Source organism: Sulfitobacter sp. W002 (genome assembly GCF_025142135.1).
Classification (GTDB): domain Bacteria; phylum Pseudomonadota; class Alphaproteobacteria; order Rhodobacterales; family Rhodobacteraceae; genus Sulfitobacter; species Sulfitobacter profundi.
Map to the genome: position 1 here is coordinate 3,070,001 of NZ_CP081126.1, position 55,038 is coordinate 3,125,038.

The 55,038-nt window shown below is 60.3% G+C and carries 60 protein-coding genes and 1 tRNA gene (2 of these 61 only partly in view); 33 read left to right on the forward strand and 28 right to left on the reverse strand.

Annotation, left to right across the window (positions count from 1 at the left end):
- Both K3758_RS15190 and K3758_RS15195 read left to right on the forward strand, forming a co-directional pair.
- Positions 1-1,107, forward strand: partial view of a DUF6538 domain-containing protein gene (locus K3758_RS15190; RefSeq protein WP_259946364.1) — the 3' portion only. It extends 672 nt beyond the left edge of the window; the window shows 1,107 of its 1,779 coding nt (coding positions 673-1,779); its start codon lies beyond the left edge, outside the window; the stop codon is at positions 1,105-1,107.
- Positions 1,108-1,260: 153 nt separating this feature from the next.
- Positions 1,261-2,862 carry an RNA-directed DNA polymerase gene (locus tag K3758_RS15195; RefSeq protein ID WP_259946366.1) on the forward strand — a complete coding sequence of 534 codons (1,602 nt, stop codon included), beginning with the start codon at positions 1,261-1,263 and terminating at the stop codon, positions 2,860-2,862.
- Between the two features lie 220 nt (positions 2,863-3,082).
- On the opposite strand, the gene K3758_RS15200 is transcribed toward K3758_RS15195, so the two are convergent.
- Complete coding sequence (locus K3758_RS15200; RefSeq protein ID WP_259946367.1) at positions 3,083-3,646, reverse strand: recombinase family protein; 564 nt, start codon at positions 3,644-3,646, stop codon at positions 3,083-3,085.
- A gap of 158 nt (positions 3,647-3,804) precedes the next feature.
- Entirely contained in the window at positions 3,805-5,085 is a 1,281-nt protein-coding gene (locus K3758_RS15205) for an ImmA/IrrE family metallo-endopeptidase (RefSeq protein WP_259946368.1), read from the reverse strand.
- 435 nt (positions 5,086-5,520) lie between these two features.
- Here K3758_RS15205 and K3758_RS15210 point away from each other — a divergent pair, with 435 nt between their 5' ends.
- Positions 5,521-6,090: a hypothetical protein gene (locus K3758_RS15210; RefSeq protein WP_259946369.1), complete on the forward strand. Its 570-nt coding sequence runs from the start codon at positions 5,521-5,523 to the stop codon at positions 6,088-6,090.
- A complete protein-coding gene (locus K3758_RS15215) occupies positions 6,087-6,284 on the forward strand; it encodes a helix-turn-helix domain-containing protein (protein ID WP_259946370.1) in 198 nt (65 codons plus the stop codon). Before K3758_RS15210 ends, K3758_RS15215 begins: the two co-directional genes overlap by 4 nt.
- 958 nt (positions 6,285-7,242) lie before the next feature.
- Here K3758_RS15215 and K3758_RS15220 read toward each other — a convergent pair.
- Both K3758_RS15220 and K3758_RS15225 read right to left on the reverse strand, forming a co-directional pair.
- Positions 7,243-8,571, reverse strand: a complete 1,329-nt coding sequence (locus K3758_RS15220) for a peptidoglycan-binding protein (RefSeq protein WP_259946371.1) — start codon at positions 8,569-8,571, stop codon at positions 7,243-7,245.
- A 635-nt stretch (positions 8,572-9,206) separates the two neighbouring features.
- Positions 9,207-9,282: transfer RNA gene (locus K3758_RS15225), tRNA-Trp, on the reverse strand.
- A gap of 143 nt (positions 9,283-9,425) precedes the next feature.
- Here K3758_RS15225 and K3758_RS15230 point away from each other — a divergent pair.
- Entirely contained in the window at positions 9,426-9,923 is a 498-nt protein-coding gene (locus K3758_RS15230) for a DUF892 family protein (RefSeq protein WP_259946372.1), read from the forward strand.
- Positions 9,924-10,084: 161 nt separating this feature from the next.
- On the opposite strand, the gene tuf is transcribed toward K3758_RS15230, so the two are convergent.
- Together tuf and K3758_RS15240 are read right to left on the reverse strand one after the other, a co-directional pair.
- Positions 10,085-11,260, reverse strand: a complete 1,176-nt coding sequence (gene tuf, locus K3758_RS15235; RefSeq protein ID WP_067622157.1) for an elongation factor Tu — start codon at positions 11,258-11,260, stop codon at positions 10,085-10,087.
- A 162-nt stretch (positions 11,261-11,422) separates the two neighbouring features.
- Positions 11,423-12,001: a hypothetical protein gene (locus K3758_RS15240; protein ID WP_067623938.1), complete on the reverse strand. Its 579-nt coding sequence runs from the start codon at positions 11,999-12,001 to the stop codon at positions 11,423-11,425.
- 126 nt (positions 12,002-12,127) lie between these two features.
- Here K3758_RS15240 and K3758_RS15245 point away from each other — a divergent pair, with 126 nt between their 5' ends.
- Positions 12,128-13,486: a cytochrome P450 gene (locus tag K3758_RS15245; RefSeq protein ID WP_259946374.1), complete on the forward strand. Its 1,359-nt coding sequence runs from the start codon at positions 12,128-12,130 to the stop codon at positions 13,484-13,486.
- A gap of 25 nt (positions 13,487-13,511) precedes the next feature.
- Here the strand turns inward: K3758_RS15245 and K3758_RS15250 are convergent, their stop codons facing one another.
- On the reverse strand, positions 13,512-15,953 hold the full coding sequence (locus K3758_RS15250; protein ID WP_259946375.1) for a DNA topoisomerase IV subunit A: 2,442 nt from the start codon (positions 15,951-15,953) through the stop codon (positions 13,512-13,514).
- A 224-nt stretch (positions 15,954-16,177) separates the two neighbouring features.
- On the opposite strand from K3758_RS15250, the gene K3758_RS15255 reads away from it, so the two are divergent.
- The 6 genes from K3758_RS15255 (at position 16,178) to K3758_RS15280 (ending at position 20,449) form a co-directional block, all read left to right on the forward strand.
- Positions 16,178-16,873 (forward strand): SH3 domain-containing protein, encoded by a 696-nt coding sequence (locus K3758_RS15255; RefSeq protein WP_259946376.1) that lies wholly within the window; start codon positions 16,178-16,180, stop codon positions 16,871-16,873.
- 57 nt (positions 16,874-16,930) lie between these two features.
- Positions 16,931-17,764 (forward strand): SDR family NAD(P)-dependent oxidoreductase, encoded by an 834-nt coding sequence (locus K3758_RS15260; RefSeq protein WP_259946377.1) that lies wholly within the window; start codon positions 16,931-16,933, stop codon positions 17,762-17,764.
- 57 nt (positions 17,765-17,821) lie between these two features.
- The gene (locus tag K3758_RS15265; RefSeq protein ID WP_174860550.1) at positions 17,822-18,028 is read left to right on the forward strand and encodes a twin transmembrane helix small protein; all 207 of its coding nucleotides are present in this window, start codon (positions 17,822-17,824) and stop codon (positions 18,026-18,028) included.
- The gene (locus tag K3758_RS15270; protein ID WP_259946378.1) at positions 18,028-18,600 is read left to right on the forward strand and encodes a cob(I)yrinic acid a,c-diamide adenosyltransferase; all 573 of its coding nucleotides are present in this window, start codon (positions 18,028-18,030) and stop codon (positions 18,598-18,600) included. Before K3758_RS15265 ends, K3758_RS15270 begins: the two co-directional genes overlap by 1 nt.
- 164 nt (positions 18,601-18,764) lie before the next feature.
- The gene (locus tag K3758_RS15275; protein ID WP_067623952.1) at positions 18,765-19,523 is read left to right on the forward strand and encodes an electron transfer flavoprotein subunit beta/FixA family protein; all 759 of its coding nucleotides are present in this window, start codon (positions 18,765-18,767) and stop codon (positions 19,521-19,523) included.
- On the forward strand, positions 19,523-20,449 hold the full coding sequence (locus tag K3758_RS15280) for an electron transfer flavoprotein subunit alpha/FixB family protein (RefSeq protein ID WP_259946379.1): 927 nt from the start codon (positions 19,523-19,525) through the stop codon (positions 20,447-20,449). The genes K3758_RS15275 and K3758_RS15280 overlap by 1 nt, the downstream gene beginning before the upstream one ends.
- Before the next feature lie 76 nt (positions 20,450-20,525).
- Here K3758_RS15280 and K3758_RS15285 read toward each other — a convergent pair whose 3' ends face one another.
- Positions 20,526-21,359 (reverse strand): DUF6473 family protein, encoded by an 834-nt coding sequence (locus K3758_RS15285; protein WP_259946382.1) that lies wholly within the window; start codon positions 21,357-21,359, stop codon positions 20,526-20,528.
- A gap of 157 nt (positions 21,360-21,516) precedes the next feature.
- Between K3758_RS15285 and K3758_RS15290 the strand changes: the two genes are divergently transcribed.
- Positions 21,517-22,392 carry a 3-hydroxybutyryl-CoA dehydrogenase gene (locus tag K3758_RS15290; RefSeq protein ID WP_259946384.1) on the forward strand — a complete coding sequence of 292 codons (876 nt, stop codon included), beginning with the start codon at positions 21,517-21,519 and terminating at the stop codon, positions 22,390-22,392.
- Positions 22,393-22,471: 79 nt separating this feature from the next.
- Here the strand turns inward: K3758_RS15290 and K3758_RS15295 are convergent, their stop codons facing one another.
- The 7 genes from K3758_RS15295 to K3758_RS15325 are packed head-to-tail and all read right to left on the reverse strand — an operon-like array spanning position 22,472 to position 27,850.
- On the reverse strand, positions 22,472-23,356 hold the full coding sequence (locus K3758_RS15295; protein ID WP_259946386.1) for a lysophospholipid acyltransferase family protein: 885 nt from the start codon (positions 23,354-23,356) through the stop codon (positions 22,472-22,474).
- A 34-nt stretch (positions 23,357-23,390) separates the two neighbouring features.
- Positions 23,391-23,660: an HPr family phosphocarrier protein gene (locus tag K3758_RS15300; protein WP_067623964.1), complete on the reverse strand. Its 270-nt coding sequence runs from the start codon at positions 23,658-23,660 to the stop codon at positions 23,391-23,393.
- Between the two features lie 16 nt (positions 23,661-23,676).
- Positions 23,677-24,069, reverse strand: a complete 393-nt coding sequence (locus K3758_RS15305) for a PTS sugar transporter subunit IIA (RefSeq protein ID WP_120351889.1) — start codon at positions 24,067-24,069, stop codon at positions 23,677-23,679.
- Positions 24,066-24,971, reverse strand: a complete 906-nt coding sequence (gene rapZ / locus K3758_RS15310) for an RNase adapter RapZ (RefSeq protein WP_132443754.1) — start codon at positions 24,969-24,971, stop codon at positions 24,066-24,068. The genes K3758_RS15305 and rapZ overlap by 4 nt, the downstream gene beginning before the upstream one ends.
- Positions 24,968-25,396, reverse strand: coding sequence for an HPr kinase/phosphorylase (locus K3758_RS15315; RefSeq protein WP_259946389.1), 429 nt, complete (start codon positions 25,394-25,396; stop codon positions 24,968-24,970). Before K3758_RS15315 ends, rapZ begins: the two co-directional genes overlap by 4 nt.
- Before the next feature lie 21 nt (positions 25,397-25,417).
- The gene (locus K3758_RS15320) at positions 25,418-27,106 is read right to left on the reverse strand and encodes a sensor histidine kinase (RefSeq protein ID WP_259946390.1); all 1,689 of its coding nucleotides are present in this window, start codon (positions 27,104-27,106) and stop codon (positions 25,418-25,420) included.
- Between the two features lie 42 nt (positions 27,107-27,148).
- Entirely contained in the window at positions 27,149-27,850 is a 702-nt protein-coding gene (locus tag K3758_RS15325) for a response regulator transcription factor (protein WP_067260621.1), read from the reverse strand.
- Between the two features lie 379 nt (positions 27,851-28,229).
- Here K3758_RS15325 and K3758_RS15330 point away from each other — a divergent pair, with 379 nt between their 5' ends.
- Positions 28,230-29,828: a phosphoenolpyruvate carboxykinase gene (locus K3758_RS15330; RefSeq protein WP_259946391.1), complete on the forward strand. Its 1,599-nt coding sequence runs from the start codon at positions 28,230-28,232 to the stop codon at positions 29,826-29,828.
- A 76-nt stretch (positions 29,829-29,904) separates the two neighbouring features.
- On the opposite strand, the gene K3758_RS15335 is transcribed toward K3758_RS15330, so the two are convergent.
- The gene (locus tag K3758_RS15335; RefSeq protein WP_259946392.1) at positions 29,905-30,813 is read right to left on the reverse strand and encodes a LysR family transcriptional regulator; all 909 of its coding nucleotides are present in this window, start codon (positions 30,811-30,813) and stop codon (positions 29,905-29,907) included.
- Between the two features lie 164 nt (positions 30,814-30,977).
- Here K3758_RS15335 and K3758_RS15340 point away from each other — a divergent pair, with 164 nt between their 5' ends.
- Positions 30,978-31,334, forward strand: coding sequence for a helix-turn-helix domain-containing protein (locus K3758_RS15340; protein ID WP_259946393.1), 357 nt, complete (start codon positions 30,978-30,980; stop codon positions 31,332-31,334).
- A 135-nt stretch (positions 31,335-31,469) separates the two neighbouring features.
- Here the strand turns inward: K3758_RS15340 and smc are convergent, their stop codons facing one another.
- The 7 genes from smc to K3758_RS15375 all read right to left on the reverse strand — a co-directional run bounded on the left by smc (position 31,470) and on the right by K3758_RS15375 (position 38,155).
- A complete protein-coding gene (gene smc / locus K3758_RS15345; protein WP_259946395.1) occupies positions 31,470-34,925 on the reverse strand; it encodes a chromosome segregation protein SMC in 3,456 nt (1,151 codons plus the stop codon).
- A 238-nt stretch (positions 34,926-35,163) separates the two neighbouring features.
- The gene (locus K3758_RS15350; protein WP_259946396.1) at positions 35,164-35,454 is read right to left on the reverse strand and encodes a hypothetical protein; all 291 of its coding nucleotides are present in this window, start codon (positions 35,452-35,454) and stop codon (positions 35,164-35,166) included.
- A gap of 95 nt (positions 35,455-35,549) precedes the next feature.
- Positions 35,550-36,110, reverse strand: coding sequence for a F0F1 ATP synthase subunit B (locus tag K3758_RS15355; protein ID WP_259950121.1), 561 nt, complete (start codon positions 36,108-36,110; stop codon positions 35,550-35,552).
- A gap of 15 nt (positions 36,111-36,125) precedes the next feature.
- A complete protein-coding gene (locus tag K3758_RS15360; protein WP_259946397.1) occupies positions 36,126-36,662 on the reverse strand; it encodes a F0F1 ATP synthase subunit B' in 537 nt (178 codons plus the stop codon).
- Between the two features lie 90 nt (positions 36,663-36,752).
- Positions 36,753-36,977 carry a F0F1 ATP synthase subunit C gene (locus K3758_RS15365; protein WP_007118046.1) on the reverse strand — a complete coding sequence of 75 codons (225 nt, stop codon included), beginning with the start codon at positions 36,975-36,977 and terminating at the stop codon, positions 36,753-36,755.
- A 64-nt stretch (positions 36,978-37,041) separates the two neighbouring features.
- Entirely contained in the window at positions 37,042-37,803 is a 762-nt protein-coding gene (locus K3758_RS15370) for a F0F1 ATP synthase subunit A (RefSeq protein WP_067937983.1), read from the reverse strand.
- Position 37,804: 1 nt separating this feature from the next.
- On the reverse strand, positions 37,805-38,155 hold the full coding sequence (locus tag K3758_RS15375) for an AtpZ/AtpI family protein (protein WP_007118048.1): 351 nt from the start codon (positions 38,153-38,155) through the stop codon (positions 37,805-37,807).
- A 240-nt stretch (positions 38,156-38,395) separates the two neighbouring features.
- Here K3758_RS15375 and K3758_RS15380 point away from each other — a divergent pair, with 240 nt between their 5' ends.
- The gene (locus K3758_RS15380) at positions 38,396-38,752 is read left to right on the forward strand and encodes a helix-turn-helix transcriptional regulator (RefSeq protein WP_259946401.1); all 357 of its coding nucleotides are present in this window, start codon (positions 38,396-38,398) and stop codon (positions 38,750-38,752) included.
- Positions 38,753-38,946: 194 nt separating this feature from the next.
- Here K3758_RS15380 and K3758_RS15385 read toward each other — a convergent pair whose 3' ends face one another.
- A complete protein-coding gene (locus K3758_RS15385) occupies positions 38,947-39,873 on the reverse strand; it encodes a DMT family transporter (protein WP_259946403.1) in 927 nt (308 codons plus the stop codon).
- Positions 39,861-40,748: a LysR family transcriptional regulator gene (locus tag K3758_RS15390; protein ID WP_067627196.1), complete on the reverse strand. Its 888-nt coding sequence runs from the start codon at positions 40,746-40,748 to the stop codon at positions 39,861-39,863. The genes K3758_RS15385 and K3758_RS15390 overlap by 13 nt, the downstream gene beginning before the upstream one ends.
- 126 nt (positions 40,749-40,874) lie before the next feature.
- On the opposite strand from K3758_RS15390, the gene K3758_RS15395 reads away from it, so the two are divergent.
- The 12 genes from K3758_RS15395 (at position 40,875) to rpmE (ending at position 47,991) form a co-directional block, all read left to right on the forward strand.
- A complete protein-coding gene (locus K3758_RS15395; protein ID WP_259946405.1) occupies positions 40,875-41,459 on the forward strand; it encodes an FMN-dependent NADH-azoreductase in 585 nt (194 codons plus the stop codon).
- Between the two features lie 265 nt (positions 41,460-41,724).
- Complete coding sequence (gene ffh, locus K3758_RS15400; RefSeq protein WP_259946407.1) at positions 41,725-43,233, forward strand: signal recognition particle protein; 1,509 nt, start codon at positions 41,725-41,727, stop codon at positions 43,231-43,233.
- Complete coding sequence (locus tag K3758_RS15405; RefSeq protein WP_259946408.1) at positions 43,230-43,538, forward strand: chorismate mutase; 309 nt, start codon at positions 43,230-43,232, stop codon at positions 43,536-43,538. Before ffh ends, K3758_RS15405 begins: the two co-directional genes overlap by 4 nt.
- 48 nt (positions 43,539-43,586) lie before the next feature.
- On the forward strand, positions 43,587-43,973 hold the full coding sequence (gene rpsP, locus K3758_RS15410; protein ID WP_067939640.1) for a 30S ribosomal protein S16: 387 nt from the start codon (positions 43,587-43,589) through the stop codon (positions 43,971-43,973).
- Positions 43,974-43,989: 16 nt separating this feature from the next.
- Positions 43,990-44,619 (forward strand): 5,6-dimethylbenzimidazole synthase, encoded by a 630-nt coding sequence (gene bluB / locus K3758_RS15415; protein WP_259946409.1) that lies wholly within the window; start codon positions 43,990-43,992, stop codon positions 44,617-44,619.
- Complete coding sequence (locus K3758_RS15420; RefSeq protein WP_162931880.1) at positions 44,619-44,768, forward strand: hypothetical protein; 150 nt, start codon at positions 44,619-44,621, stop codon at positions 44,766-44,768. Before bluB ends, K3758_RS15420 begins: the two co-directional genes overlap by 1 nt.
- On the forward strand, positions 44,765-45,292 hold the full coding sequence (gene rimM, locus K3758_RS15425) for a ribosome maturation factor RimM (protein WP_259946411.1): 528 nt from the start codon (positions 44,765-44,767) through the stop codon (positions 45,290-45,292). The genes K3758_RS15420 and rimM overlap by 4 nt, the downstream gene beginning before the upstream one ends.
- A 15-nt stretch (positions 45,293-45,307) precedes the next feature.
- Positions 45,308-46,099: a hypothetical protein gene (locus tag K3758_RS15430; RefSeq protein ID WP_259946413.1), complete on the forward strand. Its 792-nt coding sequence runs from the start codon at positions 45,308-45,310 to the stop codon at positions 46,097-46,099.
- On the forward strand, positions 46,096-46,884 hold the full coding sequence (trmD, locus tag K3758_RS15435) for a tRNA (guanosine(37)-N1)-methyltransferase TrmD (protein WP_259946415.1): 789 nt from the start codon (positions 46,096-46,098) through the stop codon (positions 46,882-46,884). Before K3758_RS15430 ends, trmD begins: the two co-directional genes overlap by 4 nt.
- Before the next feature lie 68 nt (positions 46,885-46,952).
- A complete protein-coding gene (locus K3758_RS15440; protein WP_082849512.1) occupies positions 46,953-47,114 on the forward strand; it encodes a DUF1328 family protein in 162 nt (53 codons plus the stop codon).
- 266 nt (positions 47,115-47,380) lie between these two features.
- A complete protein-coding gene (gene rplS / locus K3758_RS15445) occupies positions 47,381-47,758 on the forward strand; it encodes a 50S ribosomal protein L19 (RefSeq protein ID WP_067627182.1) in 378 nt (125 codons plus the stop codon).
- A gap of 11 nt (positions 47,759-47,769) precedes the next feature.
- A complete protein-coding gene (rpmE, locus tag K3758_RS15450) occupies positions 47,770-47,991 on the forward strand; it encodes a 50S ribosomal protein L31 (RefSeq protein ID WP_067262252.1) in 222 nt (73 codons plus the stop codon).
- A gap of 178 nt (positions 47,992-48,169) precedes the next feature.
- Here the strand turns inward: rpmE and K3758_RS15455 are convergent, their stop codons facing one another.
- Positions 48,170-48,853, reverse strand: a complete 684-nt coding sequence (locus K3758_RS15455) for a hypothetical protein (protein ID WP_259946418.1) — start codon at positions 48,851-48,853, stop codon at positions 48,170-48,172.
- 233 nt (positions 48,854-49,086) lie between these two features.
- Here K3758_RS15455 and K3758_RS15460 point away from each other — a divergent pair, with 233 nt between their 5' ends.
- A complete protein-coding gene (locus K3758_RS15460) occupies positions 49,087-49,896 on the forward strand; it encodes a division plane positioning ATPase MipZ (RefSeq protein ID WP_259946419.1) in 810 nt (269 codons plus the stop codon).
- A 2-nt stretch (positions 49,897-49,898) separates the two neighbouring features.
- Here the strand turns inward: K3758_RS15460 and K3758_RS15465 are convergent, their stop codons facing one another.
- Together K3758_RS15465 and K3758_RS15470 are read right to left on the reverse strand one after the other, a co-directional pair.
- Positions 49,899-50,783 (reverse strand): DMT family transporter, encoded by an 885-nt coding sequence (locus K3758_RS15465; RefSeq protein ID WP_259946420.1) that lies wholly within the window; start codon positions 50,781-50,783, stop codon positions 49,899-49,901.
- Between the two features lie 26 nt (positions 50,784-50,809).
- Complete coding sequence (locus K3758_RS15470) at positions 50,810-51,259, reverse strand: MarR family winged helix-turn-helix transcriptional regulator (RefSeq protein ID WP_259946421.1); 450 nt, start codon at positions 51,257-51,259, stop codon at positions 50,810-50,812.
- Between the two features lie 66 nt (positions 51,260-51,325).
- On the opposite strand from K3758_RS15470, the gene hmgA reads away from it, so the two are divergent.
- The 4 genes in view from hmgA to K3758_RS15490 are tightly spaced (at most 46 nt apart) and all read left to right on the forward strand, a layout consistent with a single transcriptional unit that may run on beyond the window.
- Positions 51,326-52,687, forward strand: a complete 1,362-nt coding sequence (gene hmgA, locus K3758_RS15475; RefSeq protein WP_409202608.1) for a homogentisate 1,2-dioxygenase — start codon at positions 51,326-51,328, stop codon at positions 52,685-52,687.
- A gap of 26 nt (positions 52,688-52,713) precedes the next feature.
- Positions 52,714-53,967: a fumarylacetoacetase gene (gene fahA, locus K3758_RS15480; protein ID WP_259946422.1), complete on the forward strand. Its 1,254-nt coding sequence runs from the start codon at positions 52,714-52,716 to the stop codon at positions 53,965-53,967.
- A 46-nt stretch (positions 53,968-54,013) separates the two neighbouring features.
- A complete protein-coding gene (locus K3758_RS15485; protein ID WP_259946423.1) occupies positions 54,014-54,964 on the forward strand; it encodes an MBL fold metallo-hydrolase in 951 nt (316 codons plus the stop codon).
- Positions 54,964-55,038 carry the beginning of a hypothetical protein gene (locus K3758_RS15490; protein WP_259946424.1) on the forward strand. It continues 180 nt past the right edge of the window, so 75 of the gene's 255 nt are visible here — the first part of the coding sequence; the start codon lies at positions 54,964-54,966; its stop codon lies beyond the right edge, outside the window. Before K3758_RS15485 ends, K3758_RS15490 begins: the two co-directional genes overlap by 1 nt.

Below are 55,038 nucleotides of genomic sequence, written 5' to 3' on the forward strand. Positions count from 1 at the left end.
AGCAACATGCCCTCCCTAGTTGAGCTATGGGATAGCCATGAGCGACAGCGTGGAAAAGGCGTGAAGGACGCTACTCTCGCGGATCGCCGCGTCTCGGTTCGTCTGTTTGCTGACTTTGTTGGACACCGGAAGCCTGTCGCGAGCATTACTAAGAGTGAAGCGAGGAACTGGCGTGAATTGCTTTATAATTTCCCGAAGAAGGCATCCCAGCGCAAAGAGCTTAAGAGCCTTGGGTTCAGTGATATCGTTGAGAAAGGTATTGAGCTAGGACACCCGACTATTAGCGCCAGGACGGTCGCGAAGCATGTGTCGGGCCTCAATACTTACTTCCAATGGCTTTCAGACGAGGGATTAGTCACCGAGAATGTGTTCTCCGGGCTTACCCCAGTATTCAGTAGAAGCCAAAAACGAGCGGGCGAGTTCAGCGATCAACAACTCAACGAATTATTCAACTCCCCACTCTTTACTGGGTGCGCAGGAACCGCGAACATCGTGCAATACGCCACGAGTGGGTCTGTCCAGATTCGAGACTGGCGATACTGGTTGCCCCTCTGCGCGGCATTTTCAGGAGCCAGGCTCGGAGAACTGGCCCAGCTCCATGTCAACGACATACGCTCATCAGAAGGAATACATTACTTCGACATCAACGATGAAGGCGGGGACGACAAGAGCGTCAAAACTGGATGGTCTAGTCGCATCGTTCCTATACACTCTGAACTGCAGAGACTTGGATTTCTAGAGTTCGTTAGCGCCCAGCGCAAACGAGGGCAAACCCGCCTCTTCCCAGAACTTAAACGAACCCCACGGGGATACTTCGACGGAGCCTCCAAATGGTTCGGGAAGTACTTTGGCCAACTGAAGTTTGAGGCAGACACACGGGGGCATTGTCCAACATTTCATTCGTTTCGGCATAGCGCAATTGAGCGGATGTCGAAGGAGCTAACCGACAATGAAATAGGGCCCCTCGTCGGACACGAAGAGACGACAACCACAAAAGGTTACAGGAACAGTCCGACTTACAGCATCAGCAAGCGAAAGGAGCACATCGAGCACATAAAGTTCAATGGGCTCGACCTTAACCATCTAGGAAAATCCCAGTCAAATTGAGCACAAGGGTCGACACCACAGCGGAACCTTCGTTTCAGACGAACCGTCCCGCCATGCCTCTTTCTTTATCCCCAGCGCTGCTCGTCAAATATTCCCTCATCCCGTGCGCACTTCTAATTGCCTTCGACCTATCCGGTCTACTAACTTAGACAGATGCATAGTCGTTTCCACCTCATTAATTCGGGTCTCTACCCAGAAACCTTACCTCCCTGCTTTGTCTCTACTGACGCAAAACGTGCCTTTTATGGGCTGGTCTCAGAGCTCGATAATCAGCGGTTCTATGAACGGCGCACCGATGTGTGTCCCTACAACGCTACCAAGCATGACGGAAATCGACGAGATTTTGCGACGCCCAATATTATTTCCTATTTTCATGTGTCCACGTTCATACACAAAAAATGGCGGTCCTTTGAGCGTGGCTTCGAACGCTCTCCCTATGCGATAGGAGCGCCAAAACTCATGGAACCGGGATCAGAACGCGCAGTAAAGGTCGCCTCCCTTTCAGAGTTATCTCGCAAGGCATCCGAGAACCTTGGTCACGCCCCCTTTGTTCTCCGCGCCGACATCGCTAAGTGCTTCTCCAGCATATACACTCACTCAATACCTTGGGCAGTGCACGGGGTTGAAGCGTCCAAAGCCGATACTGACAAGCGATCAGCCGGCAATCCATTCAACGCCCTTGATTTCTTTGTTCGCAATGGCCAGCGGGGAGAAACCCTAGGAGTTCCAATAGGTCCAGATGCCCACCGATTAATTGCCGAGTTGGTCCTTAGCCGAGTTGATGCCGACCTTGAGCAAGTTGTTGGCAAGGCAATTATTGGAGCGGTTCGCCATGTAGATGACTACTACATAGGGCTACGAAGCGAACATGATGCCCAGTCCGTTCTATCTCATTTGCGAGAGACGCTGGCCGCTTACAGGCTTGACCTGAACGATCACAAGACTGCGATTCAATCGAGCCTTGAACCGATCAACGACCTCTGGGCCCAGCGTCTTCGGGAGCATGTGCGTTTACCAGAATTCGGCCACAGCCTTGACCGTATTGAACGCGCGATTTCAGAGGCAGTCGAAACCGCCAATCAAGTGGGGTCCGATAGTCCTATCAAAATCCTACTCCGGTCCTTTGATGACGCACGGCTCTACGCTAGGTACGAATGGGAAACTTCCGAGCACTACCTGCAGCGAATCGTACAAAAACACCCGCATGCCATCGACTACGCCTGCCTTCTCGTGGCAAAGCGGAAAGCAATCGGCGGGACGATCGATGAAGAGGGGTGGATGGCGGTAGCCGATAGTGTTGTTGGGCGAGCGTTAGCCCTCAACCATCACCACGAGGCCATCTGGATGACATGGCTCCTTCTAGCTTGCAGGATCCAGCTACCGGCAGCGATGGTTGAAGCGCTAGCTCGGTCTAGAAATGGGCACATCCGCGCGCTACTCGCGCAAGCGTATGTCGATGGACTTCTCGACCGCAAACCGAAGCTTGCACTTGGAAGCGGTTTAGCTACCACAGACACAAACTGGCTCATTCACCTCGTCGCGCGGTCTCAGGGCTTCACTAAGGCCAGTTTCTCTGGTGACTATGCAACCGAGTTCGACCATCTCGCGAAGCGTAGCATAAAGCTAGTCGACTTCAACGCACACAAGTCAGCGATTGAAGAAACGACAAAAGGCGCGATCAGCCGGGATCGGTATGGTTACGATAGCGACGTGGAAGACGGGCCTGAGACAGACGAACATTGGCCTTTCGGGTGAAGCGCCATAGCTTTCTCAGAGCACGTACCCATGGTGCATATCGCCTCCCAGCTTAAGTACCCCCCAGATTAGCGACCGTATAGACTGCCGAAATCGCAAACTTAAACGCATGAAGGCGAAAACCAGTTTGAGCGCGGGAGGCCGGCAATCGTAGAGGCAGCTGGCCATCTGGGAATGCAGGGGTCATTCGGCATGCTTCTTGCATTCCGCCGATGAACGGCTAGCGATTCAGGTATCGATATACACTACTTCGCGCGACGCCCATACTCTTCGCAATCTTAGTAGGGCTCAAACCTTGCGCATGAAGCTCTTCTACTCTGGTACGATCAATAGTTGCCGGGCGCCCCCTAAAGGGAGATGCTCTCCCTTTCGCTAGGGCTGCGTCAATGCCCTCCCGTTGACGCGCTTTGCGCAACTCCGTTTCGAACTCGGCTATACTTCCGAGCATATTGAAGAAGAGGCGGCCTTCTGGCGTACTTGTATCAATAGCCTGTTCAGTTACAACCAGATCGACCTCCTTTTCCCGAAGCGTATGCGCGATGTTCTGCAAATCTCGCATAGAACGAGCGAGCCGGTCGAGCCGAGTAATTACGAGCTTGTCTCCTCTGCGAACACCCCGCGTGAGCAAGGTTTCCAGTTCAGTCCTCCCTTTCCGGTTCGTGCCCGAAACCTTCTCTTGATATAAATGCTCTTCTTTGACCCCGGCCCGCCGCAAAGCTGCTATCTGGGATTCAATATTTTGGCGCTTACCACTAACCCGCGCATAACCAATGTATTCGCTCATTGCATGAAACCGTCCTATTTAACTATCCGTCAAAACAGTACTGTCCCAATATTGATTCGATAACCCTATTAATACACTATCCTACAGCAGATAGTTGTCCGAATAGAGTATACTCAAATCGAACAGACACGCCAGGCACGGAGACGCTCACTTGCCCTTTAATAGGAATTCCGCGAGCGAAACGCTTGAGGGCCTGTCTCGCGGCGCTCATCGTTAACTAGACCCAACCTTTTCAACCGAACTTCAACCGCCTGCTTTGAAACGTCGAAGTGGCTTGAGAGTGCCGATAGCAACTCTGAATACAGTGTGTAGTTAATCCGCTGGTCGTCTACAAAGATGTATCCAAATCCCTTGTCGTAGATACGGAGGTGCTGCCGCAATGCCTCAACGCAAGTCGTAAATTCCGAAAGAGGCAAAAGCAGCTCAGAAGCGAGAATATTGGCCTGGAATTCAAGGCGCTCAAAATTGGATGGCTGAGTTGACTGCACATCGACCATGAGGTCTCGCTCGATGATAGTCTCTGACACTAGGTATCTATCATGTTGCAAACAAAAATGCCCGATTTCATGGGCAATGGTGAACCTCTCGCGATGCCTGCTTCCGTTTTGGTTCACCTCGATCGTTCTCTTTCCAAAGTTCGCAGAGCCAAGAATGAGGTTTCCCTGTTCGTCCTTGAAGTGCCGTTCCGAGAAAGACAAACGCAGCTCCAAGCTCGCACATAATTCTTCGAGATTTACGGCGCCCCACTGATGTCGCAGCCCGCCCAAAAGTTCGCTAGCAACCTCCCGAATGTCAGCGTCTGGGAGAAACCTCACGATGTCGGAGGGGGCGCCAATAACTTGGTCCCGAACGCTCTCCACTCCGGCGTCGAAGCTCTGCAGCAGCTGGCTCATAGAGCCGTAGAAGCTACCGTCGGAATAGGCCGATAGTTTTAGAGGCTTCGTCTGCCTTAAACTCTCAAATATTTGCCTTTCTACAAATTCGCTTTCCGCCAGAACTACAGCGCGGCGGTCCGCTACAATCTCCGTACCGTTAGCATCAAACTTTACAATGCCCAACTTTCTACTTCTTGCGAAGTTCTCAGCACCTGACTGGAGCCTAGAAGAACACACAACTACGCCCTTCGCTCCATGGCCAAAAACACGCCTGATTTTATCAGAGAAGTCCGTTACATCGCGCTCTTGTATAGGTTTTTGATGGTTCTTACACTCGAACACTACCCGGATGTGAGGCTCAGCACTGCTATCACGGCGCACCTCGATGACAATGTCGAACTCGACATCCCCCTTCCGTTCATTACAGTAATACTTCTTCTTCCTGTGAACCTTGCAAAGGTGTGCCGGGTAGATGCCATAGATCAGCCCATCAGAGACTAGCTGTTCATTTAGGTAGTCATACAGCTGGTCTTCTAACCTATTGCCCTTTTCTGTCGTGCTCATAGCGGCGCTCTCCATCCGCCCAGATGCTAATAGCGCAGACATCGGCCGTGAAGACAGCAATGCTCGCTCCAAGGTGAAATTTGCAAAAACGAGCTCGCTCAACTTGAAACGGACGACCTGGGTGTACATATGCCTTCTGTCTACCCCTGGCATGCGATGAGCCAAAGAAACTTGGTTTTCCCATCCTAAGACATTTGCGCACCGACGCGCCCCCACTGACAAAGATCGACTTACTAGTCTGATAGTCGCCCCCGCTCCGCTGAGAGCGAGCTAGCGATCGTTCGGCGTAGTAAATGGTGGAGAGGTCTAAAATGGGAAGTCTTAGAAAAGCCCATAAAATACAATACTGTGCGTCATTTTCCGCACGCACTCCCCTTCCCAACTAAGGCGAAGTGTGTTATAATTGCAACACAAACTTGAACAAGGGCAACACCAATGAAAACCACGACGACCGTTTCAATTAGCGCTGAATACTCTACGTTGCTCCGACAATATTCGGAACTTTCCGGCATATCTGCGAAGGCAGCGGCTGAGTACGCCATCGACCATGTATTAGTTCCCGAGATCGAAGAATACTTCCAATCTAGCGGAGCCCCTGAAGAAGCTCGCCTTATGAGCGCGGCTAATGCACTTCTACCAGAAAGCTGGCGTTTAAACATCGCAGCGTTCGGCGTGGAGCGCACTGAAGTCCTGGTAGGCCTCGATCTCGGGCTCGGTGAAATAATACCCACCTACGTAACTATAGACGAAGCCGAAGCGGTTCGTCGCAGCCTCTATGACATGCCAACGTCAGGTGGAAGCTTCTGCATTGGAGGAACTCACTTGGGCAAGCCGGTATACGTTCGGCGGCAAGGCCAGGGGATACTCTTTCAAGCGATCAACATAGCATCAGGCAAACCTACAGGCCCGCGAACAACGATCGCGTCTAGGAGTGCCTACAGGATCGCTATGGCATTAGACTTGGCAATTTGCGCTGCAAGGAAGCAGGATGAGGCGGCGTCATGAAAAAGCATGCTGCAACCCCTCAAATACTGGCGGCGCTTAAACGAGGCGAGAGGATTACTGCCCACGACGCTTTAGCGCGCTGGGGTATCTTTCGGCTCGCCGTGATCATCCACCACCTTCGCCAGGCAGGACATGATGTGAAAACCAACATGATCTACCGAGCAGGCACTCGCTATGGAGAGTACTACATATGACCGCTCGCCAACTAGCTCTTCGGGACGCCCTACGAACCTGGCTTGATCAAGACACCTTCACGCACTTCATTACGCTTGCCACACATGATCCCCTATGTTCGCCGCAAAAGGGTAGAGAACTCTTAGACAAGTGGGGGCAAAGGATGGATCGTGCCATGATAGGCAAGCGATGGAACAAGCGACGCGAATCTATGGGCTGCGAATGGATTGCGTTTGCAGAAGGTCTGAAGTCAGAGTTCCACTGGCATGTCTTGTTTCGAGTATCGCCAGACCTGAGCGCAGAGAGAAAATCGAACCTAAACAGAGCTCTCGCGGCATCCCACGGGAAAGGCCCGCGAGGAATCGTGCTGAGGGGGCTAGATTGGCAAGCGCATGAAAACTGGAAGAGCATCGCAAGCAAGGGCGATGCAGTCACTCGGACGATTGGCACAAAAGGCGTCGTCAACTACTGCACGAAGGGGTTAATTATCCCCCAGGCCTCAGCCGAATATGCAGTCTCTGTTGGCTATAAATATCGCGGGAGCTGAACCGCGGCGCAAAATTCAAAAACGCAAATTTGCAAACACAAATCTACGAACACAAATTCCCAAACACAAATTCCCAAACACAAATGACCGATCGCAGATGCAGCATATGATCGGCCTCTTCAGCCCACCCCATCAGGTGAGTTAGAGGTGTGCTTGGTTACCGCGGGTATCTCCCCGGAACACCCTCACTGATCAGATTAGTACAACGCAGGACATACCCACAGTATGCGCCTGTTGTGTGCTATGGTGCAGAAGCCAGCAGCATAGCAGTCAATGAAGGGGAACCAAGCGAGGAAATTTGACAGTTTGCAAGGCGCGAAGCGCCTAAACTGTCAAATTTCCGAAGCTTGAGGAGGCGCGAAGCGCCGACACTAGTAAACGTGCCTTCGGCTTAGACCGCAACATTGTGACCTCTCGAGCGGCTCATGCTCCTAGGAATCGCCCAAGCTAACCCCCATTCGCTCTAGCGTGCTCTCGTTGGGAGTTCCCGTCTCTTCGAGACCTTCTGCTGCTTGATAACGTAACATGGCAGCGCGCGATCCAGGCCCCCATTGACCATCTGGCGTCCCTGCGTCGTAGCCACCGGCATTCAACAACGCTTGGATAGCGCGGTAATCGTCAGGGCCTAAGTCCAGCAAAGAGACTTGGCAAGCATCAGCAACCGCCTTGAAGACGCTTGCTGCGCCCTCAAGCTTCACCGTCAGATCGTGCGACTTTCCGTTCTTCTCTTCAAGCCTCAGAAAGAGCTTCTCTTCCTCCATCAGGCTTACCATAAACCGCACGGCTTCAGCACCAAACAAACCCGCGCCTTTGCTAGAAGTCAACTTTGACCACCGCTCGCGTCGCGCTTCAGCATCGCCAATACGAACAGTGACCGGCAATGTGTTCGAGTTGAAATCTGTCATAAGATATGAATCCGCGTTGTAGATAACGCGCGGTTCTTTCTCAATACAGGCGGCCTGAAGCGATGGGTGACTCATTGCAAATCCCTCAGGCCAGTCTGAAACATTCAAAGCAAAAACTTGAGGGGAGTCATCAATAGCAGCCCGACTGCGTTGAACGCCCCACCAACCAACTAGATCGAACCCTTCATCGTTCAGTTGTTCAAATACTGCAGCGGTATAATCAATCTCAGGAAAATCACTATTCGCCCAGGCAGGAGGGGAAACCTCTGCTGCCGCGTTGCTATCAATATCTACCTCAGTAGCGGTATCAGGTCTTACGACTGGACTAGTTGGCTCTCCTGTCATAGGAAAGGCAATCCCGTATGCCGCTCGGTACCAAGATTGCCGGAGCTGAGAAAGCGTTAGGCGTTCAGTTTCATACCGCGTCATCGCCATAGCAGCGACAAGCCCTGTTGAACCAGCTGCCTCCTCACGTGCGGTATCGACAATAGCCTGTTGCGCTTGCAGGTCTGCCAAGATGCTCTCAGCAAGCTCGGGATCAGGTTGGACTGCCGGAATCGTGATTTCAATTGGTGCGCCAGTTTCTTCTGCCACTTTGCGTGCTTGCAGAACCGATTGAGTGAGGCGTAGCGTCTCGGTATTGAGCGTTGAGATTGCCTTCAGAACGCCACCCGAGTAATTGGCCTCCGCAGCCTCGGAAGCTGAAATTTCCTCCTCTAGCGCGCTGATTTCCCCCTCTAATAATGCAACCTGATCGGTTTGCGACTGGGACCAAGCGGGTGCGTGCGGTAAGCCGAAGTTGACGGCGAAAATCGCAGCTCCCATCAAGCCCTTTGTGGATCGTTTGGCAATCATCTGTTCTCCGTTCTCAAACTAAATAAAACAAGCTAGACCGCCTCGGTAAAAAAGGTTGCGTACCGAGCTACGTTGATTAGCCCCTCCCAAATGCGGTCGACCAACATCTTACGGAAAGTTATTTGCAAGTAAATTCTCAAGGGCCCCGAACATCCGTCTCCCTCGCTGATAGCAGCTCCGGATAATCAGGGAATACAGATATGGCCCAGCATCCGTTGAAGACGACGCACGACTATCCAGAGGATAGGGCGCACGGTGCGCGAGAACGTACAGGGCCAACAATGCGGCACTTCAACCGATCCAGGCGGAGGCTTCCTTAAGCATGCGCTTCGCCACTGAACGCGCTAATTACCATCGTCAGTGCTGCTGCAGCTCCGCCAATAGCATGCTGGAGGCTTCGAAGCATGCTCCAGGCCTGGAACCAGCGCTGTACTGCGAACCAGAAACCCGCGCCAAACCCGGAGAATCTCCCGCCCGATACCAGATTCGCGAAACCGAAACGTGCCTTCACGTGCTTTGCGCGTCTAAATTTGATGAGCTTGGTAAGAGCTGCACTCAACAATGCTACGGAAAACTGTAACGAATCCCGGACGAGCTCCGCGATAACCTACTGTAATTGCTTAAGTTGATGCGGCTGGCAGGGGCTGAGGGACTCGAACCCACGACCCTCGGTTTTGGAGACCGATGCTCTACCAACTGAGCTAAACCCCTATGCCGGGGGTTTGGGTAGTCGCAAACGGGCGGCGGATCAAGAGCAGATCTGACCTTTCCGGCGATATTCTCTTCTTTGGGGAACATTGCACGGCCAGCTTACGTTTTCTCGTCGAACCAAGCCCGAAATTGGAGGACGACCGATGACTATGAACAATCTCAAAGACGTCTACACCGACCAACTGCAAGACCTCTACTCTGCCTGCAAGCAGTCGCTCGAAGCGACCAACGCACTGGGTCGTGCGGCGGAAGACAAGGAACTGTCGGAAGCGCTGATCGATGGCAGCAACGGGATCGCCAAGGGGATGGATGTGCTGAAGTCCATCTGTGCGAAACATGACCTCGACCCCGACGCAGAGCACTGCCACGGCATGGAGGGTCTTGTAAAAGAGGCGCATAAACATGTGCTGGAAGAAGACTTTGGCGACAACGACGCCCGCGATGCGATGATCATCACACAGTATCAACGCATGGTGCATTACGCATTGGCCGGATACGGCTGCGTTGTGGCCTTCGCCAATCGCTTGGGCGAGGATGAAGACGGCGCGCAGCTTCAAGAGCAGCTTGACCACACCTATGACGGCGACCGCCGGGTGACCGAGATTGCGACCAAGGGCGGTGTGAACGCAGACGCCGCGTGAATGCGATAGATATGAATGAGAAAGGCCGGCTCTTATAGGAGCCGGCCTTTTTTCGTTTCAAGGGCCGTAGGCGCCCCCTCCCCCACAAAAGCAAAAGGCCGCAGCAAACGCTGCGGCCTTTCAAATCTCTCTGACGTCAGGCCCGAAGGCCCCGCCCAAAATCACTCAGTGATTTTGGAAACGACGCCCGCGCCAACCGTACGGCCACCTTCGCGGATCGCGAAGCGCAGGCCGTTTTCCATGGCGATCGGTGCGATCAGCTCAACGCCGAAGGACACGTTGTCGCCGGGCATGACCATCTCGGTGCCTTCTGCCAGCTGAACGGTGCCGGTCACGTCAGTTGTACGGAAGTAGAACTGCGGACGGTAGTTCGCGAAGAACGGCGTGTGACGGCCACCTTCCTCTTTGGTGAGGATGTAGGCTTCGGCTTCGAACTTGGTGTGCGGGTTCACAGAACCGGGCTTGCAGAGAACCTGACCGCGCTCAACGCCGTCACGCTCAACGCCACGCAGCAGCGCGCCGATGTTGTCGCCTGCTTCACCACGGTCCAGCAGCTTGCGGAACATTTCCACACCGGTGCAGGTGGTTTTCTTGGTGTCGCGGATGCCGACGATTTCGATTTCGTCGCCAACGTTGATCACGCCACGCTCAACACGACCTGTCACAACGGTACCACGGCCAGAGATCGAGAACACGTCTTCGACGGGCATCAGGAACGGCTGGTCAACAGCACGCTCTGGTGTCGGGATGTAGTTGTCGACTTCTTCCATCAGCTTGCGGATCGCGTTCTCGCCGATGTTCTCGTCACGGCCTTCCATCGCCGCCAGAGCGGAACCGGGCACAACGGGGATGTCGTCGCCGGGGTAGTCGTAGGAAGACAGCAGCTCGCGGATCTCCATCTCGACGAGCTCCAGCAGCTCTTCGTCGTCGACCTGGTCAACTTTGTTCATGAAGACGACCATGGCGGGGATGCCAACCTGACGGCCGAGCAGGATGTGCTCACGCGTCTGGGGCATCGGGCCGTCGGCCGCGTTCACGACGAGGATCGCGCCGTCCATCTGAGCCGCACCGGTGATCATGTTTTTCACATAGTCAGCGTGGCCGGGGCAGTCGACGTGGGCGTAGTGACGTGCTTCGGTTTCATACTCAACGTGCGCGGTCGAGATGGTGATGCCGCGGGCCTTTTCTTCGGGCGCGCCGTCGATCTGGTCGTACGCTTGGAAGTCACCGAAGTATTTGGTGATCGCCGCGGTCAGCGTGGTTTTACCGTGGTCAACGTGGCCGATTGTGCCGATGTTGACGTGTGGCTTGTTACGTTCAAACTTTGCCTTTGCCATGGTGGCGCCCTTTTAATTGAGGGGCCCCAACGGGGACCCGAACCCTATCTGGCGGGCGATGTATTGGGTTCGGGCGGTAAAATCAAGCGTGACTTGCGTCTTGGGGCCACTTAAAGCCCATCGGGGCCATGCGGCAGCGGTTCGGCGCGCCTTGATAGGGGGTTATTTATCCTCCGGCTCCCCGGCAGGCGACGATGCCACACCACCGCTGAACCAACCCTCTTCGCGGTTTTGCTTGACTAGATAGGTCTCGATCGACTTGGCCGCGTTCTGGCTGAGGTTCTTGAGCTGCTCTTCGGCAGATTTGGTATAGCCCGAGCCAACAACCGGGCCCTGATCGAGGGATTCGAAGACAGTGATCTGATGCGGCTCGGGGTTCAGCTTCATGTTCTTCGCGTCATCCCAGACCGTGAGGTTAAGGATCAGGATCGATTTCGGGGCAAAGACCAGTGGGATGCCCGGCTGTGCCAGCACGTAGCCTTCGACGCTGATGCCGAAGTGATAGAGACGTTCCCCATCGTAGCGGTCGAAGCGTTCGGCGGTGGCGGCGCGCACGGCCTCGGCCAATTCTTCTTTGCTGACCTCGCGGCTCAGCGGCCCCTTCTGCGCTTTGGGCGCCACGACGATATTGTGGTGCAGGTTGAAGTCCCCCAGCGGGGTCGGCGCTTTGTCGAGGTCGGAGGCCCCGTTGCAGGCGGCCAGCGTCGCGACGAAGGTCAACAGGGCAAGAACTCGGAACATGGGCAATCCTTCGGGGGCGTTAAGATTTCGAAAAGGGGTAGCCGATGGCCGGGAGGGGCGCAATCATTTGCCGCAGTTGCGCGCCTGCCGGTCCGGTCTATCTTGGATATGAGTGAGGACAGCATCATGACCCAACCATCCCCCCTGCCCGTGCGCGTACCGCTGGTGACCGAGCCTGTGGGAATGCTCGGCAGTTTGCAGATGGCCCGGCGCAACGTGCTGAGCATCATCCCCAAGATCGCCACCACCCAGCCCATGGTTTCGGGCAAGACCGGCAAGCGCTGGCATATGGTGATGGATCCGGGTGCTATCCGGGAAATCCTGCTCGACCGGCTGGAGGACTACCCGAAGTCCGATGTCACCAAGAACCTGCTGCGCCCGGCCATCGGGGAATCGCTCTTCATTGCAGAGGGCGCGCATTGGCGCTGGCAGCGCCGGGCGGCGGCCCCTGTCTTTTCGCAGCGCAACGTGCGCAACCTCGCCCCGGTGATGAGCGCCGCCGCCGACCGCTCGGCCAAGCGCATCGCCAAAGCCGGGCCGCGCGCGGTCAACATGCTCGATGAAATGGTGACAACGACTTTCGAGGTGATCGGCGACGTGACCTTCTCAGGCGATGGCACCTTTGACCGCGACAAGGTGCATGGCGCCATCGACGACTATATCGCCGAGGCGGGTAAGATCAGCCTCTTCGATATCCTCGGCCTGCCCGATTGGCTGCCACGTCCGGGGCGGATGATGTCCGGTCAGGCGCTGAAGCAGATGAAGGCGATGGCCGATCAGGCGATCGAAGCGCGGGTGGCGCGCGGCCATGACGGCACGCCCGATCTGCTAGACCTGCTGCTGGAGGGCGAGGACCCCAAGACCAAGCGCCAGATGAACACCGGAGAGCTGCGCGATAACCTTTTGACCTTCATCGTCGCGGGGCATGAGACAACGGCGCTGACGCTGGCTTGGTCGATGTACCTCATGGGGTTCGACCCCGAGATGCAGGCGCGCGCCCGCGCCGAGGTGCGCGATGTGCTGCAAGGCCGTGCCTGCACCGGGGACGATGTGGACAAACTGCCCTTGGTGCGGATGATCATCGACGAGGCGCTGCGGCTCTACCCCGCCGCCGGGATTATTTCGCGCACGGCGCAAAAGCACGACAGGCTCTGCGACCGCGAAATTCGCCCCGGCGACACGGTGATGATCCCGATCTACGCGCTAGGCCGCAATGAACTGCTTTGGGACGATCCCGATGCTTTCCGGCCCGAGCGCTTCGCCGACCGCAAGGCGATTGACCGCTATGCCTATCTGCCCTTCGGGGACGGACCGCGCATCTGCATTGGGGCGAGCTTTGCGTTGCAGGAGGCGGTGATCATCCTCGCCACCCTGCTGGGGCGGTTCAAGTTCACCCCTGTGCCGGGAAAGGACCCGGAGCCGGTGATGATCCTGACCCTGCGCCCCGAGGGCGGCGTCTGGATGACCGCCGAGCCGCTGGACTGACCGCGCCCCGAAAGGCGCGGCTGTTTCACGTGAACTTGTTGTCGCGCGGGAAGCCGCGCGGCGCCATCCGGCCCGAGCTTGCGCGCTTGCCGGTCCATTCTGCCAGATCGGCCTCGGTACGTGTCCGGCCCGCCGGGTCTTGCCAGCTGAGGCCCGCTTCCCGCGTGAAGGTCGTGGCGTCCGACAGGCCGCCATCCTTGTACTTCTGCAGGCGCACGCCCTTGCCCCGGCCCATCTCGGGCAATTCATCCAGGCCAAAGACCAGCACCTTGCGGTTCTCGCCCACGGTGGCGACGCTATCACCCGACACCGGATGACAGACCAGCGCCGAGACGCCTTCGCCACGCACGTTGAGCACCTGTTTGCCGCTGCGGGTCTGGGCCACGACGTCATCCTCGGGCACCACGAAACCATCGCCTGCCGTCGAGGCAACCAACAGCTTGCGCCCCGGCTGGTGGATAAAGAGTGACACGATCTGCACTTCGTTGGGCAGATCAACCATCAGACGCAGAGGCTCGCCCATGCCGCGCCCGCCGGGCAGGTTGGCGGCGGAAACGGTGTAGAAACGCCCGTTCGAACCGAAGACCAGTAACCGGTCCGTTGTTTCGGCATGGAAGATAAAGCGCGGGCCGTCGCCGTCCTTGAACTTCAATTCGCGGTTCAGGTCGATATGGCCGGTCATGGCGCGGATCCAGCCCATCTGGGAGCAGACCACGGTGATCGGCTCGCGGTCGATCATCGCCTCGATCGGCACGTCCTCGACCTCTCCGGCGGTGTCGAATTCGGTCAGACGCTGGCCGCGCTTGACGCCGTCGATCACCCAGTCCTTGCCGAACTGCTTTTTCGTCGCGCGCAGTTGGTCAGCGATGGTGGACCATTGCAGGTCGTCGCTCTCCAGCAGGTCTTCGAGCCCCGCGCGTTCGGTCATCAGCGTGTCACGCTCTTTCACCAGCGCGTCTTCTTCCAAACGCCGCAAGGACCGCAGGCGCATGTTGAGGACCGCCTCGGCCTGCACATCCGACAGGCCATTCTCGCGGCCTGCATAGCTGTGCGGGATGGCGCGGGTGTCACCGCTCTCAGTCAGCACGCCGGTGGCTTCGGCCTCGGCATCCGCGATGACCGCCAGTTTCGACACATCGACCCCCGCCAAGGGCGAGACATAGGCGGATTCGTCCATCGCGCGGCTCAGCGTATCCTGATGCGCGCGGCTCCAATCCTCGTACATCAAGGCGGCTTTGGGGTCGTCGTCGTAGCGGATGATCTCGATCACCCGGTCAAGGTTCAGGAAGGCCGTGATCAGGCCCTGCAGCACCTCAAGCCGGTGGTCGATCTTGTCCATCCGGTGCCGCGAGCGGCGTTGCAGCACCTCGCGCCGGTGGTCGAGGAAAGCGCGCAACACTTCCTTGAGCGAGCAGACCTTGGGCGTTTGGCCATCGATCAACACGTTCATGTTGAGCGAGAAGCGCACCTCAAGGTCCGAGTTACGGAACAGCATCCCCATCAGAACGTTCGGATCGACGTTCTTCGAGCGCGGCTCGATGATCATGCGGATGTCTTCGGCGGATTCGTCGCGGACATCGGCAAGAATCGGGATCTTCTTGGTCTGGATCAGTTCGGCGATCTTTTCGATCAGCTTGGATTTCTGAACCTGATAGGGAATCTCGGTAACAACAATCTGCCAAGCGCCCCGGCCAAGGTCCTCAACCTCCCAACGACAACGCAGCCGGAAAGAGCCGCGGCCCGTGCGGTAGGCATTGGCGATATTCTCAGGCGGCTCGACGATCACGCCACCGGTGGGGAAATCCGGGCCGGGGACGTAGTTCAACAACGTCTCGTCGCGGGCGTCGGGCGTCTTGATCAGGTGAATACAGGCGTCACACAGCTCGGCAATGTTATGCGGCGGAATGTTCGTGGCCATGCCCACGGCGATGCCCGAAGAGCCATTGGCCAGCAGATTCGGAAACTGCGCGGGCAGCACCACCGGTTCGGTCAGCGTGCCGTCGTAATTCTCACGGAAATCGACCGCGTTCTCGTTCAGCCCTTCCAACATGGCTTCGGCCACGGCGGTCATCCGCGCCTCGGTATAGCGCGAGGCCGCCGGGTTATCGCCGTCGATGTTGCCAAAGTTGCCCTGCCCGTCGACCAGCGGATAGCGCACGTTGAAATCCTGCGCCAGACGCGCCATCGCGTCATAGATCGCGGCATCGCCATGCGGGTGATAGTTCCCCATCACGTCGCCCGAAATCTTCGCCGACTTACGGAAGCCGCCCGTCGAGGACAGCCGCAACTCGCGCATGGCGTATAGGATGCGGCGGTGCACCGGTTTCAACCCATCGCGCGCATCGGGCAGCGCCCGGTGCATGATCGTGCTCAAGGCATAGGTCAGATACCGCTCTCCCAAGGCGCGGCGCAGCGGCTCGGACAGGTCATTCGGGTCGAGTTCTGGGGGTGTGCTTATGTCTGACATGACGGGTCTTTTAGCCAAGCACGGCAGAGCGGGCAAGCGACAGATTGCCCGCCGTTTGCCCGCAGTCGACTCGGGAAAAAGGTCGCCAACACGGTTTCAAGTGAGAAAAAAGCAATACTTTCCGGATATGCGAATTCTTGCCAATCGGAATTGAACCATTCGCGAAGTTTCGCGTTGGTCTCTCAACAGCAACATGGTTTTGACACGGGACAAGGAACAGCAAAATGAAACGGTTCATCTTTTTGACATTTGGTTTCATGGGCTGGGCATTCTACGAGATGAGCGGCGGGGCGGATTTCGTGCCAGCAGGCCCGCAGATGGCCAGCTCTGAGACAGCAGCATCCGCGCTGATCGCCAGCGCAGAAGCCGGCACGACCTCGTCCAACCTTGTCACCGCCGCCGCGGCAAATGCAGCCCGCAAGGCCGAAAGCCCCATCACCCCCTTCGCCGAACGCGCCCCGGCACGAGATGTGACTGCGACCCGCGTGGCGCTGAACCTTACGACCCTCAGCGACTTGCCGCAGGCCACTGACGCGATGGTGCAAAAAGCCGTGGCCACCCCCGCAGACCGCGCTGGCGCGAAAGTCGTCAAAGCTGTCAGCACCAGCACCCCCAAAGTGGAAAAGGCCGCCTATTCGACCACAAGCGCCAATGCGCCAGTCGTCATTCCAAGCCTGATCAACGCCACCGACAACGGCACGACCTATGTCAGCACCACGCAGGCCGACATCCGCAAAGTGAATGGCACCCGCGTCAATGTTCGCGGTGGGCCGGGCACAAACTTCGGCGTGGTTGGCAAACTGGGCAAAGGTGACGCTGTAGAGGTGGTCGAAGACAACGGTGCCGGTTGGGTGCGCTTTCGCAGCGTCGACGGCACGGCATCCGGCTGGATGGCGGACTTCCTGCTCAACAACGGCTAACTTGCCAATCTTACAGCATCGCGCGATGAAGGGCCTTTCAAATGAAGGGCCCTTTGCATGTCTGCGACCCGTTCCATCCTCATCACCGGTTGTTCCAGCGGCATCGGCTATGCCGCTGCCCATGGCATGCGCGCCCGCGGCTGGCGCGTCTTTGCCGCCTGCCGCCAACAGGCGGATTGCGACCGGCTGAGCGCCGAAGGGTTCGACGCGCCCCGTCTCGATTATACCGATGAGGCCAGCATCCAAACGGCCCTCGCCCAAGTACTAGAGCAAACCGGCGGCACCTTGGATGCTGTCTTTAACAACGGCGCCCACGCCACGCCCGGACTGGTCGAAGACCTTCCCACCGATGCGCTGCGCGAGATATTCGAGGCGAATTTCTTTGGCTGGCACAGCCTGACCCGCGCGGTGATCCCGGTGATGCGCAATCAAGGGCATGGGCGGATCGTGCAATGTTCTTCGGTGCTTGGCATGGTGGCGATGCCATGGCGCGGGGCGTATAACTCCACGAAATTCGCGCTGGAGGGGCTGACCGACACCCTGCGGCTTGAAATGCGCGGCACGGGGGTAGAGTTGATCCTGATCGAACCCGGCCCCGTCACCTCAAAGCTGCGGACCAAGGCGATCCCGCGCTTCGAGCGTTGGATCGACTGGAAAAACAGCCCCCGCGCGGCGGAGTATGAGGCCACCATGCGCCCCCGGCTCTATGACGATAGCGGCAAAAAGGACCGTTTCGAACTCCCGCCCGAGGCGGTGGTCGAAAAACTGGCCCATGCCGTCGAATCCCCCCGACCCCGCCCGCGCTATTTCGTCACAACCCCAACCCATATCGCCGGTGTTTTGCGGCGTATCCTGCCGACGCGGGCGCTGGACTGGGTCACCAGCCGCTGATTTTGGTTGCGCGACTGCCCCGCGCCGCTACATCTCGGGGCAACGAAAGGACAGCCCATGCCAAATGATCCGTTTTTCGTGATCGTCCTACTTGCCGTCGTGGCGGTCGCCGTCGTGCTCCTGATGGGGCTGGGCGGCTTTGCCACGGGGGGCAAATTCAACAAACGCAACGCCAACAAGCTGATGCGCTGGCGGATCATCGCGCAGTTCATCGCCGTGCTGCTGATCCTTGCCTATGTCTATTTCCGAGGGGGCACGATCTGATGGTTGTACTGAACAAAATTTACACCCGCACCGGGGACAAGGGCACGACCGCGCTTGGCAATGGCGACCGTGTCGCCAAACATGACGCGCGGGTCGAGGCCTATGGCACCTCGGATGAGTTGAACTGTTTTGTCGGCGTTGCCCGGCTCGAAGCCACCGACGCCACGGACGAAGCACTGGCCCGCATCCAGAACGACCTTTTTGATCTGGGCGCCGACCTTTGCCGCCCCGATATGGAAGCCGACCGCGATGCAGAGTACCCGCCCCTGCGGGTCACGCAAGAACAGGTCGACCGGCTTGAACGCGAGATCGACGTGATGAACACCGAGTTGGAGCCGCTGCGCAGCTTTATCCTGCCCGGTGGCCGCGCGCTGGCCGCACATCTGCATGTCTGCCGCACCGTGGCGCGCCGCGCCGAACGGCTGGCGGTTCTGCTATCAGAGCAAACGGCAATCAACCCGGCCTGTGTCACCTATCTGAACCGTCTCAGCGACTGGTTCTTCGTCGCCGCGCGTATGGCCAATAACGCGGGCAAGGAAGACGTGCTCTGGGTGCCGGGCGCGAACCGCTGAGAAATTAGCGCTAACAGTCGAAAAACGGGGGAAACGCCGCGTTCAAAACTGCCGACCTGCCGATTTTGGCCTGTTTTGATCCGATCCGCTTCGTTACACCCGTGTGGAGAATTAGGGAGACCGGGCCACCAGCCCGCGTCGCAAACTGAGGAGAGAAACCGCTCATGAAGGTATTGGTGCCTGTCAAACGCGTGATCGACTATAACGTGAAAGTTCGTGTCAAAGCGGACGGATCGGGTGTTGATCTTGCCAATGTGAAAATGTCGATGAACCCCTTCGACGAAATCGCCGTCGAACAGGCGATTCGTTTGAAAGAAGCCGGTCAGGCTGAAGAGGTCGTCGCTGTCTCCATCGGTGTGAAGCAAGCGCAGGAAACGCTGCGTACCGCGCTCGCCATGGGTGCAGACCGCGCGATTCTTGTTGTGGCGTCGGACGATGTACACAAAGACATCGAGCCGCTGGCCGTGGCAAAGATCCTCAAAGCCATCGTCGACGAAGAGCAGCCGGGCCTCGTGCTCTGCGGCAAACAGGCGATCGACAATGACATGAACGCCACCGGGCAGATGCTCTCGGCGTTGATGGGCTGGTCGCAGGCGACATTCGCCTCTGAAATCGCCATCGAAGGCGACAAAGCGAAAGTCACCCGCGAAGTCGACGGCGGCTTGCAGACCATCGAAGTCTCCATGCCCACAGTCGTCACCGTGGACCTGCGCCTGAACGAGCCGCGCTATGCTTCGCTGCCGAACATCATGAAGGCCAAGAAAAAGCCGCTGGATGAAAAGACCGCCGAAGACTACGGCGTCGATGTCTCCAACCGCTTGGAAATCGTCAAAACCGTTGAGCCTGCCGAACGTGCCGCTGGCATCAAGGTCGGTTCGGTTGATGAGCTTGTGGCGAAACTCAAAGAAGCGGGGGCTGTGTAATGGCTGTTCTTCTGATTGCAGAGATTTCCGACGGCGAACTGTCGATGGACGCAACCGCCAAGGCGGTAACCGCGGCCAAGAAACTGGGCGACGTGACCATTCTGGCGGCAGGCAGCTCTGCCGCGGCGGCAGGCGAAGCGGCGGCCAAGATCGATGGCGTCTCCAAGGTGCTGGTCGCCGAAGACGAGATGCTGGGCCACCGCCTGGCCGAAGCCACCGCAGCACTGATCGTGTCGCTGGCTGGTGACTACGACCACATCGTCGCGCCCGCCACCACGGATGCCAAGAACATCATGCCCCGCGTCGCGGCCCTGCTTGATGTCATGGTGATTTCGGATGCTTCGGGCGTTGTCGACGCTGACACATTCGAGCGCCCGATCTATGCGGGCAACGCGGTGCAGACCGTGAAGTCGAACGACGCCAAGAAAGTCATCACCTTCCGCACATCGACTTTCGATGCCGCGGGTGAAGGCGGCTCTGCTTCGGTCGAGACCATCTCGGCTGCCGACAACCCCGGCCTGTCCGCATGGGTCGAAGACAAGGTCGCCGAATCGGACCGCCCCGAGCTGACAAGCGCAGGCGTGGTGGTTTCCGGTGGTCGTGGCGTCGGCTCCGAAGAGGACTTCGCCCTGATCGAAAAACTGGCCGACAAACTTGGCGCGGCTGTTGGCGCGTCGCGTGCGGCGGTCGATTCGGGCTATGCGCCGAACGATTGGCAGGTTGGTCAGACCGGCAAAGTCGTGGCTCCTGACCTCTATATCGCGGTCGGCATCTCCGGTGCGATCCAGCACCTTGCCGGGATGAAGGACTCCAAGATCATCGTCGCGATCAACAAAGACGAAGAATCGCCGATCTTCCAAGTTGCCGACTATGGGCTTGTGGCGGACCTTTTCGACGCCGTGCCGGAACTTATCGAAAAGCTGTAAAGCTCTTCACGTGAAACACCAAAGGCCCGCCGTTCTCGGCGGGCCTTTTTCGTTGCATGCGCCTGTACCGGGAGCGTCAGGACATGCTTTGCAGCGCATCGGTCAGGGCGGCGGCAGCATTGGCATGAGCCATGGGGCCCAGCATTTCCGACGCGGCCTGCGCCTCGAATTCGCTGACCACCATGCCAGCGGTCGGCCCGGCAAAGGGGTCTTTGGGAGAGACGACCTCAATCTTGGCCGTGGCATGTAGGGCCACCGCGTCCAACATTTCGCGTGTCACGAACAGCGGATCATGGCCCAACTCCCCGACCGGCTGCTCTGCCTCCGCGACCGGCGGGCGGTCGGCCAACCAAAGCAAAAGCGTGCGCCCCTGTATCTGCCCCAGCATCAAACGCATGCGTGCCAGCCAGGCTTGCTGAAGCTCTGCGCGCACCGCCTCAAACCGCTCAGGCGAGACTTGCATGAGGTGGGTCAGCATATGGCGGTTGAAGTGGAACTGGGAAAAATCGACCTCGCGGTAGATCGTCTGCAACAGCGCGGAGGCCCCGACAAACCGGTCGTTCCGGCGCCGGTGGACCGAATAGAAACGGTTGGTCATGTTCTGCGCGCCCATGACCTGAACCACCGTCACATCCGCCTGCGAAGCGGCCTGCGCCACGAAAGGATCATGCGCAAAGGCGTCGATCCCCGCGTTGGGAAAACCGAAATTCACGCAGGTCTTGCCGATCTCGGCTTCGACCCGCGCGGGAAACGGCTCCTCAATGAATTTGCCATAGGTCTCCGTCCCGCCGAGAAAGGCGATATAGGGCGCCTCCAGCCTGCGGCGGGGGCCGCGAAACATCAGCTTTGAGGTGCCATAGCGGCATGGCAAATAGTCCAGAGGCGCTGGCCCCGCTGCGTCATAGGTCATTGAACCCACCTTTGTTGTTCACCCAAAGCCAGATTGCACGGTAGGGCCTGCGATTCTGTTAACGGGCGAATTTGCCGTGAGTTTTCGTAAACAGCTGCCCTTGCGGCACCCCCGCCACGCGCCCTATTGTGCGCCGAACTCAAGCAAAGGACAGGCCATGGACATCCAGACAATCGGTATCGTGGGAGCGGGGCAGATGGGCAACGGGATCGCCCATGTCATGGCGCTGGCGGGCTACGACGTGCTGCTGAACGATGTCAGCGCCGATGCGCTGGCCAAAGCGATGAAAACCGTGACCGGCAATATGGACCGTCAAGTCAGCCGCGAGAAGATCACCGCCGCCGAGCGCGACGCCGCCATGGCGCGCATCACCACGACCCAGACGCTAAGCGATCTGGGCCAGAGCGATCTGGTGATCGAAGCCGCCACGGAACGGGAGACCGTGAAACAGGCGATTTTCGAAGACCTGATCCCGCATCTGAAACCGACGACGATCCTGACCTCGAACACCTCGTCGATCTCGATCACCCGTCTGGCCAGCCGCACGGACCGCCCCGAGAAATTCATGGGTTTCCACTTCATGAACCCTGTGCCGGTGATGCAATTGGTCGAACTGATCCGCGGCATCGCCACGGATAAGGAGACCTATGACGCCTGCAAGGCCGTGGTGGACCGCTTGGGCAAGACCGCCGCCTCGGCCGAGGATTTCCCCGCCTTTATCGTGAACCGCATCCTGATGCCGATGATCAACGAGGCGGTCTATACGCTTTATGAAGGGGTCGGCAATGTCGAGTCGATCGACAGTTCGATGAAGCTGGGGGCCAACCATCCGATGGGCCCTCTGGAACTGGCGGATTTCATCGGTCTGGACACCTGTCTGGCGATCATGAACGTGCTGCATGATGGGCTGGCCGATACGAAATACCGCCCCTGCCCGCTGCTGACCAAATATGTCGAAGCCGGGTGGCTGGGCCGCAAAACGCAGCGCGGTTTCTATGATTACCGGGGCGAAACACCGGTACCGACGCGCTAAGTCGCAGGGGAGTTGGGGGCCCTGCCCCCATCGCGCCAATGGCGCGATTCCCCCGCGGGTATTTTTAAAAGGATGAAGATCAGTTGGTCAGCGCCAGAGTGTGGGCGCGGAGCCAAGCCATGAAGCCGCGCGGGTCGTCTGCCCAGCGGTCGACCTCTTCTTGGGCAAGCGGATGGCCGACGATGGGGCCTTGGGGTTTGTCGCAGGCGTGGGCGATTTCATGCAGCAACAACCCTTGGCGCAGCATCGGGCTGAGTTTGTTTGCGATCTGATAGGCGCGGCTGTTCTGGCCGGGAAAGCGCATCGGGACCACCTGCGCACCAGAGCGGCGGATCATCTTGGCGGTGAAAACGTTCCATTCCGCTTCGACCGCGGGGCCCCACCAGCTTTCCGATGCGGCAACGACGCCGGAGGGGAAGAGCGCCACAACGCCGCCGTCTTTGAGGTGGGCCATGGCCTTGGCCCGCATTTCAACGCCTTTACGCTGCGCATCCGGGTCGTGCGGAAAAGGCACCGGGATCATGTAGCTGCCGGCCACTTCGTCGATCGACGTGAGCAGTGACCGGGTGAGGATACGGTAGTCGGGGCGAACACGGCCGATGAGATCGGCGAAAATCATGCCGTCGACCATGCCGTGGGGGTGGTTCGCCACGACCACGACCGGCCCTTCTTTGGGGATGCGGTCGAGCTGCTCTTGCGGGGTGGTGAGATCGATGCCCATCGTGTCGAGTGCGGCGCGCCAGAAGGCTTGGCCCGAGGGGGTGCCGCGTTGCTCAAACTTGCGGATCAGGCGCAGGATTTTGAGCTTGCCTGTGAAAAGCTCCATCGCGGAGATCACACGCGCCTTCCATGGGTCATCGAAGGTCGAGGCATAAGACAGGCTGCGGCGGTCGTATTTGGTGAAGGTCACCGTACCGTTACCTGTCTGGGCCGATTTGGCCGCCTGCTTTTGCGCGTCATCCATGGGGTCGGAGGATCCTTTTTCCCGCCCGGCGGGCTTAGTACCCTTCGCCGAACTTATCCGCCACGAGGGCAGTCAAAGCGTCGGCCAAGGCATCGGCATCGGGGCCGGAAGTTTGGACATCAATCGAGGTGCCGCGGGACGCGCCGAGCATCAACAGCCCCATGATACTGTCGCCCGAGGCCGACATGCCATCCTTGCTGACTTCGGCACGGGCATCGAAAGCCTCGACCACTTCTACCAATTTGGCGGAGGCGCGCGCGTGCAGGCCTTTTTCGTTTACGATCTTTAAAGAAAATTCGGGCATGACGTACTGGGGCCTTCTAACCTGCGCTGACATTCTGGCTGTCGATATACTTCTTACCAGCTTCGAGTGCGGCACGCACGGCATCGGGCACATCCATATGCCGCGATTTGGCGAGTTTGATCAGCATTGGCAGGTTCGCGCCGTAGATGATCCGGCGGTTTTCCGGGCGGCACGCCAAGAGGCTGAGGTTTGAGGGTGATCCGCCGAAAAGATCGGTGACGACCACAACGCCGGCACCTTGATCCACCGCATCGGCGGCGGTGCAGATCTCGCGCTCTTTGTCGGCGCGGTCGTGGTCGGCCTCAATCGCGATGGCGCGGACGCCGAATTGGGATCCCACGACATGTTCGATGGCGGCAAGATACTCTTGCGCCAGCCCCCCATGTGCGACGATGACGATCCCGATCACGGCTTGTTTTCCTCACGATGCTGACGGTCCAGCTCACGGTGCCTAATTGACACCTGCCAGCCCTGCTCTGCAAGGCGCAAAGCGTGATCTTCCGCCATGGCGACGGATCGGTGTTGGCCACCCGTGCAGCCAAATGCGATGGAGATATGCGATTTGCCCTCTTCGCGGTAGGCGGGCAGTAAAAGCAGGCTAAGGTCGAGCACCTTGTCGGCGAATTCTGTGTAGCGTTTATCGCCTGCCACATGGGCCGCGACAGCCGCATCCCGCCCGTCGCCACTGCGCAATTCGGGCACCCAATAGGGGTTTCTAAGGAAACGGCAGTCATGCACCACATCGACGCCGCGCGGCAGGCCGCGTTTGTAGGAAAAGCTCTGCACCGAGACCGTGAGGTGGCGCTGGCCGCCGGGGGCGAACCACTGCTCCACCTCGGCGCGCAGCTCGTGGACGTTTAGCGTGGTCGTGTCGATCAACACATCGGCGCGGGCGCGGATCGGGTGTAGCAGCTCTTGCTCGCGGGTGATGCCGTCAACGGGGCGGTCGGCGGGGGCCAGCGGGTGGCGGCGGCGGGTTTCGGAAAATCGCTGCAACAGCACATCGGGTGCACAGTCGAGATAGAGTAGTTCCGCGCTCCACCCCTGCTCGGCCGACAGGCGGCCCATCAGTTCCAACACACCTTCGGTTGAGAAGTCGCGGTTGCGCGCGTCGATGCCCAAGGCCACCGATTGCGCATCACCGGGACGGTCAAGCAGCGCGGGCAGCAGACGCAGCGGCAGATTGTCGATCGCCTCAAAGCCCGCATCCTCCAGCACGTTGAGCGCAGAGGAACGTCCGGCGCCCGAAGGGCCGGTGACAAGGACCAACCGCCGAGTGGCGGGGTCTGTTGATGAGGTCTGACTGATCAATTCGGTTCTTTCGCACCTGCTATATACAGATGAATTGCTGCCGCAAAATGAGCGCTATCGCATTTGTGAAAACAGGGCAACGTGACACCCTGTATCAGATGGCTGTGGCGCTCTGGAAGGCGCTGGTGTTCGGTGTAGGCCAGATCGACGACAAGGCCCAAGGGCACGGGGCCGTGATCTTCGACCTGCAGGATGCCCACGTAGCGCGCTTCGATCAGGCCACGGATCCTGTCAGGAACGCTGGCGATCACCTGTTCGCCATGGCGGGTGATATCGGTTCGGTCATCTGCCACGAGCTTGGCGCCGAGGGCAATCAGCTGCAAGGCAAGGGCCGATTTGCCCGCGCCGGAGGGGCCGAGGATCAACACCCCACGCCCGTTGATCGCCACGCAGCTGGCGTGGAGGTTTTCGCGCTCGACTGTCATATCAGGCCCCGTGCCCGTGTTTTATGTAGGCAGCCCCACGACAAAACGCGCGCCGAGCGGTTCGGAGGTGATGTCAGCTTCGGTTGGGCGAATATTCTCGGCCCAGATCACGCCGCCGTGGGCTTCGACGATCTGTTTCGAAATCGCGAGGCCGAGACCTGAGTTATTGCCGAAATGCTCTTCCGGGCGCTGCGAATAGAAGCGTTTGAAAATCTTGCCAAGCGCCTGTTCGGGAATGCCGGGGCCGGTGTCCTCGACCACGATCAGCACGCGGTTGGCACGCTTGCGCGCCCAGACCCGGATCGCATCGCCATCTTCGCAAAAGGAGATCGCGTTGGTGATGAGGTTCACAAAAACCTGCGCCAAACGGGCCTCAAGCCCATGTACGGTGATCGGCGCGGCGGGCAGATCGGTGATAAAGTCGATGCCCTTGGATTTCGCATCCTCGCCCAGATACTGGCCCAGATTGCCCAGCATTTGCAGCAGGTCGAAGGGCTCTTCCTCTTCCTTGACCAGTTCGGAATCAAGCCGCGAGGCATTGGAGATGTCGCTGACCAGCCGGTCGAGGCGGCGCACGTCATGCTCAATCACATCCAGCAGCTTCTCGCGTTGGTCGTCGCGTTTGACCATGCGCAGGGTGCCGACAGCAGACCGCAGAGAGGCGAGCGGGTTCTTGATCTCATGGGCCACATCGGCGGCGAATTGTTCGTTACCGTCGATCCTGTTGTAAAGCGCCGAGACCATCCCGCGCAGTGCGCCTGACAGGCGGCCGATCTCGTCAGGGCGCGCGGTCAGGTCGGGGATGCGAATGCGGCCGGGGTTCATCTTGCGCGCGTCCTTGTCGCGGCCCAGTTCGGCGGCAGTGGACAGTTCGGCCAGTGGGTTGGCAATGGTCGAGGCCAGCACGAGGCTGAGCCCGATAGAGACCAGTGTGGCGATGACGAACATCTGCAAAACGCGCTCACGTTCGCTGCGCACAAGGCGGTCAATCTCTCCCGCCGCGCTGGCCACGGCGACCACGCCGACGGGGGTGTCGCCCTGCATGATGGGGGTCACCACGCTGAAAAGCGTGCCTCCTTCGATGGCAAGCGTGCCTTCCAGCCGGGTGCCGCCGGTCACGCTGGTGCCGACCATGCCGCGCAGCTGTTCTTCGAGCGGTGGGGAGGCGGTGACCTCATCCGTGCCGAAGGGGGCCGAGACCCGCTCCCAAAGCCAGTTCAACCCGTCGTTCAACAGCGTCCGCTCGCCCGCTTCGGAAGCGGCGAGGGCTTCGGCGACGGTCAGGCTGCCAGCGGTGCGGGCCACCAGCGTTTCCGCCGGGTCATAGACGAAAACTTCGATGCCGCCGCGCAGGTCCAGCCCCTCAAGCGTGGCGGCCACATCGACACCGTCGCCGGTGGTCAGGTTCACAGGCGCCCCTGTGGGAAGCTGCGCTTCGATCACATCGGCGATCAGCTCAGTCTCGGACACCAGCGCCGCGGTGCGTTGCAGCGCCAGACTGTCGCGCGAGGAATTGAGGTAGAGGATCCCCGCCACCAGAACGCTGAGCGCGATGAGATTAAAGGTAATGATCTTGCGTGTCAGCGGCGAGGAGCGGAGCGAAAACAGCCCCCGCCGTTCGCGCTTGACCCGAATTTCATCCGGCGCGGCACTGTCAGGAGTGACCCAATCGTCCCCCAGTACAACATCACCGTCTCTGCCAGCAGTCATGTCCCGCACAAGCTTCCTTTCGACCCGCGTTAAGCGCCGGGTTTACTCTTCGTTATATCTATAGCCGATGCCGTAAAGCGTCTCGATCGCCGAGAATTCATCATCTGCGCTACGCATCTTTTTGCGCAGGCGCTTGATGTGGCTGTCGATCGTGCGGTCATCCACATAGACCTGATCGTCATAGGCCACGTCCATCAACTGATCCCGCGACTTCACGAAACCGGGGCGCTGCGCGAGAGCCTGCAACAGCAGGAATTCGGTCACGGTCAGGGACACATCCTTGCCCTTCCAGCTGACCGCGTGGCGTAACGGGTCCATCCGCAGATCGCCACGTTCCATCACTTTGGTCTCTTCGGTATCGCCCACCTCATTCGTCTCTACCGCGTCTTGGCGGCGCAGAAGGGCGCGAATACGCTCGACCAGCAGGCGCTGGCTGAACGGCTTTTTGACGTAGTCATCGGCCCCCATGCGCAGGCCCAGCACCTCGTCGATCTCATCATCCTTGGAGGTCAAAAAAATCACCGGCATCGCGGTTTTCTGACGCAAACGTTGCAGCAGATCCATGCCGTCCATGCGGGGCATCTTGATGTCCAGCACTGCCATATCCGGCAGTTTCTTGTTGAAGGCGTCCAACGCGGCTTGGCCATCGTTGTAGGTCTCCACTTCGAAGCCTTCAGCTTCAAGAGTCATCGAAACAGATGTCAGGATGTTCCTGTCATCGTCTACCAATGCAATCTTTGACATTGCCTGCTTCCTTATGCTGCTCAATTCGTTCTTATTTTTGGAGTCAGTGATCTCCAATATTACAGATCGAATCAATCCTTAAGTGCGAATCGTGCCTTTGAGATGCACCAATTCGGTCATAATTTGGTTAGGAATGGCTAAATTGCCGCACTTTAATTACTCTTACCCAAGATAAGACTAGGGCGGTGCGCATCGCTTTGGGCCGGGATCTAAGCGCTTCGAAACAAAGTTTTACATGATGGCGCTAACTGTGACAAAGCTGCCTGTTCAACCTGAAAACGCCCGTGTTAAGAGGCTCTCAAGGCCCCCGATGCCCAGGGCAATTGCGCCCGCTCGGACACGTACTGCGCTGCTCACGCGCTACCACAGGAGACATCATATGACATTTGGACGGGTAAACCCGCAGTTCAGCCTCGAAGATCAACAGATCAGCGGGCTCGGCGATGTCTATTACAACCTGACCGAGCCTGCGCTGGTCGAGGCGGCATTGAAACGGGACGAAGGCAGCCTCGGCAAAGGCGGTGCCTTTCTGGTGACCACCGGCAAGTTCACAGGCCGGTCGCCCAAAGACAAACACGTGGTCAAAACCGACAGCGTGGCCGACAGCATCTGGTGGGAAAACAACGCCGAGATGTCGCCCGAAGGGTTTGACGCGCTCTATCAAGACATGATCGCCCACATGCAGGGCAAAGACTACTTCGTCCAAGACCTCGTTGGCGGGGCAGACCCCAAGCACGCGATCAACGTCCGGATGGTGACGGAACTGGCATGGCACGGCCTCTTCATCCGCACCATGCTGCGCCGCCCCGATGCCGAAGCGCTGCAGGACTTCACCGCCGATTTCACCGTGATCAACTGCCCCAGCTTCCAGGCCGATCCGGCCAAGCACAACTGCCGCAGCGAGACCGTGATCGCGATGAACTTCGACCGCAAGATGATCCTCATCGGCGGCACCGAATACGCGGGCGAAAACAAGAAGTCGGTCTTCACCCTGCTGAACTACCTGCTGCCAGAAAAGGGTATCATGCCGATGCACTGTTCGGCCAACCATGCCACCGGAAACCCCGTTGATACAGCCGTTTTCTTTGGTCTGTCGGGCACCGGCAAAACCACCCTCTCGGCTGACCCTGAGCGTACGTTGATCGGCGACGATGAGCACGGCTGGTCCGACAACGGCACCTTCAACTTCGAAGGCGGCTGCTATGCCAAGACCATCAACCTCAACCCCGAGGCAGAGCCGGAAATCTACGCGACGACCTCCAAGTTCGGCACGGTGATCGAGAATATGGTCTTCGATCCCGACACCTTCGAACTGGACTTCGACGACGACTCGCTCACGGCCAACATGCGCGCCGCCTACCCGCTGCACTATATCTCCAATGCCAGCGAGAAGGCCGTCGGCGGCCACCCCAAGAACATCATCATGCTGACCTGCGATGCCTTCGGCGTGCTGCCTCCGATTGCGCGCCTCAGCCCGGCGCAGGCGATGTACCACTTCCTGTCGGGCTTCACCTCCAAGGTCGCGGGCACCGAACGTGGCGTGACCGAGCCTGAGCCCACATTCTCCACCTGTTTCGGCGCGCCCTTCATGCCGCGCCGTCCCGAGGTCTACGGCAACCTCCTGCGCGAGAAGATCGCCCAGCATGGCGCCACCTGCTGGCTGGTCAACACCGGCTGGACCGGCGGCGCTTACGGCACCGGCTCGCGGATGCCGATCAAAGCCACCCGCGCTTTGCTGAGTGCCGCGCTTGAGGGGCGTCTGGCAGAGGCTGAATACCGCAAAGACCCGAACTTTGGCTTCGACGTTCCGGTTTCGGTCAACGGCGTCGCCGACATCCTGCTCGACCCGCGCCGCACATGGGACGATCCGGACTCCTATGACCGTCAGGCGGCCAAGCTGGTCAAAATGTTCTCGGACAACTTTGAACAATACCTGCCCTATATCGACGACGATGTGAAAGCTGCAGCGATCAGCTAAGCCTTTGCGTTAGCATTCAAATTAGAAAGGGCCGCCTTTATGGGCGGCCCTTTTTGCATCGTGTCCTCAATGTTCTTCAGCCTGCAAATGTTACCTTTGCGTCCAACGGCATCTCGCTCAGGAAGCTATCATCCACACCGGCGATATTCACCGAGGTCGACCGGTCCACCGCCGCGATCAGGGCAAAGCTTTTGTCCGGATACCGCCCGGCCATCAGCAGGCGTTTGTAGGCCAATGGCACCGGCTCGCCCCCCTCTTCGCGGGGGATTTGGGTAACCACCTCGTCCAACCTAACGCCACAGGTCGCCTCCACCTCCCGAAAGGGGAAGTTCAGCATATTCTCAAACTCTGGCCCGCCCGGAAACAGCTTCAGTGGCCGTCCGATGCTGCTGCGCGCGTTGGTCCAGCCCCACCACTGCGTGTAGAACGATTTCTCCCCCACTTCGGTACAGATCCATCCATTGGGCGAGTCGCGATACACCAGCACATAGGGGCGCATGGCGCGAAAGGCTTCGCTCTCCAACTCTCCCCGGCTCATGCACCAGGCCTGAAGCGCGGCCTGCATCATCGCGGAGCCCCCATCCCAGATCAGTGACAAGGGCTGCTGCTGCTGGTGAAAACTCCATCCGTTCGGCTCTTCGTGCGAAAGGCGCAGCATCCCGTCGGCGTGGCGCGTCTTGCCATCCAGCCACAGCTTGCCCCGGTCAATGATATCGCGCGCTTCGGGCAAGGCCTCCACGCCAGCCTTAGTCAGGGAATAGCGCCGGTTCTCAATGGTGAACAGCGGCGCGCCCATCGCCTCTTCCAATTGCTGGATATGCCGCCGAACCGTTTGCCGCGTGCTTGCCAGTTGAGCGACCGCATGGCTGAGGTTCAGCGTTTGCGCCAAGGTCACGAACGAGCGTATCATCTCGAACAAAAGGGCCGGCGCAGGGTCCTTTTGCGGGGTCGGGGGCACGGGTGCGACCGGCTCAATATCGGACATATGTTGGTTCATAGGCAACGGATGGTACATGAATCATCCGGTAACGCAACATAATCCATCCAGCCAAGGTAAATCGGTTAACCCAAAGGGGCCATATCTAGGCAATTGATCCTCAACACATTGCGGGTAGTGAATGTATTGTACTCAACCTGAGGTATTGACCTATGTCCCACCCTGTAGACGTTCACGTCGGTCGCCGACTCAAGCAGGCCCGCACCCTGCGAAGGCAATCCCAGACCGATGTGGCGCGTGAACTCAAGCTGTCGTTTCAGCAGATCCAGAAGTATGAAATCGGCTCCAACCGGATTGCCGCCAGCCGCCTGCATGAGCTTGCCCGGATACTGAATGTGACCCCCGGCTATTTCTTCGAAGGGCTGGACGACGACCACCCCGAGAACAACAATGACCCCTCCCTTGAGATCGTGAATGCCATCGGCTCCATCAAGGACGATGCGGTAAAGGCCCGAATTCTAACGTTTATTGAGGACGTCTCTGGCGTCACAGTGTCGCGCAAAAGCTGATCGCGGCTCTCTGTCCACGCTAACTACGGCCTCGGCCACGCGGCTTGCAACAGCTTCACGGCAGCACGCAACCCCGCGGCAACCTGATGCGCACACGCTTTAAGGGCCGGCCCTCGCAACCGGCGTCTCCCACCTTTACGCGACCAGCGTTTCCGCTTTCTTAAGATCGACAGAGACCAACTGGCTGACCCCCTGCTCCGCCATGGTCACCCCAAAGAGCCGGTCCATCCGGGCCATCGTCACCGCATGGTGCGTGATAATCAGGAACCGCGTATCGGTCTGACGGCACATCTCATCCAGCAGATCGCAGAACCTGGTCACATTTGCGTCATCGAGCGGCGCGTCGACCTCGTCCAGCACACAGATCGGCGCCGGATTGGCCAAGAACACGGCAAAGATCAGCGCCATCGCGGTCAAGGTCTGCTCCCCGCCCGACAGCAGGCTCAGGGTGCTCAGCTTCTTGCCCGGCGGCTGGCACAGAATCTCCAACCCGGCTTCCAATGGATCATCGCTTTCGACCATCACGAGGTTCGCCTCGCCGCCACCAAAGAGGTGGGTAAACAGCATAGAGAAGTTCGCGTTCACCTGCTCAAAGGCCGTCAGCAGACGTTCCCGCCCTTCGCGGTTGAGGCCCGCGATGCCGCTGCGCAGGGTCTTGATCGCCTCTTCCAAATCGGCCTTCTCGGTCAGCAGCGCGCCATGCTCTTCGCGTATTTCTTTGGCGTCATCCTCGGCGCGCAGGTTCACCGCGCCCAAGGAATCCCGCTGCCTTTTGTAACGGTTCACGTCCTCTTCCAGCGCGTCCACCGGCGGGGTCTGATCCGCCTCGATGTCCAGCGCATCGCGCAGGGCCTCGGGCGTGACTTGCCGCTCGTCCTGAATGCGGTCCGCCGCATGGGTCACCGTCTCGCGCGCGGCATCGCGAAGGGCCTCGGCCCGGGCGCGGGCTTCCCGCGCGTCCGAGGCCTGCCGTTCCGCGTCGCGTTCGGCATCCGTCGCCGCCTTCAGCGCGGCCTCTGCGGCGGCCAGCGTGTCGGTCGCATGGGTGCGTCGCGTTTCGGCGGCGGTGATCGCACCGGACAATTCTTCCCGCTTCGCCGCGATTTCCGCCGGCACGGCACCCGCCTCGGCCAACTCCGCCTCGGAGGCGGCCTTGCGCTCCACCAATTCGGCGGTGCGCTTGCCCGCTGTCTCCAACCGGTGCCGCCAGCCGCTGACCTCTTTCGAGACTTCCTGCACCCGGCGTCTACGGGCTTCGCCTTCGCGGCGCAATTCGTCATGGGCCGAGCGGCGCGACATCATGGTGATCCGGGACGCTTCGACCGTCATGCGGATATCGTCGACAGTCGCACGGGCAGCGGCTAGATCGTCCAACCCCGCCAAGGTACGTTCGGCGTCCATCACTTCGGCCCGGGCGGTAATCGCGGCCTCCTCATGGCGCTTCACGGCAAGGCCAAGGGATTCCAGACGGCTTTGAGCAAGGTTGCGATCCGCCTCCGCCCGGCTCAGGGCGCGCCCCGCTTCGGCCACCTGTCGATCCGCGTCGCGCCGCGCTTCGCGGGCACGTTTGTCGGCCTCGGCCTGCTCGGCCAACCGCTGCTGCAGGGTCTCATGCGCGGCCCGTGCCGCATCGGCACGTTCGCTCACCTGTTCCAGCGCCTGTTTCAGAACTTCCAACCGGTTCAACTGCTGCAGGCGCAGAGCCGCAGCCGATGGCGCATCCTCGGCCATGGCGCGGAACCCGTCCCACCGCCAAAGATCACCCTCTGCCGAGACCAGCCGTTGCCCGGGCAGCAACTGCGCCTGAAGCTGCGTGCCCGCCTCAGGATCCACCAGCCCAATCTGGCTCATGCGGCGTTCCAGCACCTTCGGAACCGTGACATGCTGCGTCAGCGGCGTCGTCCCTTCGGGCAACGTTTGCGCCTCTGGGTAGCCCGGCAAAATCGACCAGCCAGAGGGCCGATCGGTAGCAACTTCTGGCGCGCGCAGGTCATCGGCCAAAGCCGCGCCAAGCGCCTTTTCAAACCCATGCTCAACCTGCAACTGGTCGAGGATCTGCCCGCCTTCCGCCGTGTCGCGTTCGACCAGCTTTGCAAGCGCGCCAACCTCTGCGCGCAGCGCATTCGCCTCGCCCTCGGCCTCGGACCGCTCTGCACGGGCATCGGCTTCGCGCGACTGCGTGTCGGCGCGGGTTTCTTCCGCAGCTAAAAGGGCCGCATCCGCCGCTGCTGAGGCCGTGACGGCGCTCGTCTCAGCCTGCTGGGCCGCTGCGAAATCCACACCAGCTTTGTCGAGGGTCGCTTGGCTCTGAGCGACTGCATCGCGGGCCTTGCGGGCTTCGGCTTCCGACTTCTCCAGCGTTTTGCGGCTGTCCTGAAGCAAACGTTCGGCCGAGCTGTGCCGCGCCGCCAGACGGGCGACATCTTCGGTCTGCTGGGAAAGGTCCGCCTCGCGGGTCTGCAAGACTTCCGCCGCCTCGCGCGCGGCCTCTGCCGCCGCCTCAAGGGCGCTGTCGTGCCCCTCATCGGCTGTGGCAAGCTCGGATGCTTCCCTTTCGAGCCGCTCGATCGTTTCTTCCGCGTCGCGGTTCAGCCCGCCTTCCCGCTCAATATCACGGGACAGCTGGGTGATGCGGCTGGTCAGGTTGTCGATCAATGCCGCGGCGCGGGTTTCTTGATCGGCCAGCGTGTCGCGCTGCGTGGTCAGACGTTGCAGAATCGCGGTCGCGATCGCCTCTTCCTCGCGCAAAGCGGGCAAGGCGGCCTCGGCCTCCTCCCGCCCTTCGGCCACGCGCCGCACCTGCGCTTCGGCCTCGGCCGTTGCGGCAACACGGGCGCGCAGGTCATCCTCGGCCTTGCCGCGCGCCTCGTCCGCTTCGCGCCAGCGGCGGTAGAGCAACAAGCCCTCGGCGCGGCGCAGCGCTTCGCCAATCTCGCGGTACTTCGCGGCCTGCCGCGCTTGCCGGGCCAGCGTGGCCAATTGAGCGGCCAATTGTTCAACCACATCATCAACACGGGCGAGGTTCTGTTCGGCCCCGTTAAGTTTCAATTCGGCCTCATGGCGGCGCTGGTAGAGCCCGGAAATGCCCGCAGCCTCTTCCAGAATGCGGCGGCGGCTTTTCGGCTTGGCGTTGATCAGCTCTGCAATCTGCCCTTGCCGGACCAGCGCCGGGCTATGCGCCCCGGTGGAGGCATCGGCGAAGAGCATCTGCACATCCCGCGCCCGGACATCCTTGCCGTTCACCTTGTAGGCGCTGCCGACATCGCGGGTGATGCGGCGCACGATCTCAAGCGCGTCTTGTTCGTTAAAGCCCGCAGGCGCCAGCCGGTCGCTGTTGTCGAGATGCAGCGCCACTTCGGCAAAGTTACGCGCCGGGCGCGAGGCGGCCCCGGCAAAGATCACGTCTTCCATGCCGCCGCCCCGCATGGCGGTCGGGCGGTTTTCGCCCATGACCCACCGCAAGGCTTCGAGCAGGTTGGATTTGCCACAGCCGTTCGGCCCCACGACCCCGGTCAGCCCGTCTGAGATGACGAGGTCGGTCGGGTCCACGAAGCTTTTGAAGCCGGTTAATCTGAGTTTGGAAAAACGCAAGTTTGCCCTGCCGTGATTGATTCTTGCCTGAGCGGCGAACTTGCCGTTTGGCACGGGTCCGAGTCAATCAAAAGCCCCAAGGGACAGGGGGCGGTAGGCGGTTATCCACAAGATATTGTCGTATCGCGGCGATTTCAGCGACTGGCCTCCGCCAGCCCCGCCGGATCGGCGCGTGTCGTCATTCTGACGCCGTCCAAGTCACAGCCCGACGTCCCGCCTCAGCCACAGCAAGCGCCCCCTAATCGCAATCCAACACGCCAAAGGCCAGCGCCTGATCGCCCAAGACCTCTTTCACCTCACAACCACTCACCTGTGCCATCGCACGCCCTGCCCGCGCGCGGATGGGGCCAAAGCGCGGCGCGTATTGGGTGTTCACCCGCACCGCTTCCGCCCGCTCCCCCCGGACACGCACATCGAAAACAGAGCCATCCACGGTGATGCGTTGGGCCGGCAGGCCCCTGAAGTCCCGACTAGGCGCTGTACAGGCCGCAAGGCCGATCACCACCGCAATGATAAGGAGCAAACGCATGGCTTGAGCCTGTCGCGGTTGGGTTAATAAAAGCCTAACGCAAAAGAAAAAGCCCCGGCGAGACCGGGGCTTTCAAAATTCGATGGGGCGCTGGCTTAGTGCAGCTTGGCTTCGACCTGGGCGATGCCATCGTCGATCAACTTGTTGCCCTGTGCAGCGGTCATCTGCTTGGCGATCACATCGCGCGCAGCGGCCACAGCGATCGTCACGGCTTGGTCGCGGACTTCCTTCACAGCGGCGGCCTCGGCCGAGCTGATCTGGTCCTTCGCGGCAGCCATGCGACGGTCAAGCGACTTGGCCATATCCGCCCGTGCCTGTTCGGCAGCAAGGCGGGCATCTTCCTTGGCGGAAGAGACGATGCGGTCCGCTTGATCCTGCACCTCCTTCTGCTTGCGCTCATAGGAGGCGAGCAAAGTCTGCGCTTCTTCACGCAGGGCGCGGGCTTCTTCCAGCTCGGTCTTAATGCCATCGGCACGTTTATCGAGCATGCCGATCAGCAGCGTCGGAACCTTGAAGTAGATCAAGATCCCGAGGAACAGCAGGAACGCCAGCAACACGATGAAATCGGTGTTGCGCAGCGAAAAGAAAGGCCCCGTGGCGGCAAGCGCCGGCGAAGCCGCAAAACCGGCGAGCAGGGTCGAAAGTGTCAGGCGCATGGATTTGGTCATGGCTTATCCTTTCATCCGCGCGTCGACGGCGGCATCAACGGTTGCAGCATCTGCCGTGCCACCAAGGGCGGCGACGAGAGCTTCTGCGGTGTCCTTGGCAACGGCTTGTACGTTGTCCATGGCGCCCGCGCGAATTTCGGCGATGGCTTTTTCCGATTCCGCCACTTGCGCGGCAATCTCGGCATCGGCCTTGGCCATTTCGGCATCCAGATCAGCCTGCATATCCGCCTTGGCTTGGGCCACGATCTGCTGTGCCTCGGCACGGGCGTCGATCAGGGCCTTGTCATAGGCGGCTTCGGCTTCCTGTGCCTTGACCTTGAGGTCTTCGGCAGCCGCGATGTCATTGGTGATGGTTCCTTGGCGCTCGGCCAGAACCGCACCGATACGGGGCAAAGCCACGCGCGACAGGATCAGGTAGGTGGCGATCAGCGCGAGGATCAGCCAGAAAATCTGGTTGCCCCAGTGATCGAAGTTCAGCTGCGGCATGCCCGGTGTGGCTGCTGCCTCGGCCAGTCCGTCGCTAGTTGTTACAGTTGCCATCGTGGCTTCTCCTTGGAAACTTTGCCGTTACAGCCGGGCAGACACGGCGATGCGCGCCTGCCCGCTCGTAAGGATTACAGTTCCGAGAGCTTAGACAGCGAACATCAGCAGCAGAGCGACGAGGAACGAGAAGATCCCCAGAGCTTCTGCAAACGCGATGCCGATGAACAGGGTCGCTGTCTGGCTTGCGGCTGCCGATGGGTTGCGCAGTGCGCCGGACAGGAAGTTTGCGGCAACGTTGCCGACACCCAGGGCTGCGATGCCTGTGCCGAGACCTGCGATGCCTGCGCCGATATGTGCGAGTTGACCTTCCATTGGGGTATCTCCTTACGATTGGAAGTTAAAACTTTGACGGGAAGCCCCGCCGTTGTTGGGGTTGTTAGTGTGCAGGGTGCAGCGCGTCCTTGAGGTACACGCATGTCAGGATGGTAAAGACATAGGCCTGGATAAAGGCCACCAGCACTTCGAGACCGTACATCGCGGTAATCGCGAGCACCGACACCGGCGAGATCACTGCGATGGCAGCGAAACCGGCGAAAACTTTGATAACCGCGTGGCCCGCCATGACGTTACCAGCCAGACGAATGGAGTGGCTAACCGGGCGCACGAAGTAGCTGATCAATTCGATGATCGCCAACACCGGGCGCAGGGCCAGAGGTGCCGAGGACACCCAGAAAAGGCTCAGGAACGCCGCGCCGTTTTTGACAAAGCCGACTACGGTCACGGTGATGAACACGGCCAGCGCCAGCACCACGGTCACCGAGAAATGCGCGGTGGGGGTAAAGGCTGTCGGGATCAGGCCAAGGAAGTTCGCCATGACGATGAACATGAACAGGGTCATGATATAGGGGAAGAACTTCAGCCCTTCTTTGCCGCAGATGTCCTCGACCATCTTGTGGATGAAGCCGTAAGCCAGCTCAGCAACCGATTGCATCCGGCCCGGAACGACCGAGCGGCGCGCGCTGCCCAGAACGAGCATCGCGAAGGTGGCCAGAACCGCCAGCGCCATCCAGAAGGTGGCGTTGGTGATGGTGTACCAAGCAACGGAAGCATCGTCGCTAAAGAGCGGCGATACGATGAACTGGTCCATCGGGTGGAATTCCAGACCGCCTGCTGCGGCACCGTCTATCTCTGTTGCCATCTCAGGCTCCCTCGTCCTTGCCCGAATGGGGCGTATCCTGTTCGGCCAATTCGGCCTGTTGTTTGTCCTGGATTTCCTTAGCGGTGCGGAGCATCGTCTTCACCCCCGCCGCAAGGCCCAGCATTACAAATAGCACCATGAAGATGGGCAGCGTGCCAAAGAGCACATCAAGCCCGTATCCGATGCCGAAACCGATCCCAAGACCGGCCACAAGTTCGATCACCATCCGCCATGCCATATTGGCCTGAGAATAATGCTCATCCGCTCGGGGCTTGGGTGCGCCGCGTTGTTTCGCAGCCGCCAGTTTGGCCTCAAGCTGCTCCATCTGCTGCCGTTGGTCCGGGCTGGTCACACCAAAATCCCCTTAGGAATATCTGCTGCGGTGCTACTGTCAGGGCGGGTTAGAGTCAACAACCTTGGACGCCGGAGGTTTTCTCGCTTTTACAGCGGGTTAGGCGGAACGAGACACTGCCACCCTTGAAACAGCACAGGCAAATCCCAGTGAAACCGCGCCGGATGCTTATTCAACCCGGTGGTTAAGTTAGCCGCAATGGCCGCTTTCCCACCCCCGCGCCCCGCGCTATGCAGGCACATGACCCAAGACCTAGATCAGGTGTTTGCCGCCCTTGCGGACCCCACCCGCCGCGCCATCCTCGCGATGCTGCTGGAGGATGATATGGCCGTGACCGACGTGGCCGAGCCGTTCGAGATGTCGCTGGCCGCGATCTCGAAACATCTGGGCGTGCTGACGGCGGCGGGGCTGATCAGTCAGGAAAAGCGGGGGCGTGTGAAATGGTGCAAACTGGAGCCGGATGCCTTGCGGAATGCGTCGGTCTGGATGCAGGGGTTCGGGCAGTTTGAGCCGGTGAACCTTGATGCCTTCGAGCGATTTCTGGAAATCGAACTGCCTGAGGCTGCGGAAGGCGTGACGCGCTCTGGGTCTGAGTAAAGTTAGTGATCCCCCCTTGCCACGAGGTAAATAAGACAAGGGGAGGATCAATCGACGGTCAGATGACGCCGAATGCAAAACGCAAAATAGCCAATACCACTACGATCAACCCGATCAGGTAAATAATACTACGCATGGTTGTGTCCTTCACTTTGATTTCACGCCCCAACGCGGGATCACGCGCTCTGGTTCCATCAAATCTGCATCTTTTTGAATTTTTGTGATTTTTCCGCGCTGTCATCGCGCAGCAGCAGGTAAAGCGCCAGAATGGTCAGTAGGACGCCACCCCAAATTAGCCCGCCCGGCAGGGCATTGCCAAAGCCCAGCTCCCACAGGATCACCCAGCTTGGCGTGAGATAGGTATAGGCCATCACTTTCGCCGAGGGCAGCCGCAGCGCCGCGAATTGCAACAGAACCACCGTCGCCGCCGTGGCAAAGACCGCAACGTATAGAATAGTGATCCAGACCAAGGGGCGAAGCGCACCCCAGTCCGTCGCGCGAATATCCTGCCAGCCGTACAGCCACAACAGCACCGTTCCCGCCAGCAAGGTGCCAAAGGTGAACATCACCGCGCTCTCGCCTCGGTTCAGCCGCCGTACCATGGGCGTATAAAGTGCGTGACTAATGCAGCCGACGAAATAGATCGCCTCCCCCCGGCCGATGTCGAACGCCAACAGCGCCGCGAGGTCGCCGCGAAAGATCACCCACAGCGCCCCGGCCCCGCCGATCGCCAATGCCAGCGCCATGCGCGGCGTCATGATCTGCCGCATCAAAGCCCATGCAAAGCCCGCCGCCATGACCGGGACGAGGGTAAAGACAGCCGCCGCAGCCACCGGGGGCGCGGTCTTGAGCCCTTCGAACATGAGCACGAAATAGAGTGTAAAGAGCCCCGCCAGCACGAAATAGCGCCAAGGTGCTGCAAAGCCTGCCCGGTTGATATCGCCCCGGCCCCAGGCCAAGGCTCCGACCAATACAGTGGCCAATGCGAACCGAACGGCATTAAGGGCCGTGGGCGTGATCTCATTCGCCACCTGCGCCCCGAGCGAGAATGACCCCGCCACCAGCGCCGAGAAACAGAGCATCGCCAGATGCCCCTGCGCCGAAGCGCTTATTCGGGACATGTGACCGCATCCTCGGCATGTTCCTTCAGGAACCGCAGCACCGCCTGCACCTTACTGGTGCGGTGCAGATCGACATGGGTGACCAACCACAGGGCACTGCTCCAATCCGGGCGCGGGGCATGAATCTCAACCAACTGCGGATCATTGCGCCCCATGGCGGCGGGTAGGCCACCGATTCCTGCCCCGGCCCGCAGCGCCGCCTCCATCGCCGCGCCGCTGGTGCTGCGCCACGTCACGCTTTCCTCTGGCACCGTGGCCCAGAGCCACTTGTGATAGGGCGCGCGGCTGTCCCGGTTATCGGCTGCGATGAAGCGGTGCTTGTGGTAGTCCTCCGGCCCCTGCGGAATGCCGAATTGCGCCACGTAATCCCGGCTCGCATAGGCCCCGACCGCCAGTTGGGCGTAGGGCTGCACCACATTGTCGGGCTGGTCCGGCGCGGCCCCGGCGCGGATGGCGACATGCGCCTCGCCATACTCCAGCCGGAACAGGCGATCCCCGATCAGGTAACGCACGACCAACTCAGGGTTCTGGCGCTGAAATTCGCTTAACAATGGCGCCAGTTGCGGGGCGAGGAAATCTAGCGATGTGATCACCAATTCGCCCGACACGTCACTGCCGCGCCCCTTGATCCGCCCGGCCAATTGGCTGAACTGATCATCCGTGGCCCGCGCCACCCGCAGCAGATCCTCGCCCGCCTCGGTCGCCGTATAACCGCGCGCGTGACGCTGGAACAACTTCACGCCAAGCCGCCCCTCCAAGGCATCGATATGGCGGATAACGGTGGCATGATGCACGCCCAACACCTCTGCCGCGCCGCTGACGGTGCCAAGCTGCGCGACCTGATAGGCCGTCCTGATCTCATCCCAATTGTCCATGGTTCACCCTGCCTTCCTGACCTGTGCATTTACGAACATGGTCACGCTCATTCTGGCAGTTGCGTTCGGGAGCACAATGCCCAATTCCATGTCATCAGATTGACCCTTGGAACAAGGAGCCGCCAAATGGCCACCCTGCGTATCGAAACATCCGTGAACCGCGAGAGCTCTGTCACCCGTAAGCTGACAGACCGCATCATCTCAACCCTTGGTGATAGCGATGTGGTTACCCGCGACATCGCCACCGAGCCCCTGCCGCTGATCGATTCCACATGGGCCAGCGCCCGCGTGAAACCCGTCGAAGAGCGCAGCACCTTGGATCAAGAAGCCCTCGCCCTGTCCGACGCGCTGGTCGCCGAGGTCCAAGCCGCCGACACCATCGTCATCAGCGCGCCGATCTACAACTTCACCATCCCCGCGTCTTTGAAAGCGTGGATTGACCTGATCGCCCGCGTCGGGGTGACCTTTAACTACACGGCAGACGGCCCCGTTGGCCTGCTTGAGAACAAGCGCGTGATCGTCGCCTTCGCCTCTGGCGGCACCGGCATCGATTCCGCCGCTGATTTTGCCAGCGGCTACCTGCGCTTCGTGCTGGGGTTCTTGGGCATCACCGATGTGACCTTTGTCGCAGCGGACCAATTGGCCGTTGACGCCGAAGGCACCATGGCCCGCGCCAACGCCCAGATCGACGCGCTGCGCGACGCGGCCTAAGCAGCCTCGCCCTCAGAAACAGCCGCGTCCCGTCACCGGGGCGCGGCTTTTGCATGGCGGTGCTTTGCCGCCCGCCCTGCCCGGCTTGACTCGCGCCGCGCCAGCGCGTAAACGCCCCTCAATCTCCGGAAGCATTGCCTTCCGGTCCCGGCATGGCGTCGGGATCGCCCCCAGTCAGCGCGTTGCGCCCACTGGGGCATTTGTGCATTTTCGCGCGCGTCCTTAAGTAGGGGCAAGTGCAACCGACCCGAAAGGCCCTGTGCCCATGTTTGAAAATCTCAGCGAACGGCTCTCTGGTGTCTTTGACCGCCTGACCAAACAAGGCGCGCTCAGCGACGAAGATGTCAAAACCGCCCTGCGCGAAGTGCGCGTCGCCCTGCTGGAGGCTGACGTTTCGCTGCCCGTGGCGCGCGAATTCGTCAAAACGGTGCAGGACAAGGCCACCGGCCAAGCGGTAACGAAATCGGTCACACCCGGCCAGCAGGTCGTCAAAATCGTCCATGACGCGCTGATCGATGTGCTGAAAGGCGAAGGCGAGCCCGGCGCGCTGAAAATCGACAGCCCGCCCGCCCCGATCCTGATGGTCGGCCTGCAGGGCGGCGGTAAAACCACCTCCACCGCAAAACTCGCCAAACGCTTGAAAGAGCGTGATGGCAAGCGCGTGCTGATGGCCTCGCTCGACGTGAACCGCCCTGCGGCGATGGAGCAGCTTGCCATCCTCGGCACGCAGATCGGCGTCGACACGCTGCCGATCGTCAAAGGCGAAAGCCCCGTCCAGATCGCCAAACGCGCCAAGACGCAGGCGGGCTTGGGCGGCTACGACGTCTATATGCTCGACACCGCGGGCCGCCTGTCCATCGACGAAGAGTTGATGAGCCAAGTCGAAGCCGTGCGCGATGTGGCCAATCCACGTGAAACATTGCTGGTTGTCGACGGCCTGACCGGCCAAGACGCCGTGCACACGGCCGAGAATTTCGACGCGCGTATCGGCATCTCCGGCGTCGTGCTGACCCGGATGGACGGCGATGGCCGTGGCGGTGCGGCGCTCTCGATGCGTGCGGTGACCGGCAAGCCGATCAAATTCGTCGGTCTGGGCGAGAAGATGGACGCGCTTGAGACCTTCGAGCCCGAGCGCATCGCGGGCCGCATCCTCGGCATGGGCGACATCGTGGCCCTCGTCGAGAAGGCGCAGGAAACCATCGAGGCCGAACAGGCTGAGAAGATGATGAAGCGCATGGCCAAGGGTCAGTTCAACATGAACGACCTGAAGATGCAGCTTGAACAGATGATCAAGATGGGCGGCATGCAGGGCATGATGGGCATGATGCCCGGCATGGGGAAAATGGCGAAACAGGTCGAAGACGCCGGTTTCGACGACAAGATCCTCAAGCAGCAGATCGCCCTCATCCAGTCCATGACCAAGAAAGAGCGCGCCAACCCTGCCCTGCTGCAAGCCAGCCGCAAAAAGCGTATCGCCCGCGGTGCCGGCATGGAGGTTTCCGACCTCAACAAGCTGATGAAGATGCACCGCCAGATGTCCGACATGATGAAGAAGATGGGCAAAATAGGCAAAGGCGGCATGCTCAAGCAAGCCATGAAAGGCATGATGGGCAAGGGCGGCATGCCCGGCGGCATGGACCCTAGCCAGATGGACCCAAAGGCGCTCGAAGCGGCGGCCAAGCAGATGGGCGGTAAGCTGCCCGGCGGTCTTGGCGGTATGGGCGGCGGTATGGGCCTGCCCGGCGGCCTCAGCGGTTTCGGGAAAAAGAAATGACCGATACCACCACAGATACCGCCAACCGCGCCGCCGAGCTGTTGAAGGGGCACCGCGCCTCGATCGACCGGCTCGATGCGATCCTCGTCTATACGCTGGGCGAGCGGTTCAAACACACACAGGCCGTGGGGAAACTCAAGGCCACACACGACCTTCCCCCGTCCGATCCAGCCCGCGAAGCGGCCCAGATCGCACGGCTCGAAGATTTGGCGAAAGAGGCCGACCTCGACCCCGAATTCGCCAAGAAGTTCCTGAACTTCATCATCGCTGAAGTCATTCAGCACCACAAAAGCCACCAATCGTAAGGCGGGGCGCAGCCCCTTCTTGCTTACCAACTCAAAGGACTACTCATCATGGCCATGAAAATTCGTCTCGCCCGCGGCGGCTCCAAAAAGCGCCCCTTCTACCGTATCGTTGCAGCCGACAGCCGCATGCCGCGCGACGGCCGCTTCATCGAGAAGCTGGGCACCTACAACCCGCTGCTGCCCAAAGACAGCGAAGACCGCGTAAAGATGGACGTTGAAAAGATCGAAGCATGGATCGCCAAAGGCGCCCAGCCGACCGAGCGTGTGACACGTATGCTGGAAGCCGCTGGCGTTCGCGAAAAGACCGAGCGTAACAACCCCAAAAAGGGCACACCGGGCAAGAAAGCCCAAGAGCGCGTGCAGGAGAAGGCCGATAAAGCCGCTGCCGCTGCTGAAGCTGCCAACGCCCCTGCTGAAGAAGCTTCCGCAGAATAAGCCGCGAGCGCCCGGCATGGATGCATTCTCTGAAGACTTCCGTGCCGGGCTGCACGACCTGATGCGATGGCGGCGCGATGTGCGCCGCTTTCGCACAGACCCGCTGGACGAGGCACTGGTGCAAACCTGCCTCGACAGCTTTGCCCTCGCCCCTTCTGTGGGCCTGTCGGAACCATGGCGGATCATTCGCGTGCAATCTGACACCGCGCGCCAAGCCGCGCTTGAGAATTTCGAAACAGCCAATGCCCGCGCCCTTGCCGGATATGACGGTGACAAGGCCGCGCTCTATGCCGGGCTCAAGCTTTCGGGCATGAGCGACGCGCCTGAGCAATTGGCAGTTTACTGTGATGAAAGCACCGACAAAGGCAGCGGCCTTGGTGCCGGGACAATGCCCGAGATGCGCCGCTATTCCGTGGTGGGTGCGATCAACTATTTGTGGCTCACCGCCCGCGCCCATGGCCTTGGGCTGGGCTGGGTTTCCGTGCTTGACCCTGCGCGGCTGAACCGTGATCTTGCCGTTCCAAACGACTGGTCGCTGGTGGCCTATGTCTGCATGGGCTGGCCCGAGGACAACAGCCTAACGCCAGAACTGGAAACCAAGGGGTGGGAGGTGCGCGCCCCGCACCTGAAGGTCGAGGCCCGTTAATGAAAAAGCTACTGTTCCTTCTGTCCGTGCTCGTGCTCGGCTTTGTCCTTGGCATCCGCTACGATCGGCAGTTAATGCAGGACGAATGCAAAGCCGGGGCCGGAGAATGGACCGGGACGATCTGCGTGAATTCGGAGTTGTTGCAATGAGTGACCAAGACCTGATCTGTGTCGGTGCCATCGCGGGCGCCTACGGCGTGCGCGGCGAAGTGCGCGTGAAAAGCTACTGCGCCGTGCCCGAAGACATCGAGGGCTACCGCCCGCTGAGCACCGAGGATGGCAGCCGGACCTTCACCCTTGCTCTGCTGCACCCGGTCAAGAACGGCTTTGCCGCCCGCATCGCCGAGATCACCACCAAGGAAGAGGCCGACGACATGCGCGGTGTCTCGCTCTTTGCCGCGCGCGACCAACTTCCCGGCCTGCCGGATGATGAGTTCTACCACGCCGACCTCATCGGGCTTGAGGTCTATGACACCGGCGGCGCGCTGCTGGGCCGCGTGAAAACGGTGCAAAACCACGGGGCGGACGACCTGCTGGAACTGCAATTGGCGGGCACCTCGGCCACCACATTCCTGCCCTTCACCAAGGCCGCCGTGCCGACCGTCGATCTTGCATCGGGCCGGATCGTTGCCGACCCGCCCTTGGGCGTGCTGCCGGATGGCAAGGATGGCTGAGACCGGAGCCGGATGATGCCCCGCCGGATCATCCTGCACCCCGGCTTTCACAAGACCGGGACCAGTTCCCTTCAGGCCACATTGCGCGCGAACCGCAGCGCGCTGAAACCCTATGTCGCGCTGCGCCTGCGTTGGCAGATGAAAGACCTGCTGCATGCCGCGCGCGGCTATTCCACATGGCGCGATCCGCTTACGCTGCTCAAGGCCGAACACCGCTTCGACGCCTTGCTCGACACCCTGCCCCGGATGCCACGCCGGACCCTTATCCTCTCGGCTGAGGAACTGGCGGGCCATCTGCCGGGCCGGGGCGATCTGGCCGATTACAGCGCCGCGCCCGAGTTGTTGGACAGCTTCATCCGCAGCCTGCGCCAGTGGTTTTCCCGGGCAGAGATCATGGTCTACCTCTCGACCCGTGACCCGGCGGAGTGGATCGCTTCGGCCTATTGGGAACATGTCAAAGCCTCGTCGATGACGCTGGACTTTGCCGAGTTCACCGCCCGCTACGCCCCTGCGGCGACATTGGACACGGTGGTCGAGACAATCGCCCGCCGCCTGCCCTGCCCGGTGCATCACACGCGGCTGGAGGCGTGCTGCGACCTACCGCTTGGCCCGGCAACCCCGCTGCTGGATCTGTGCGAGCTGCCGCCCGAGGTCATGGCGCAGTTAACGCTGCCACCGCCCGAGAACCGACGCTTGCCCGCGGATCTTCTGCAGGCTCTGCTTGACGCCAACCGCCAACACGCCGATGACCCTCAGGCGCGCCGCCGCGCCAAGATCGCCCTACTGACACAGGCAGGAACCGCATGAAACCCACCCGCTCTCACGGACGCCAAAGCGCACGGCCCAGCCTGACACCCCGCGCCTTGATGCAAGACGCGCCCGATTACGCCGATGTCTGGCAAGCCCGGATCGTGACCCTGTTTCCCGATCTTTTCCCCGGCGTGCTGGGGGCCAGCCTGACCGGCAAGGCCTTGCACGAAGGCCGCTGGCAGCTGCACACCCACGACCTGCGCGATTTCGGCATCGGCAAACACCGCAACGTCGACGACACCCCCGCGGGCGGCGGGGCGGGCATGGTGATGCGCGCCGATGTTGTCGGCCCGGCACTTGCCCGCGCGCAAAGCCACGCTCATGGGCGCTGGCCGATCCTTTACATGTCGCCGCGCGGGCGGCGGTTCGATCAGGCCATGGCGCGCGATCTGGCAAGCTGCGCAGGGGTGACGATGCTCTGCGGGCGGTTTGAAGGGGTCGATGAGCGGGTGATCGAACATTTCGGCATCACCGAGGTCAGCTTGGGCGATTTCGTCATGACGGGCGGCGAACTGGCAGCCCAAGCGATGATCGACGCCACCGTGCGCCTGCTGCCCGGCGTGCTGGGCAATGCCGAAAGCATCGAAGAGGAAAGCCACGCCTCGGGACTGTTGGAACACCCGCAATACACCCGCCCCACCACATGGGAGGGGCGCGAAATCCCCCCTGTGCTGATGTCGGGCAACCATGGCGAGATCGCAAAATGGCGGCAAGCGCAGGCCGAAGACCTGACCCGCAAACGCCGCCCCGACATGTGGGCCGCGTTTGAGGGCAAAGGTTAAGCAAGCGGCCCCTAGGGAACCCGCCCCCGCGCGGCGCGTTGGTCCCCCATATTAGAGGGAGAAACCAAATGCTTGAACTTATTCTCATTCTGCTGATCGTCGCCGCTGTGGCGGCTCTCTTGGGCTTTGGCCGCGTGTCGGGGGCTGCGATGACCGGGGCGAAAGTGCTGATCGGCATCGTGCTGGTGCTTTTCCTGCTCGTTGTCTTGGGCGTGATTGCGCTGGCCTGATGCGCTGAGCTACAAAACTGGGGATCAAGGCGGCGACAGCCCCCTTGATCCTTTAGCGATTGCCCCCTATACCCCGCGCATCCGGAATCGCTTTGGCGACTCCGGTGCTTTGCGTTTCGGCGCAAACGAACAAAGTAATGACGACGATACCTCCGGCGGGGGCCCTTGTGATCGAGAATGATCCCGGCGCTGCCCGATAGAACCCGAAGCTCTGGGTCGCGACATAATTTCGTGGAATACCGCGAACATCATAGGAGATAGGTCAGATGAACCTGATCGCAGAGATCGAGGCGGAACAAGTCGCCGAACTGGGGAAAGAGATCCCCGACTTCCGTGCCGGTGATACCGTTCGCGTTGGCTTTAAAGTCACCGAAGGCACCCGCACCCGTGTGCAGAACTACGAAGGCGTCTGCATTTCGCGCAAGAACGGTCACGGCATTGCCGGGTCTTTCACCGTGCGCAAAATTTCCTTTGGCGAAGGCGTGGAACGTGTATTCCCGCTGCATTCGACCAACATCGACAGCATCACTGTTGTGCGCCGTGGCCGCGTGCGCCGCGCCAAGCTGTACTACCTGCGCAGCCGTCGCGGTAAATCCGCACGGATCGTCGAAAACGCTCACTACAAGCCCCGCGCGAACGCATAAAGGACTGGTCGATGAAAACCGATACACATCCCGAATACCACATCATCAACGTCAAAATGACCGACGGCACCGTTGTGGAAATGAAATCGACATGGGGCAAAGAAGGCGACCAACTGTCGCTCGACATCGACCCTTCCGTGCACCCCGCGTGGACCGGCGGCACTGGCCGCATCATGGACACCGGCGGCCGCGTGTCGAAGTTCAAGAACAAATATGCAGGTCTGGGCTTCTAAGCCTACCCTACATTGCGAATGCAAAGGCGCGGCCCCTATGGGTCGCGCCTTTTGCGTTTCGGGGAATGGGGCCGAGACCGGGCGTATGTGGCAGGCGGTGCGGCGGTATTTTTAAAAGGATGAAATGGGGGGAGGGCTGCGCATCGGTGGAGAACGGCGCGCGTGGAGGAGGCCGGGGTTAGAGGCGGCGCTCTTGTAAAGCGGCTTGGGCGCCGTAGCCGTGCAGGTGCGAGAGCACCGCGCCGTAGGCGATCAGCAGGTAGGCGAGCAGTTCGGTGCCTTCTTGGACGGTGGTTTTGACTTGGGGGTCATAGGCGGCGCCCATGACGGCCTCCCACAAAGCGCCGGTGCCGAAGGTCCGCGAGAAAAAGAGCAGCAGCACCACGCCGATATAGACAAAGGTGGCAGAGCGGGTTTGCAAATGGTGCAGCATCGACAGGAGCGTTGTCCCGCGGTTGCGCCACGCGATGAAGCTGCCCACGGCCAGTGTCACGAGGGCGGGATAAATCCAGAAGCCGTGTTGGATACGGTCGAGCGCGGCATCATATTCGCGCAGAAACATGCAGGCGAAGAGCGTGGCCGCCAATGTGAGATAGCCCCGCATGCCCACGTGTTTGTATGCGCCCATCATGAAGATGGCAGCTGCGATGGCGAGCAGGGTGTTGTGCATGTGTTCTGTCAGCGAGTCTTCGGAGACGCCATCGCCCAGAACGGCTGTATCAAGGTAAACCGTGACCGGCACCAGAGCCACCAGCAGGCAGACAAGCGCGAATTCCGCGATCACTGCGCCCAAAGACGGCAGCGCGCCCCGCGCGGTTGTCGGTTTTGAACTGCTGGATGTGCCGGGGTTGTGATCTGCCATGAGGGGGCCTTGATTGAACGGTTACTTGGACCGCCAGTCGTGGCGGTAAGGCGCGGTGTTACACTGGGCCTTAGCTGGTGAAAATAGGGCAAATCCCTCTGTTGTCCAAACGCGGCAGCGCTGCCACGGTCGGGCTGAACAAGCCGCCTCGCCACTTTCCAAAGCGGAGAACCCTACATATAGTGCGGCTCAACAATATCCTGCTGAAGCGGCAGGCGCGAAGGGACAGCAGTATGGCGCATATAATCGTCGTCGGTAACGAAAAAGGCGGCGCGGGCAAATCGACCGTTTCCATGCATGTGGCGACGGCCTTGGCGCGCCTTGGCCATAAGGTCAGCGGGCTGGACCTCGACTTGCGGCAGCGGACCTTTGGCCGCTACATCGAGAACCGCCGTGATTTCATGCGCGACTCTGGTCTGACGCTTGCCAGTCCGACGCTTTGCGAATTGCCGGATGTGGAGGCCAGCAGCCTGCGCCCCGGTGAGAACATGTATGACCACCGTATCAGCGCGGCTGTGGCGGAGTTAGAGCCGGACAATGATTTCATTCTGATCGACTGTCCCGGCTCTCATACCCGGCTGAGCCAGGTCGCGCATTCGCTGGCGGACACGCTGATCACCCCGCTTAACGACAGTTTCATCGACTTTGACCTGCTGGCCCATATCGATGCCAATGGGGAAAAGATCACCGGGCCATCGGTCTATTCCGAGATGGTTTGGAATGCGCGGCAGCTGCGCGCGCAGGCCGGGCTTTCGGCGATTGACTGGGTCGTGGTGCGCAACCGTCTGGGTGCGCAGCGGATGGTGAACAAAGAAAAGATGGAGCGGGCGATTGGCAATCTCAGCAAGCGGATCGGCTTTCGCACCGCACCGGGGTTCAATGAGCGGGTGATCTTTCGGGAGCTTTTTCCGCGCGGCCTAACGCTGCTGGACCTCAAAGATATCGGGGTGAAACAGCTCAATATCTCCAACATCGCTGCGCGTCAGGAACTGCGCGAATTGATCAAGGCGTTGGACCTGCCGGGCGTCACCCCCGACTTTTGAAGTTAGTGATGAGGCAGCGGCGGCACGACACGGCGGCGGCGTGACAGGGCAATGAGGTTCGACAGGAACAGCGCGCCCACGACGATGCCGCCGCCGATCAGCGCGTAGACGCCCGGATCTTCGCCCAGCACCGCCCAGACCAGCAACGGGGCAAGCACGGATTCCAACAAGACCAACAGTCCGACTTCCGCGCTTGAGATATAGCGCGGCCCTAGCGCGATGAGCCCCGCGCTGGCGGCCATAAAGACCGCGTAGAGCAGCATCTGCGGCAGTTCTGCAGCGGGCATTTGCAGGGGCTGCGCCACGGGAAGCAGCACCGCTCCGGCCAGCAGATAGGCCAGCGCGACCGCCGGCACCATCGACACCGCGCGTGCGTGACGCGCCGCAGTCAGCGCCCCGGCAAAGATCGCCGAGATCGACAGCGCCAGCAGGTCCCCCGCACGAGAGGCATTTTCGGTCTCGCCCGAGCCAAAGGCGATCACGGCAAGCCCCGCCAGCACCGCCGCGATGGTAAAGAACATGCGTCGGCTGATCGGCTCACCCAGAAAGACCTTGCTGTAGATCGCCGCGAAGACAGGCAATGAGGCGAGGATAAAGACCACATTCGCCACCGAAGTCAGGCGCACAGCCAGCACAAAGCCGACCCCGGCGCAAGCCACGCCGCCGACGTAAATCGCGCTGGCCCAACCGGCGCGGCGCAGGGCGCGGAAAGGCGCGGTGCCTTGGGCCAGTAGCAACCCTGTGCCAATCGCCGATCCCACGAGGGTCACCTTCCAGAACGCCAGCGTCAGCATCGGCGCGTCGATGACGCGCACGAAAAGCGCTTCGGGAACGATGCACATCACCCCGAGAAAGGTGAGCAGGAGGCCTTTGGTCTGATCTGTCATACGCCATCGGTGGCGATTTCCGCAGCCTAAGTAAAGCCCTCTTGCGCCACATCCGAAAGCTTGAGCAGCGCCCGCCGCAGCACTGCGGCCTCGGCAGGGTCGAGCGTGTCCATGAGCGCCGCATTATAGCGCTGCGCCACCGCGCGCAGATCGTCATAGGCCGCTTGGCCTTGCCGGGTCAGCGACAGATGCTCCACCCGGCGATCCCCATCGTCGCGGGTGCGGGTGACAAAACGCCGTTCCGTCAGGCGGTGCACGGCGCGGCTGATCTTGGTCTTATGCATCCGCGCGCGCTGGCCGATCTCACTCGCCGTGAGTTGCCCGTAGAGCCCGAGGTGGAACAGCACCCGCCATTCGGCGCGCAACATCCCATAGCGGCTTTTGTAGATCTGCTGAAACTCAAGCGATGAGGCCTCTGCCGCTTGGTTCAACAGGTAGGGCAAAAAATACTGAAGCTGAAAATCTTCGTCCGCCATACTACACCGCTTGTTAGTTACAAATCCAACTATTACAGTCGCAACAGATTCTGCAAGGGGGCACAGATGACCAGCCATTCAAAGCCGACGACGATGACAACCGCGGCCACCACCTCGGGCACGCATCCGGGCTATATGCCCGGTTTTGGCAATGATTTTGAGACAGAGGCCCTGCCCGGTGCGCTGCCGCAGGGCATGAACTCCCCGCAGAAATGCAACTACGGGCTCTATGGTGAACAGCTTTCGGGCACCGCTTTTACCGCACCGTCTCATCAGAACGAGCGCACGTGGTGCTACCGCATCCGGCCCTCGGTGAAACACTCGTCGCGGTACGCGCGGATCGACCTGCCCTATTGGAAATCCGCCCCGCATCAGCCGCAGGATGTGACCAGCCTTGGCCAATACCGCTGGGATCCGGTGCCGCATTCCGATGCGCCGCTGACCTGGCTTACCGGCATGCGCACTATGACCACGGCGGGGGATGTGAACACGCAAATCGGCATGGCGAGCCATATCTATCTGGTCACCGACAGTATGGTGGACAGCTATTTCTACTCCGCCGACAGCGAGTTGCTGATCGTCCCGCAGGAAGGCACGCTGCGCTTTTGCACCGAGTTGGGCGTGATGGACATCGCCCCGCAAGAGATCGCCATCATCCCCCGCGGGCTGGTCTACCGTGTCGAAGTGCTCGACGGTCCGGCGCGGGGGTTTGTATGTGAGAACTATGGCCAGAAGTTCCACCTGCCCGGCCGCGGCCCGATTGGCGCCAACTGCATGGCGAACCCGCGCGATTTCAAAACCCCCGTGGCCGCCTTTGAAGACCGCGAGACGCCTTCGACGGTGACGATCAAATGGTGCGGCCAGTTCCATGAGACCAAGATCGGGCATTCGCCGCTCGACGTGGTGGCATGGCATGGCAACTACGCCCCGGTGAAATACGACCTGAACACCTATTGCCCGGTGGGCGCGGTGCTCTTTGACCATCCCGACCCGTCGATCTTTACCGTTCTGACCGCGCCCTCGGGCGTCGAAGGCACCGCCAACATCGACTTCGTGCTGTTCCGCGACCGTTGGATGGTGGCCGAGGATACCTTCCGCCCGCCGTGGTATCATAAAAACATCATGTCTGAGCTGATGGGCAATATTCACGGTCAGTATGACGCCAAGCCCAAGGGGTTCATCCCCGGCGGGATGTCCCTGCACAACATGATGCTGCCGCATGGGCCGGACCGGAATGCGTTCGAAGGGGCGTCAAACGCCGAGCTTGCGCCGCATAAGCTCGACAACACCATGTCCTTCATGTTCGAGACCCGCTTCCCGCAGCATCTGACCGAATTCGCCGCCAAAGAAGCCCCCCTGCAGGACGATTACATCGACTGCTGGGAGAGCCTTGAGAAGAAATTTGACGGCACACCGGGCAAGAAGTGACCCGCCTGCCCCCTGAAAGGACCGACATGACCCTGATGACCTCTTGGGTGGAAAGCGCCAACGGCGCCGATACCGATTTCCCACTCAACAATCTGCCCTACGGCGTTTTCACGACCAATCGGCTGGAAGCCCGCTGTGGCGTGGCGATTGGCGATCAGATCCTCGACATGGCCGCTTTGGAGGAAGAGGGGCTGATTACCCTTGCCGAAGAGCCGGTGTTCGATGTGCCCTATTGGAACGATGTGATGGACCTTGGCCCTGCGGCATGGGCTTCCTTGCGGGCCCGGCTGGTGGAACTGCTCAGCGCGGATGCGCCGGATCAGGCCGCCGTCGCACCGCATCTGGTGCCGATGGACGAAGCGCGGCTGCACATGCCGATGATGGTCTCGGAATATACGGATTTCTACGCGGGCAAACATCACGCGACCAATGTCGGCACGATGTTTCGCGGAGCCGAAAACGCCCTGCCGCCGAACTGGCTGCACATTCCAATTGGCTACAATGGCCGCGCCTCTACCGTCGTCGTTTCAGGGACCGAGATCACCCGCCCCAATGGCCAGCTAAAAGCCCCAGACGCCGATGCGCCGCATTTCGGCCCCTGCCAGCGGCTGGATATCGAGCTTGAGATGGGCGCGATCGTCGGCACTTCGACCGAGATGGGCCAGCCCGTCAGCATCGACGAGGCGGATGAGATGATCTTTGGCTATGTGCTGCTCAACGACTGGTCAGCGCGGGACATTCAGGCGTGGGAATACCAACCCCTCGGCCCGTTTCAGGCCAAGGCATTTGCCACATCGATCTCCCCTTGGATCGTGACCCGCGACGCGCTTGAGCCATTCCGCACCTCGACGCCTGAGCGCGAGAAGGACCTCCTGCCCTACTTGCACGAAGAGAAACCGGGCCTCTATGACATCGACCTGTCGGTGCTGCTCCAGCCCGAGGGGGGCGCGGCCGAGGAGATTGCGCGGACGAACTACCGCGAGATGTACTACTCCGCCGCCCAGCAGTTGACTCATCACGCCTCTTCGGGATGTGCGATGAACGCGGGCGATCTGCTGGGCTCCGGCACGATCTCAGGCCCCGAAAAATCACAACGCGGGTCACTGCTGGAACTGTCATGGGGCGGCAAAGAGCCGATCACCCTCGCAGACGGCAGCAGCCGCAGCTTTGTCGAAGACGGCGACACGCTGACCCTCACCGGGCATGCGCAGGGCGACGGCTTTCGCGTGGGTTTCGGCAGCTGCACCGGCAAAATCCGCCCGGCAATCGACTTTTCCTGAACAGGCCGCGCAACCGCGCAGGCAAACCAAGACAGAAGGACATCACATGGCCAAGCAATTCGCATCCCAAGGCGACATGACCGAAAAGGAAATCTCCTTCACCGAGGTGGGCGAGGGACTTTACGCTTTCACCGCCGAGGGCGATCCGAACTCTGGCGTCATCATCGGCGACGACAGCGTGATGATCATCGAAGCGCAGGCCACACCGCGTCTGGCGAATAAGGTCATCGAATGCGTCCGCTCGGTCACCGACAAACCGATCAGCCATGTGGTGCTGACCCACTACCACGCCGTGCGTGTGTTGGGGGCATCGGCCTTTGGCGCGCAGCAAATCATCATGTCCGAGAAAGCCCGCGCCATGGTCGCCGAGCGCGGCCAAGAAGATTGGAACAGCGAATTTGAACGCTTCCCCCGCCTGTTTGAAGGCCACGAGAGCATCCCCGGCCTGACCTATCCCACCACCACCTTTAACGGGCGGATGAGCGTCTATCTCGGCAAACGCCGGGTCGATATCATGCAGTTGGGCCGCGCCCATACGGCGGGGGATGCGGTGATCTATGTGCCCGATCAGAACGTCATGTTCACCGGTGACATCGTCGAATACCACTCCGCCTGCTACTGCGGCGATGGGCATTTTCACGACTGGCCCGGCACGCTGGAACGCATCCGCGCCTTTGACCTCGACGCCATCGCGCCGGGTCGCGGCGACGCGCTGGTGGGCCGCGAGATGGTTAATGCCGCGATTGACAGCACCGCAGACTTCGTGCGCTCCACCTACCGTCCGGCGGCCCGCGTGGCCCTGCGCGGCGGCACCTTGAAAGAGGCTTGGGACGCCGTGCGCGCCGAATGTGACCCCAAGTTCGGCGACTATGCGATCTATGAGCACTGCCTGCCCTTCAACGTCGCCCGCGCCTATGACGAAGCGCTCGACATCGACACGCCGCGCATTTGGACGGCTAAGCGCGACAAAGAGATGTGGGAGGCGCTGTCAAACTGATGCCCCTGCCCGCGCTCCTTACCGCGCTGATCATACTGGCACTGGCGCTCTGGTTCTATCTGGTCTTTGCACTG

Excerpts from the sequence above, each read along its gene's own strand:
- K3758_RS15195 (WP_259946366.1), top strand. The coding sequence starts at position 1,261 with ATGCATAGTCGTTTCCACCTCATTAATTCGGGTCTCTACCCAGAAACC.
- K3758_RS15200 (WP_259946367.1), bottom strand. The coding sequence starts at position 3,646 with ATGAGCGAATACATTGGTTATGCGCGGGTTAGTGGTAAGCGCCAAAAT.
- K3758_RS15205 (WP_259946368.1), bottom strand. The coding sequence starts at position 5,085 with ATGAGCACGACAGAAAAGGGCAATAGGTTAGAAGACCAGCTGTATGAC.
- K3758_RS15210 (WP_259946369.1), top strand. The coding sequence starts at position 5,521 with ATGAAAACCACGACGACCGTTTCAATTAGCGCTGAATACTCTACGTTG.
- K3758_RS15215 (WP_259946370.1), top strand. The coding sequence starts at position 6,087 with ATGAAAAAGCATGCTGCAACCCCTCAAATACTGGCGGCGCTTAAACGA.
- K3758_RS15220 (WP_259946371.1), bottom strand. The coding sequence starts at position 8,571 with ATGATTGCCAAACGATCCACAAAGGGCTTGATGGGAGCTGCGATTTTC.
- K3758_RS15230 (WP_259946372.1), top strand. The coding sequence starts at position 9,426 with ATGACTATGAACAATCTCAAAGACGTCTACACCGACCAACTGCAAGAC.
- tuf (WP_067622157.1), bottom strand. The coding sequence starts at position 11,260 with ATGGCAAAGGCAAAGTTTGAACGTAACAAGCCACACGTCAACATCGGC.
- K3758_RS15240 (WP_067623938.1), bottom strand. The coding sequence starts at position 12,001 with ATGTTCCGAGTTCTTGCCCTGTTGACCTTCGTCGCGACGCTGGCCGCC.
- K3758_RS15245 (WP_259946374.1), top strand. The coding sequence starts at position 12,128 with ATGACCCAACCATCCCCCCTGCCCGTGCGCGTACCGCTGGTGACCGAG.
- K3758_RS15250 (WP_259946375.1), bottom strand. The coding sequence starts at position 15,953 with ATGTCAGACATAAGCACACCCCCAGAACTCGACCCGAATGACCTGTCC.
- K3758_RS15255 (WP_259946376.1), top strand. The coding sequence starts at position 16,178 with ATGAAACGGTTCATCTTTTTGACATTTGGTTTCATGGGCTGGGCATTC.
- K3758_RS15260 (WP_259946377.1), top strand. The coding sequence starts at position 16,931 with ATGTCTGCGACCCGTTCCATCCTCATCACCGGTTGTTCCAGCGGCATC.
- K3758_RS15265 (WP_174860550.1), top strand. The coding sequence starts at position 17,822 with ATGCCAAATGATCCGTTTTTCGTGATCGTCCTACTTGCCGTCGTGGCG.
- K3758_RS15270 (WP_259946378.1), top strand. The coding sequence starts at position 18,028 with ATGGTTGTACTGAACAAAATTTACACCCGCACCGGGGACAAGGGCACG.
- K3758_RS15275 (WP_067623952.1), top strand. The coding sequence starts at position 18,765 with ATGAAGGTATTGGTGCCTGTCAAACGCGTGATCGACTATAACGTGAAA.
- K3758_RS15280 (WP_259946379.1), top strand. The coding sequence starts at position 19,523 with ATGGCTGTTCTTCTGATTGCAGAGATTTCCGACGGCGAACTGTCGATG.
- K3758_RS15285 (WP_259946382.1), bottom strand. The coding sequence starts at position 21,359 with ATGACCTATGACGCAGCGGGGCCAGCGCCTCTGGACTATTTGCCATGC.
- K3758_RS15290 (WP_259946384.1), top strand. The coding sequence starts at position 21,517 with ATGGACATCCAGACAATCGGTATCGTGGGAGCGGGGCAGATGGGCAAC.
- K3758_RS15295 (WP_259946386.1), bottom strand. The coding sequence starts at position 23,356 with ATGGATGACGCGCAAAAGCAGGCGGCCAAATCGGCCCAGACAGGTAAC.
- K3758_RS15300 (WP_067623964.1), bottom strand. The coding sequence starts at position 23,660 with ATGCCCGAATTTTCTTTAAAGATCGTAAACGAAAAAGGCCTGCACGCG.
- K3758_RS15315 (WP_259946389.1), bottom strand. The coding sequence starts at position 25,396 with ATGACAGTCGAGCGCGAAAACCTCCACGCCAGCTGCGTGGCGATCAAC.
- K3758_RS15320 (WP_259946390.1), bottom strand. The coding sequence starts at position 27,106 with ATGACTGCTGGCAGAGACGGTGATGTTGTACTGGGGGACGATTGGGTC.
- K3758_RS15325 (WP_067260621.1), bottom strand. The coding sequence starts at position 27,850 with ATGTCAAAGATTGCATTGGTAGACGATGACAGGAACATCCTGACATCT.
- K3758_RS15330 (WP_259946391.1), top strand. The coding sequence starts at position 28,230 with ATGACATTTGGACGGGTAAACCCGCAGTTCAGCCTCGAAGATCAACAG.
- K3758_RS15335 (WP_259946392.1), bottom strand. The coding sequence starts at position 30,813 with ATGTCCGATATTGAGCCGGTCGCACCCGTGCCCCCGACCCCGCAAAAG.
- K3758_RS15340 (WP_259946393.1), top strand. The coding sequence starts at position 30,978 with ATGTCCCACCCTGTAGACGTTCACGTCGGTCGCCGACTCAAGCAGGCC.
- K3758_RS15350 (WP_259946396.1), bottom strand. The coding sequence starts at position 35,454 with ATGCGTTTGCTCCTTATCATTGCGGTGGTGATCGGCCTTGCGGCCTGT.
- K3758_RS15355 (WP_259950121.1), bottom strand. The coding sequence starts at position 36,110 with ATGCGCCTGACACTTTCGACCCTGCTCGCCGGTTTTGCGGCTTCGCCG.
- K3758_RS15360 (WP_259946397.1), bottom strand. The coding sequence starts at position 36,662 with ATGGCAACTGTAACAACTAGCGACGGACTGGCCGAGGCAGCAGCCACA.
- K3758_RS15365 (WP_007118046.1), bottom strand. The coding sequence starts at position 36,977 with ATGGAAGGTCAACTCGCACATATCGGCGCAGGCATCGCAGGTCTCGGC.
- K3758_RS15370 (WP_067937983.1), bottom strand. The coding sequence starts at position 37,803 with ATGGCAACAGAGATAGACGGTGCCGCAGCAGGCGGTCTGGAATTCCAC.
- K3758_RS15380 (WP_259946401.1), top strand. The coding sequence starts at position 38,396 with ATGACCCAAGACCTAGATCAGGTGTTTGCCGCCCTTGCGGACCCCACC.
- K3758_RS15385 (WP_259946403.1), bottom strand. The coding sequence starts at position 39,873 with ATGTCCCGAATAAGCGCTTCGGCGCAGGGGCATCTGGCGATGCTCTGT.
- K3758_RS15390 (WP_067627196.1), bottom strand. The coding sequence starts at position 40,748 with ATGGACAATTGGGATGAGATCAGGACGGCCTATCAGGTCGCGCAGCTT.
- K3758_RS15395 (WP_259946405.1), top strand. The coding sequence starts at position 40,875 with ATGGCCACCCTGCGTATCGAAACATCCGTGAACCGCGAGAGCTCTGTC.
- ffh (WP_259946407.1), top strand. The coding sequence starts at position 41,725 with ATGTTTGAAAATCTCAGCGAACGGCTCTCTGGTGTCTTTGACCGCCTG.
- K3758_RS15405 (WP_259946408.1), top strand. The coding sequence starts at position 43,230 with ATGACCGATACCACCACAGATACCGCCAACCGCGCCGCCGAGCTGTTG.
- rpsP (WP_067939640.1), top strand. The coding sequence starts at position 43,587 with ATGGCCATGAAAATTCGTCTCGCCCGCGGCGGCTCCAAAAAGCGCCCC.
- bluB (WP_259946409.1), top strand. The coding sequence starts at position 43,990 with ATGGATGCATTCTCTGAAGACTTCCGTGCCGGGCTGCACGACCTGATG.
- K3758_RS15420 (WP_162931880.1), top strand. The coding sequence starts at position 44,619 with ATGAAAAAGCTACTGTTCCTTCTGTCCGTGCTCGTGCTCGGCTTTGTC.
- rimM (WP_259946411.1), top strand. The coding sequence starts at position 44,765 with ATGAGTGACCAAGACCTGATCTGTGTCGGTGCCATCGCGGGCGCCTAC.
- K3758_RS15430 (WP_259946413.1), top strand. The coding sequence starts at position 45,308 with ATGCCCCGCCGGATCATCCTGCACCCCGGCTTTCACAAGACCGGGACC.
- trmD (WP_259946415.1), top strand. The coding sequence starts at position 46,096 with ATGAAACCCACCCGCTCTCACGGACGCCAAAGCGCACGGCCCAGCCTG.
- K3758_RS15440 (WP_082849512.1), top strand. The coding sequence starts at position 46,953 with ATGCTTGAACTTATTCTCATTCTGCTGATCGTCGCCGCTGTGGCGGCT.
- rplS (WP_067627182.1), top strand. The coding sequence starts at position 47,381 with ATGAACCTGATCGCAGAGATCGAGGCGGAACAAGTCGCCGAACTGGGG.
- rpmE (WP_067262252.1), top strand. The coding sequence starts at position 47,770 with ATGAAAACCGATACACATCCCGAATACCACATCATCAACGTCAAAATG.
- K3758_RS15455 (WP_259946418.1), bottom strand. The coding sequence starts at position 48,853 with ATGGCAGATCACAACCCCGGCACATCCAGCAGTTCAAAACCGACAACC.
- K3758_RS15460 (WP_259946419.1), top strand. The coding sequence starts at position 49,087 with ATGGCGCATATAATCGTCGTCGGTAACGAAAAAGGCGGCGCGGGCAAA.
- K3758_RS15465 (WP_259946420.1), bottom strand. The coding sequence starts at position 50,783 with ATGACAGATCAGACCAAAGGCCTCCTGCTCACCTTTCTCGGGGTGATG.
- K3758_RS15470 (WP_259946421.1), bottom strand. The coding sequence starts at position 51,259 with ATGGCGGACGAAGATTTTCAGCTTCAGTATTTTTTGCCCTACCTGTTG.
- hmgA (WP_409202608.1), top strand. The coding sequence starts at position 51,326 with ATGACCAGCCATTCAAAGCCGACGACGATGACAACCGCGGCCACCACC.
- fahA (WP_259946422.1), top strand. The coding sequence starts at position 52,714 with ATGACCCTGATGACCTCTTGGGTGGAAAGCGCCAACGGCGCCGATACC.
- K3758_RS15485 (WP_259946423.1), top strand. The coding sequence starts at position 54,014 with ATGGCCAAGCAATTCGCATCCCAAGGCGACATGACCGAAAAGGAAATC.